This window comes from Agromyces fucosus (genome assembly GCF_004134865.1).
Classification (GTDB): Bacteria; Actinomycetota; Actinomycetes; order Actinomycetales; family Microbacteriaceae; genus Agromyces; species Agromyces fucosus.
The window spans coordinates 1,141,867-1,199,537 of record NZ_SDPO01000001.1 but is presented as its reverse complement, the minus strand read 5'-3'; the positions used below and the strand labels follow the sequence as shown (position 1 = coordinate 1,199,537).

At 70.6% G+C, this 57,671-nt stretch carries 48 protein-coding genes, 1 tRNA gene and 1 other RNA gene (1 of these 50 running past the window's edge); 30 read left to right on the top strand and 20 right to left on the bottom strand.

Features of this window, described 5'->3' with window-relative positions; genetic code table 11:
- On the bottom strand, positions 1 to 526 hold the start of the coding sequence (ligD, locus tag ESP57_RS05400) for a non-homologous end-joining DNA ligase (protein ID WP_129230788.1). Its footprint begins 710 nt before the window's first position; only the first 526 of its 1,236 coding nucleotides appear in the window; its start codon is at positions 524 to 526; the stop codon falls past the left edge of the window.
- A 46-nt stretch (positions 527 to 572) separates the two neighbouring features.
- A complete protein-coding gene (locus ESP57_RS05395) occupies positions 573 to 1,490 on the bottom strand; it encodes an AraC family transcriptional regulator (RefSeq protein WP_165877378.1) in 918 nt (305 codons plus the stop codon).
- A gap of 130 nt (positions 1,491 to 1,620) precedes the next feature.
- On the opposite strand from ESP57_RS05395, the gene ESP57_RS05390 reads away from it, so the two are divergent.
- The 4 genes from ESP57_RS05390 to ESP57_RS05375 all read left to right on the top strand — a co-directional run bounded on the left by ESP57_RS05390 (position 1,621) and on the right by ESP57_RS05375 (position 5,275).
- Positions 1,621 to 2,076, top strand: a complete 456-nt coding sequence (locus ESP57_RS05390; RefSeq protein ID WP_129230786.1) for an SRPBCC domain-containing protein — start codon at positions 1,621 to 1,623, stop codon at positions 2,074 to 2,076.
- Between the two features lie 49 nt (positions 2,077 to 2,125).
- Positions 2,126 to 2,608 (top strand): hypothetical protein, encoded by a 483-nt coding sequence (locus tag ESP57_RS05385; RefSeq protein WP_129230785.1) that lies wholly within the window; start codon positions 2,126 to 2,128, stop codon positions 2,606 to 2,608.
- Positions 2,609 to 2,718: 110 nt separating this feature from the next.
- On the top strand, positions 2,719 to 4,563 hold the full coding sequence (locus ESP57_RS05380) for a helicase HerA-like domain-containing protein (RefSeq protein WP_129230784.1): 1,845 nt from the start codon (positions 2,719 to 2,721) through the stop codon (positions 4,561 to 4,563).
- 55 nt (positions 4,564 to 4,618) lie between these two features.
- Positions 4,619 to 5,275, top strand: a complete 657-nt coding sequence (locus ESP57_RS05375; RefSeq protein ID WP_243648407.1) for a GNAT family N-acetyltransferase — start codon at positions 4,619 to 4,621, stop codon at positions 5,273 to 5,275.
- Here the strand turns inward: ESP57_RS05375 and ESP57_RS05370 are convergent.
- The 6 genes from ESP57_RS05370 to ESP57_RS05345 all read right to left on the bottom strand — a co-directional run bounded on the left by ESP57_RS05370 (position 5,265) and on the right by ESP57_RS05345 (position 9,667).
- Positions 5,265 to 5,741: a hypothetical protein gene (locus ESP57_RS05370; RefSeq protein WP_129230782.1), complete on the bottom strand. Its 477-nt coding sequence runs from the start codon at positions 5,739 to 5,741 to the stop codon at positions 5,265 to 5,267. The genes ESP57_RS05375 and ESP57_RS05370 overlap by 11 nt on opposite strands.
- 247 nt (positions 5,742 to 5,988) lie before the next feature.
- Positions 5,989 to 6,073 (bottom strand) — tRNA-Ser (locus ESP57_RS05365).
- An RNA gene (gene ffs / locus ESP57_RS05360) (signal recognition particle sRNA small type) lies at positions 6,072 to 6,168 on the bottom strand. The genes ESP57_RS05365 and ffs overlap by 2 nt, the downstream gene beginning before the upstream one ends.
- Positions 6,169 to 6,279: 111 nt before the next feature.
- On the bottom strand, positions 6,280 to 7,248 hold the full coding sequence (locus ESP57_RS05355) for an NAD-dependent epimerase/dehydratase family protein (protein ID WP_129230781.1): 969 nt from the start codon (positions 7,246 to 7,248) through the stop codon (positions 6,280 to 6,282).
- Positions 7,245 to 8,237, bottom strand: coding sequence for a bile acid:sodium symporter family protein (locus tag ESP57_RS05350; RefSeq protein WP_056010307.1), 993 nt, complete (start codon positions 8,235 to 8,237; stop codon positions 7,245 to 7,247). Before ESP57_RS05350 ends, ESP57_RS05355 begins: the two co-directional genes overlap by 4 nt.
- Complete coding sequence (locus ESP57_RS05345) at positions 8,234 to 9,667, bottom strand: flavin-containing monooxygenase (RefSeq protein WP_129230780.1); 1,434 nt, start codon at positions 9,665 to 9,667, stop codon at positions 8,234 to 8,236. Before ESP57_RS05345 ends, ESP57_RS05350 begins: the two co-directional genes overlap by 4 nt.
- A gap of 211 nt (positions 9,668 to 9,878) precedes the next feature.
- Between ESP57_RS05345 and ESP57_RS05340 the strand changes: the two genes are divergently transcribed.
- The 6 genes from ESP57_RS05340 (at position 9,879) to ESP57_RS05315 (ending at position 17,260) form a co-directional block, all read left to right on the top strand.
- Positions 9,879 to 10,646 (top strand): DUF998 domain-containing protein, encoded by a 768-nt coding sequence (locus tag ESP57_RS05340; protein WP_056010305.1) that lies wholly within the window; start codon positions 9,879 to 9,881, stop codon positions 10,644 to 10,646.
- Positions 10,615 to 12,780, top strand: coding sequence for a phosphate acetyltransferase (pta, locus tag ESP57_RS05335; RefSeq protein WP_129230779.1), 2,166 nt, complete (start codon positions 10,615 to 10,617; stop codon positions 12,778 to 12,780). The genes ESP57_RS05340 and pta overlap by 32 nt, the downstream gene beginning before the upstream one ends.
- Complete coding sequence (locus ESP57_RS05330; RefSeq protein ID WP_129230778.1) at positions 12,777 to 13,988, top strand: acetate/propionate family kinase; 1,212 nt, start codon at positions 12,777 to 12,779, stop codon at positions 13,986 to 13,988. Before pta ends, ESP57_RS05330 begins: the two co-directional genes overlap by 4 nt.
- 146 nt (positions 13,989 to 14,134) lie before the next feature.
- Positions 14,135 to 14,713 carry a helix-turn-helix domain-containing protein gene (locus tag ESP57_RS05325; RefSeq protein WP_129230777.1) on the top strand — a complete coding sequence of 193 codons (579 nt, stop codon included), beginning with the start codon at positions 14,135 to 14,137 and terminating at the stop codon, positions 14,711 to 14,713.
- Positions 14,710 to 16,011 (top strand): MFS transporter, encoded by a 1,302-nt coding sequence (locus ESP57_RS05320; protein WP_129230776.1) that lies wholly within the window; start codon positions 14,710 to 14,712, stop codon positions 16,009 to 16,011. Before ESP57_RS05325 ends, ESP57_RS05320 begins: the two co-directional genes overlap by 4 nt.
- 118 nt (positions 16,012 to 16,129) lie before the next feature.
- Positions 16,130 to 17,260, top strand: coding sequence for a fatty acid desaturase family protein (locus ESP57_RS05315; RefSeq protein ID WP_243648406.1), 1,131 nt, complete (start codon positions 16,130 to 16,132; stop codon positions 17,258 to 17,260).
- 48 nt (positions 17,261 to 17,308) lie between these two features.
- Here ESP57_RS05315 and ESP57_RS05310 read toward each other — a convergent pair whose 3' ends face one another.
- Genes ESP57_RS05310 through ESP57_RS05295 form a run of 4 tightly spaced genes read right to left on the bottom strand, consistent with a single transcriptional unit; the run spans position 17,309 to position 20,320 of the window.
- A complete protein-coding gene (locus ESP57_RS05310) occupies positions 17,309 to 17,827 on the bottom strand; it encodes a hypothetical protein (protein WP_129230775.1) in 519 nt (172 codons plus the stop codon).
- On the bottom strand, positions 17,824 to 19,062 hold the full coding sequence (locus ESP57_RS18565; RefSeq protein ID WP_207904479.1) for a S26 family signal peptidase: 1,239 nt from the start codon (positions 19,060 to 19,062) through the stop codon (positions 17,824 to 17,826). The genes ESP57_RS05310 and ESP57_RS18565 overlap by 4 nt, the downstream gene beginning before the upstream one ends.
- Positions 19,059 to 19,682 (bottom strand): SipW-dependent-type signal peptide-containing protein, encoded by a 624-nt coding sequence (locus ESP57_RS05300; RefSeq protein ID WP_207904478.1) that lies wholly within the window; start codon positions 19,680 to 19,682, stop codon positions 19,059 to 19,061. Before ESP57_RS05300 ends, ESP57_RS18565 begins: the two co-directional genes overlap by 4 nt.
- A gap of 8 nt (positions 19,683 to 19,690) precedes the next feature.
- Positions 19,691 to 20,320 (bottom strand): SipW-dependent-type signal peptide-containing protein, encoded by a 630-nt coding sequence (locus tag ESP57_RS05295; protein WP_129230774.1) that lies wholly within the window; start codon positions 20,318 to 20,320, stop codon positions 19,691 to 19,693.
- Between the two features lie 232 nt (positions 20,321 to 20,552).
- On the opposite strand from ESP57_RS05295, the gene ESP57_RS05290 reads away from it, so the two are divergent.
- Positions 20,553 to 25,466: an IPT/TIG domain-containing protein gene (locus ESP57_RS05290; protein WP_129230773.1), complete on the top strand. Its 4,914-nt coding sequence runs from the start codon at positions 20,553 to 20,555 to the stop codon at positions 25,464 to 25,466.
- 60 nt (positions 25,467 to 25,526) lie between these two features.
- On the opposite strand, the gene ESP57_RS05285 is transcribed toward ESP57_RS05290, so the two are convergent.
- On the bottom strand, positions 25,527 to 25,886 hold the full coding sequence (locus tag ESP57_RS05285) for a TraR/DksA family transcriptional regulator (protein WP_115957092.1): 360 nt from the start codon (positions 25,884 to 25,886) through the stop codon (positions 25,527 to 25,529).
- Positions 25,887 to 25,974: 88 nt separating this feature from the next.
- On the opposite strand from ESP57_RS05285, the gene ESP57_RS05280 reads away from it, so the two are divergent.
- From ESP57_RS05280 to ESP57_RS05270, 3 genes are read left to right on the top strand one after another with little or no spacing between them, the layout of a single operon-like run.
- The gene (locus tag ESP57_RS05280; RefSeq protein ID WP_129230772.1) at positions 25,975 to 28,419 is read left to right on the top strand and encodes a DNA polymerase III subunit gamma and tau; all 2,445 of its coding nucleotides are present in this window, start codon (positions 25,975 to 25,977) and stop codon (positions 28,417 to 28,419) included.
- A gap of 2 nt (positions 28,420 to 28,421) precedes the next feature.
- Complete coding sequence (gene recR / locus ESP57_RS05275; RefSeq protein ID WP_056010280.1) at positions 28,422 to 29,018, top strand: recombination mediator RecR; 597 nt, start codon at positions 28,422 to 28,424, stop codon at positions 29,016 to 29,018.
- 45 nt (positions 29,019 to 29,063) lie between these two features.
- Complete coding sequence (locus tag ESP57_RS05270; RefSeq protein ID WP_129230771.1) at positions 29,064 to 29,423, top strand: nuclear transport factor 2 family protein; 360 nt, start codon at positions 29,064 to 29,066, stop codon at positions 29,421 to 29,423.
- A gap of 6 nt (positions 29,424 to 29,429) precedes the next feature.
- Here the strand turns inward: ESP57_RS05270 and ESP57_RS05265 are convergent, their stop codons facing one another.
- Positions 29,430 to 29,924 carry a hypothetical protein gene (locus tag ESP57_RS05265; protein WP_129230770.1) on the bottom strand — a complete coding sequence of 165 codons (495 nt, stop codon included), beginning with the start codon at positions 29,922 to 29,924 and terminating at the stop codon, positions 29,430 to 29,432.
- Positions 29,925 to 30,040: 116 nt separating this feature from the next.
- Positions 30,041 to 31,528 (bottom strand): cell wall-binding repeat-containing protein, encoded by a 1,488-nt coding sequence (locus ESP57_RS05260; protein ID WP_165877377.1) that lies wholly within the window; start codon positions 31,526 to 31,528, stop codon positions 30,041 to 30,043.
- A gap of 957 nt (positions 31,529 to 32,485) precedes the next feature.
- On the opposite strand from ESP57_RS05260, the gene ESP57_RS05255 reads away from it, so the two are divergent.
- The 9 genes from ESP57_RS05255 to ESP57_RS05215 all read left to right on the top strand — a co-directional run bounded on the left by ESP57_RS05255 (position 32,486) and on the right by ESP57_RS05215 (position 43,591).
- Positions 32,486 to 33,760, top strand: coding sequence for an aspartate kinase (locus ESP57_RS05255; RefSeq protein WP_056010274.1), 1,275 nt, complete (start codon positions 32,486 to 32,488; stop codon positions 33,758 to 33,760).
- A 174-nt stretch (positions 33,761 to 33,934) separates the two neighbouring features.
- The gene (locus tag ESP57_RS05250; protein ID WP_243648405.1) at positions 33,935 to 34,996 is read left to right on the top strand and encodes an aspartate-semialdehyde dehydrogenase; all 1,062 of its coding nucleotides are present in this window, start codon (positions 33,935 to 33,937) and stop codon (positions 34,994 to 34,996) included.
- Positions 34,997 to 35,287: 291 nt separating this feature from the next.
- A complete protein-coding gene (locus ESP57_RS05245; protein WP_243648404.1) occupies positions 35,288 to 36,568 on the top strand; it encodes an ABC transporter substrate-binding protein in 1,281 nt (426 codons plus the stop codon).
- Position 36,569: 1 nt separating this feature from the next.
- Entirely contained in the window at positions 36,570 to 37,535 is a 966-nt protein-coding gene (locus tag ESP57_RS05240) for a carbohydrate ABC transporter permease (protein WP_082571378.1), read from the top strand.
- Complete coding sequence (locus ESP57_RS05235; RefSeq protein ID WP_129230766.1) at positions 37,532 to 38,479, top strand: carbohydrate ABC transporter permease; 948 nt, start codon at positions 37,532 to 37,534, stop codon at positions 38,477 to 38,479. The genes ESP57_RS05240 and ESP57_RS05235 overlap by 4 nt, the downstream gene beginning before the upstream one ends.
- 2 nt (positions 38,480 to 38,481) lie before the next feature.
- Positions 38,482 to 40,278, top strand: coding sequence for an amylo-alpha-1,6-glucosidase (locus ESP57_RS05230; RefSeq protein WP_129230765.1), 1,797 nt, complete (start codon positions 38,482 to 38,484; stop codon positions 40,276 to 40,278).
- 123 nt (positions 40,279 to 40,401) lie between these two features.
- Positions 40,402 to 41,718: an ABC transporter substrate-binding protein gene (locus ESP57_RS05225; RefSeq protein WP_165877376.1), complete on the top strand. Its 1,317-nt coding sequence runs from the start codon at positions 40,402 to 40,404 to the stop codon at positions 41,716 to 41,718.
- A gap of 8 nt (positions 41,719 to 41,726) precedes the next feature.
- Positions 41,727 to 42,689, top strand: coding sequence for a carbohydrate ABC transporter permease (locus tag ESP57_RS05220; RefSeq protein WP_129230764.1), 963 nt, complete (start codon positions 41,727 to 41,729; stop codon positions 42,687 to 42,689).
- A complete protein-coding gene (locus ESP57_RS05215) occupies positions 42,686 to 43,591 on the top strand; it encodes a carbohydrate ABC transporter permease (protein ID WP_243648403.1) in 906 nt (301 codons plus the stop codon). Before ESP57_RS05220 ends, ESP57_RS05215 begins: the two co-directional genes overlap by 4 nt.
- A 44-nt stretch (positions 43,592 to 43,635) precedes the next feature.
- On the opposite strand, the gene ESP57_RS05210 is transcribed toward ESP57_RS05215, so the two are convergent.
- Positions 43,636 to 44,292 carry a GntR family transcriptional regulator gene (locus ESP57_RS05210; protein ID WP_129230763.1) on the bottom strand — a complete coding sequence of 219 codons (657 nt, stop codon included), beginning with the start codon at positions 44,290 to 44,292 and terminating at the stop codon, positions 43,636 to 43,638.
- Between the two features lie 159 nt (positions 44,293 to 44,451).
- Between ESP57_RS05210 and ESP57_RS05205 the strand changes: the two genes are divergently transcribed.
- Genes ESP57_RS05205 through ESP57_RS05185 form a run of 5 tightly spaced genes read left to right on the top strand, consistent with a single transcriptional unit; the run spans position 44,452 to position 51,637 of the window.
- Positions 44,452 to 46,587, top strand: a complete 2,136-nt coding sequence (locus ESP57_RS05205) for a beta-galactosidase (RefSeq protein ID WP_243648402.1) — start codon at positions 44,452 to 44,454, stop codon at positions 46,585 to 46,587.
- An 8-nt stretch (positions 46,588 to 46,595) separates the two neighbouring features.
- A complete protein-coding gene (gene gcvPA / locus ESP57_RS05200; RefSeq protein ID WP_129230762.1) occupies positions 46,596 to 48,077 on the top strand; it encodes an aminomethyl-transferring glycine dehydrogenase subunit GcvPA in 1,482 nt (493 codons plus the stop codon).
- The gene (gene gcvPB / locus ESP57_RS05195) at positions 48,074 to 49,696 is read left to right on the top strand and encodes an aminomethyl-transferring glycine dehydrogenase subunit GcvPB (protein WP_056010258.1); all 1,623 of its coding nucleotides are present in this window, start codon (positions 48,074 to 48,076) and stop codon (positions 49,694 to 49,696) included. Before gcvPA ends, gcvPB begins: the two co-directional genes overlap by 4 nt.
- A gap of 2 nt (positions 49,697 to 49,698) precedes the next feature.
- Positions 49,699 to 50,889, top strand: a complete 1,191-nt coding sequence (locus ESP57_RS05190; RefSeq protein ID WP_207904477.1) for an ATP-NAD kinase family protein — start codon at positions 49,699 to 49,701, stop codon at positions 50,887 to 50,889.
- Complete coding sequence (locus tag ESP57_RS05185) at positions 50,879 to 51,637, top strand: SDR family NAD(P)-dependent oxidoreductase (RefSeq protein ID WP_129230761.1); 759 nt, start codon at positions 50,879 to 50,881, stop codon at positions 51,635 to 51,637. Before ESP57_RS05190 ends, ESP57_RS05185 begins: the two co-directional genes overlap by 11 nt.
- A gap of 82 nt (positions 51,638 to 51,719) precedes the next feature.
- Here ESP57_RS05185 and ESP57_RS05180 read toward each other — a convergent pair whose 3' ends face one another.
- From ESP57_RS05180 to ESP57_RS05165, 4 genes are read right to left on the bottom strand one after another with little or no spacing between them, the layout of a single operon-like run.
- Positions 51,720 to 52,103 carry a RidA family protein gene (locus ESP57_RS05180; protein WP_129230760.1) on the bottom strand — a complete coding sequence of 128 codons (384 nt, stop codon included), beginning with the start codon at positions 52,101 to 52,103 and terminating at the stop codon, positions 51,720 to 51,722.
- Positions 52,104 to 52,159: 56 nt separating this feature from the next.
- Complete coding sequence (locus ESP57_RS05175) at positions 52,160 to 52,891, bottom strand: IclR family transcriptional regulator (RefSeq protein WP_129230759.1); 732 nt, start codon at positions 52,889 to 52,891, stop codon at positions 52,160 to 52,162.
- A gap of 1 nt (position 52,892) precedes the next feature.
- On the bottom strand, positions 52,893 to 54,596 hold the full coding sequence (locus ESP57_RS05170; RefSeq protein ID WP_129230758.1) for an N-acyl-D-amino-acid deacylase family protein: 1,704 nt from the start codon (positions 54,594 to 54,596) through the stop codon (positions 52,893 to 52,895).
- Positions 54,597 to 54,604: 8 nt separating this feature from the next.
- Entirely contained in the window at positions 54,605 to 55,924 is a 1,320-nt protein-coding gene (locus tag ESP57_RS05165) for an alanine racemase (RefSeq protein ID WP_129230757.1), read from the bottom strand.
- A gap of 74 nt (positions 55,925 to 55,998) precedes the next feature.
- Between ESP57_RS05165 and ESP57_RS05160 the strand changes: the two genes are divergently transcribed.
- Positions 55,999 to 56,928 (top strand): sugar kinase, encoded by a 930-nt coding sequence (locus ESP57_RS05160; RefSeq protein ID WP_243648401.1) that lies wholly within the window; start codon positions 55,999 to 56,001, stop codon positions 56,926 to 56,928.
- Positions 56,925 to 57,536, top strand: a complete 612-nt coding sequence (locus tag ESP57_RS05155) for a bifunctional 4-hydroxy-2-oxoglutarate aldolase/2-dehydro-3-deoxy-phosphogluconate aldolase (protein ID WP_129230756.1) — start codon at positions 56,925 to 56,927, stop codon at positions 57,534 to 57,536. The genes ESP57_RS05160 and ESP57_RS05155 overlap by 4 nt, the downstream gene beginning before the upstream one ends.
- Positions 57,537 to 57,671 lie beyond the last annotated feature (135 nt).

Here is a 57,671-nt window from a genome sequence, read left to right as displayed (position 1 = left end):
AGCCCGAGGTCTTCGGCCAGCCGACGAGCCCGTGATCGGCGAGCACCTCACGCGCGACCATCGCGACGTCGACGATCTGCGCCCACTCGACGCCCGGCATCGGGTCGAGGTCGACCCGCAACTCGTCGGGGTGGTCGAGGTCTTCGGCCCGAACCGGGTGGGGGTTCAGGTCGAGGCATCCGAGGTTCACGACCCAGGCGAGGGCTGCGGCGTCGCGGATCACGACCTCCTCGGCCGAGTTGCCCGACGCGTAGTGCAGGGTCGCGGTCTCGATCCAGTCGGGCCGTTTCTCGGGGGCGCGCTTCTGGAAGAAGGCCTCCTGGTCGATGCCCTTCACGAAGCGCTTCAGCACCATCGGGCGCCCGCCGGCACCGCGCAGTGCTCCCTCGGCGACGGCGAGGTAGTAGCGCACGACGTCGAGCTTCGTCAGGCCGGGCTCGGGGAACACGACCTTGTCGGGGCTGCTGATGCGCACCTCTCGGTCGTCGATCTGCAGCACCTCGGCCGTCGACGCCTTGGGGCTCACGCTCTCCACACTATTGCGCGAGGCCGCCGAGCGGGAGGGCGTGGCATCAGCCGAATGCCACGGAGGCCTCGGTCGACGCGGCGGCGGCGCGGGCGTAGCGCCGAGGGGTCTCGCCGATCACGGCCCGGAACTGGCGCGTGAAGTGAGCCTGGTCGGAGAAGCCGAGGTCGGCGGCGAGTTCGGCCAGCGACGGCGGCTCGGCGGACGCGAGCGCCTGTGACGCCTCCTGCATGCGGTAGCGCCCGATGAGCCACTTCGGCGTGAGGCCGAGCCTGCCGCGAACGAGCCGCTCGAGTGCGCGGAGGCTCAGGCCCGTCGCCGCGGCGAGCCCGTCGGCGCGCACGATCGAGCGGTCGGTCTCCGCGAGCTCCACGACTCGGCGCAGCTGCGCGGCCTCGTCGTCGAGCTCGATGCGCTGGGAGCGGAGCCACGCCTCGAACCCGGCGATCGCGGATGCATCCTCGCCCGCCTCGAGCTCGGTGCGCACATGCTCGGCGAGGCCGGAGGCATCCGTCACCCGGAGTGCAGCGAACCTGACCGAGGAGCCGACGAGGTCGCGCATCGGGCCGGGTGCGAGGCGGTGGGCGACGCCGGGCTGCAGCAGCACGCCGAACGCCCAGCCCTCGCCCTCGAGCCGCTGGCGGCTGCGACCGAGCTCGGGTCCGTAGAGGGCCGCCTCGTGCGGCTCGATCACGAGGTTCGCCGACGGGTAGTCGAGCACGCCCTGCTCGATCACCACGCCCGGCGGGAGCCGCCAGCGGGGGATCCACACGTGGCGCACGAGGCCCTCGAGATCGGCACTCACGGCATGGCGGGCGAGTCGGACCGGCGCGTCATCGGCGGCCGCCTGCGCCGCGGCCGCCGCCGCGAGCGGCGCGATGCCGGGCTCGCCCGGTCGGCCGGCGAGCACGCCCTTCGTGGCGGCGCCGGCGCGCGAGCGCCAGTAGTTCTCACCCGTCTGCATGGGGCAAGTATGGCGAGCCCCACCGACGCACCGCCGCCGACCACGTCGCCCCGTCGCGTTTGTGCAAGACGCGGGCACCGGGGCATCCGTAACGTCGAACCCGACCACGGAAGACCACCAGGAGGACACCATGACCGACTTCGAGATGACGCTCTTCGTCGCCGCCGACCCGAGCCGAGTGTGGGACGCGATCACCGGCGACGAGGGCAGCCGCGCCGTCATGTGGGGCTCGGCCCTGCGCGGCGACCTCGTGCCCGGCGGCCGGTACGAATACGTCGGACCCGGGCAGGACGGCGACGAGACCGTGCACGTCTACGGCGAGGTGCTGCAGGCGGAGCCGGGCACGGTGCTGCAACTCACCGAGCACCCCGGTCCCACCTACCGCGAGAACCACGCCGAGCTCCGCAGCCGCATGACGTGGCGTCTGGAACCTGCGGGTGAATCGCTCACGAAGCTCACGTTCATCAACGACGAGTGGAGTGAAGGCCACCCCGCCGAGGCCGAGACCTCCGACACCTGGCCCCTCGTGCTCTCGAGCTTCAAGTCGTGGGTCGAGACCGGGAGGGCGTTGCCGTTCCCCTCGTGACCGTGCGCGGAGTAGGTTGAGGCCACCACCGGTCGGCGAAGGAGACACCATGGCGAAGGCGCCCGCGTTCAGGATCGTGCGCTGGGAGCTCAAGGTGCTCTACATCGTCGTCGCGTGGATCGTCGGATACGCGATCGCAGACCTGCTCCGCCGTCTGAACACGGCGGAGGTCGGCATCGGCATCGTCAGCCTGCTCTTCGACCTCGCCGCGTTCGCGTTCGCGGTACGGATCTTCCGCGGCCAGGGTGAGCCGATCGACCCGCCGCGAGCATGGTGGCGCATGACCGGGTGGCGGCCGCTCAGTCGCCGGCTCGGCATCCTGTTCGGCGCGGCCACGGCCATCGCGTTGGTCTGCTTCGTCGGCGAGATGACGGGTGCCGTCGAGCCGACGGCGAACGGAGCCTTCAGTTGGCTCGGGATCACCCTGCAATGCGGCGTGCTCACGCTGCTGTACCTCAACTCGGCCGCGCACATGACGCGTCTCGGCATCGTGAAGCCCGAGCGGCTTCGCCCGATCATCCGGCTGACGTAGGCACCCCAGCCACGCGAAGTGACGCGAATCGACCGTTACTCGCCGAGAAGCGATCGATTCGCGTCATCTCGCTGCGGCAGCCGGTGCCGGTGCTCGCTAGGATCGCGAGCATGGCCGACGATCCGGTGAAGCAAGCGCAAGAAGCCGCCGCGGCGGCCGCTGAGGCGGCGGAGGAGCTGCAGGCGCAGGCCGCCGAGGCAGTCAGGAAGGCCGAAGAGGCGGCGGCGCTCGCGAAGGCGGCCGCTGAGGCCGCAGCGGATGCTTCGACGCCCGCCGCAGCCGAAACAGTCGCAGCCAAATCAGCCGCAGCCGCGACATCCGGCCCGCTCGACCAGTCCCAGGTCGACGCGATCCGCGCCGGCTACGCCATCGAGGGCCGAACCCTCGAGATCGGCGCCCTCGTCAACGGCGAGGCGCTGCCCGACGTGCCCGTGCGCATCCCGCTCGCGATGACGAACCGGCACGGGCTCGTCGCCGGCGCGACCGGCACGGGCAAGACCCGCACGCTGCAGGTGCTCGCCGAGCAGCTCTCGTCCCACGGCGTGGCCGTGTTCGCGGCCGACATCAAGGGCGACCTCTCGGGTGTCGCGACGCCCGGGGAGGGCAACGAGAAGCTGCTCGCACGCACCGAGGGCATCGGCCAGCAGTGGACCCCGGCGAGCTTTCCGACCGAGTTCTACTCCCTCGGCGGCGTCGGCCGGGGCGTGCCGATCCGGGCGACGATCTCGGGCTTCGGCCCGCTGCTGCTCTCGAAGGCGCTCGGCCTGAACGAGACGCAGGAGTCGAGCCTCGGCCTCGTCTTCCACTATGCGAACACCAACAATCTCGCGCTGCTCGACCTCGAAGACCTGCGCGCGGTGCTCGCCTACCTCGTGAGTGACGAGGGCAAGCCCGAGCTCGAGGGTCTCGGCGGGCTGTCGAAGGCGACGGTCGGCGTGATCCTCCGGGAGCTCATCACCTTCGCCGACCAGGGCGCCGACGTGTTCTTCGGCGAACCCGAGATCGACACGGCCGAGTTCCTTCGCGTGGCGTCCGACGGGCGCGGCATCATCAGCCTGCTCGAGGTGCCGGGCGTCGCCGACAAGCCGGCGCTCTACTCGACCTTCCTGATGTGGCTGCTCGCCGATCTCTTCACCGATCTGCCCGAGGTCGGCGACCTCGACCAGCCGAAACTCGTGTTCTTCTTCGACGAGGCGCACCTGCTCTTCGCCGACGCCTCGAAGGACTTCCTCGCCCAGATCACGCAGACCGTGCGGCTCATCCGCTCGAAGGGGGTCGGCGTCTTCTTCGTCACGCAGACGCCCAAAGACGTGCCGGCCGACGTGCTCGCCCAGCTCGGCTCGCGCGTGCAGCACCAGCTGCGCGCCTTCACCCCCGACGACGCGAAGGCGTTGCGCGCGACCGTCTCGACGTACCCGAAGTCGGGCTACGACCTCGAGGAGGCGCTCACCCAGCTCGGCACGGGTGAGGCGATCGTGACCGTCATGAACGAGAAGGGTGCTCCGAGTCCCGTCGCCTGGACGCGGCTGCGTGCCCCGCAGGCGTCGATGTCGCCATCGCCCGATGCCGTGGTGGACGCAGCCGTCGCGGCATCGCCCCTCACCGCGAAGTACGGCACCGGCATCGACCGGGAGTCGGCGCACGAGATCCTGACCAAGAAGCTCGCGGATGCCGCGGCGAAGGTCGACGCCGAAGCGGCGGCGGAGGCCAGGGCGAAGGCCGACGCCGAGTTCGCGAAGATGCAGGCGAAGATCCAAGCTGATGCCGCGAAGGCCGACAAGAAGGCGCAGGCCGAGTACGACCGGCTCATGAAGCAGACCTCGACGACCTCGCGGTCGCGCTCCTCGCGATCGAAGGAGAAGTCGGCGCTCGAGCAGGTGCTCGGCTCGAAGACCACGCAGAACGTGCTGACGAGCGTCATCACCGGCATCTTCGGCATGGCCAGGCGCAGGTAGTCGCATGCCCGCCGGGCGCACCGGCCGGTTGGCCGCCGTGCGGGAGGATGGACCCGTGCCAGAGATCCGTCCCTACCGTGCCGCCGACCGCGACCAGGTCGCCCGGATCTGCCTGCTCACGGCGGCCGGAGGCGGTGACGCCACCGGCGTCTACTCCGACGACACGCTGATGCCCGAGGTGTTCGCGCTGCCCTACGTCGAGTACGCGCCCGAGCTCGCGTTCGTCGTCGCCGATGGCGATCGGGTGCTCGGCTACGTGATCGGCGTGGCCGACACCGCCGCCTTCGTCGAGTGGTGGGAGCGCGAGTGGGGGCCGGCGTTCGCCACGAGGCATCCGTCGCCCGGCGCCCCGACCGGCCACGAACCGGACTTCACCGAGGCGCAGCTCATCGAGGCCGGCACGGCGCCCGAGCGCATGCTCATCGCCGAACTCGCCGAGTACCCGGCGCACCTGCACATCGACCTCCTGCCCGAGCTGCAGGGCCGCGGGTTCGGCCGTCGCCTCATCGACACCCTCCGAGACGCACTCGCCGCACGCGGGGTGCCGGCCGTGCACCTCGGCATGGACGCTGCGAACACGGGGGCCAGGGCGTTCTACGACCGGCTCGGATTCCACGAGCTCCCGTCGAGTCGCACGGGCTCGCCGCTGCTCGGCATCGCGACGACCGACGCGAGCGACGCGACGGCAACGGGCTCAGCCGTCAGCGAGTGAGCGAACGCCGCTCGAACCAGTAGAGCAGGCGCGGGTTCGCCTCGCGCAGGTCGGCGAGGGTCATCGGCTCCGAACCGACGGTCTCCTCGACGCCGAGCACCTCGGCGACCCGATCCATGGTGGCCTCGTCCCAGAACCTGCCGCGCATCCGGAACGCGCCGCGGCCGGTGCGTTCGACCACGAAGAGCTCCTGCGTCGTGTCGAGACTGTTCGCCCGGTACAGGTGCACCCGCAGCACTCCGGCGACATCGCGTGCCGCGACGGTCGAGACACCGCCGAAGAAGCCCCGTTCGACGATGCCGTAGCGGCTGATCGACGCGTTCGCACGGCGGTAGCCGACCCATGCGACGAAGATCGCCGCTATGACGACGGCGGTGGTGGCGGCCATGACGGGCCACGCGTCGTGCGAGTCCATCAGCCAGATCTCGGCGGCGAGCACCGGTAGGGCGAGTGCCAGGAGCGGCAATCCGACGCTCCGTCCGAGGGAGCGGCGTGGCCTCAGGGTGAATACCCTGAGGCCGTCGCCCCCTGCTGCCGCCGCTCCGATGGAGGAGCCCCCTGCGTCCCCACTCCTCAGTTCCATCGCCGCCGCTGACATCCCTCTCATCATGGGCGTCGCGGCGGAATCGCACCATTCCGCATTAATGAGGACACGGGGCCGGAAACGACGAACGGCCCCGACGAATCGGGGCCGTTCTCGTACTCATCTACCGCGGAGGATGGGGGATTCGAACCCCCGAGGGCTTGCACCCAACACGCTTTCCAAGCGTGCGCCATAGGCCACTAGGCGAATCCTCCCGGGGACTCCCCACGCACCCGCCAGAGCCCGGCTGCCCTTGCTGCGTTTCCGCCCTGGGGGAGTTGACCTGGATGACGCCACGTGAGGAGCCGGAGACAGTCTACCCGAGCGCAGGCCGGTGTCTTGACCGCGGCCGGTTCAGCGAGCGGATGCCTCGGCCAGGCTGGCCGGAAAGGCCCGAGCGGGTGTCTTGACCGCGGCCGGTTCAGCGAGCGGATGCCTCGGTGCCGCGGGCCGCCCGCGCGGCGAGGAACGCGTCGAACGCCTCGCGGCTGGTCTTCGACGGCGTGTATCCGAGTTCGGCCTTCAAGCGCGTGTTGTCGAGCACCGGCCGGTATCGCAGGAAGCCGACGCGCTCGGGTCCGTGCACCGTGAGCCGGGTCGCGTGGCCCACGCGAAGCGCGAGGGTGAGCAACGACGGCGACACCGTGATCGTGCGCTTGCCGAGGGCCGCGGCGATCTCGGTGACCGTCATGCGGCCGTCGCCCGCGACGTTGAACGCACCGGTGACCTCGCCGGTCGCCCCGCGCACGATCGCGCCGACGACGTCGTCGACCCAGACGAAGACGAACGGGCTGTCGGAGCCGCGGATCGCGAGGATGCGCGGGCCGTCCCAGAGCGCCGTGATCTGGTTCGCAACCGACGGGCCGAGGATCGTGCCGATGCGGAGCACGACCTGGCCGAGCGCCGGGTGCGCGACCCGGTAGGCCGCGAGCATCTCCTCGACGAGGCGCTTGTGCCGCGAGTAGCTGAACTCCTCGTTGCCGCGGATGCCGTCGGTCTCGACGAGCCACTCGGGGTTGTCGGCGTGATACCCGTAGGCGGCGCCCGACGACGAGACCACGATGCGCCGCACGCCGAACGCGACGGCGGCGTCGAGCACGTTGCGCGTGCCCTCGACGTCGACGCGGTACTCCACATCTTCGCTGAGGCCTCCGGGGTTCACGATCGCGGCGAGGTGCACGATCGTGTCGATGCGGTGGTCGCGCACGACCGCGGCGACGTTCGCGGCATCCGTCACGTCGCACGGCTCGAACACGACGCCGTCGGGAAGTTGCGCGGGCGTGCGCACGTCGCCGGCGACGACGAGCTGGACGTCGGGATGCCCCGCGAGGGCGCGCACCGCGCTCGATCCGAGGAACCCGGCGCCGCCGGTGACGAGTACGCGCCTCATTCGGCGACTCCTCGGCCGGTCGGCTCGTGGTCGGTGGCCTCGATGCGCTCGCTTCGCTCGCTCCTCGACCGACCGGCAGTCGACCGGCGGTCCGCTCGCTTCGAGTGCCGTGCCCAGAGAGTCGCGACCGTGAGGCCGGCGACGATGTCCCAGATGCCCCACCAGCCGGCGACGACGGCCATGCCGCCGAGCCCGCCGAAGAACGCGAAGACGAGGCCGAGGCCGAGGCCGGCGTTGCGGATGCCGACCTCGAAGGTGATGGCCTTGCGGTCGCGCACGCCGAGGCCGCCGATGCGCGCGCTCGCGTACCCGAGGCCGAGCGCCACGGCGTCGTGCAGGAACACCGCGAGCAGCACGACGCCGATGAACGCCATGAAGATCGCCCAGTTGCCGATGAGCGCCGCCGCGATGAAGCCGACGAGACCGATGAGGCTGACCCAGCGCGCGTAGGGCTGTACCTTCGCCGCGAAGCGGGGCAGCTTGGCGCGGATCAGGAGGCCGGCGAAGAACGGCACGCCGATGATCAGGAAGATCTCGAACAGCATCTGCCAGCCGTCGAGACTCACCTCGTGCACCAGCTTGCTCGCCGTCGGGTGCAGGCCGCCCCAGAACGCGAGGCTGATCGGCAGCAGGAAGATGTAGATCACGTTCGAGACGGCTGTCATCGACACCGAGAGCGCCACGTTGCCGCCCGAACGGTAGGTCAGCACCTGCGAGATGTTGCCGGGCGGGCAGCACGCCACGAGGATCATGCCGAGCGCGATCGACGCCTGCACGTTGAGCAGCAGCGTCAGGCCGAAGGTCACGGCCGGCAGCAGGATGATCTGCGCCGCGAGCGCGATGATCATGGCCTTCGGCGCCTTGGCGACGGCCTTGAAGTCGGACGGCGCCGTGTCGAGCGCGATGCCGAACATGATGAGCCCGAGCACGATGTTCAGTGCGATGAGCGAGCCCGGGGTGAAGTTCAGGACGACGTCGTCGATGTTCATGCGGTGCCGCCCTCGGTGTGGATGGTCGTGTCGGTGGCCGTCGCGGTCGCTGCGACGAGGCTGTGGGGGAGGAGCGGGCCGCGCTCGGAGGTCGGCGGCAGCGTGCCGAGCAGTCGCTTCACGGTGCGCCGGTAGGCGTCCTTGTTGACGTAGTACGACATGCGGTCGAGACCGAGGTAGTCGTAGCCGCCGGTGAGGTCGGGCCACGGGGCATCCGCTCGCTGCCGGAACCGAGCGGCCGCCTCCGGGGCGTCGTCGGAGGCGGCGAGATAGGCGGCGATGAGCTCCGCCTGCTCGAAGCGACCCTGCCAGCCGATGCCCGACGCCTCGATCATGCCGAGCACGAAGAGGCCGTTGAACGAGGGCGGGAAGACGTTCATGAAGAGCGAGGGCGACGCGCCCTCCCAGTTCAGGTGCGTGCGCTCGACGAAGGGGTAGTCGAGGTGGTAGCCCGTCGCGAGCATGACGAGGTCGTAGTCGCCCGAGGACCCGTCGGAGAAGTGCACCGTGCGCCCGTCGAACCGGTCGATGTCGGGCACGACCCGCAGGTCGCCTTGGCCGAGGTGGTTCAGCACCATCGTGTTCACGATCGGGTGCGACTCGTAGATCTTGTAGTCGGGCTTCGGGAACCCGAACTTCACCGGGTCGCCCGTGAACGCCTCGAGCACTCGCGTGTCGATGAACTGCTTGATGCGGGCGGGCAGCGGGCGCCCCTGGTTCAGGGTGTCCGACGGGCGGCCGAACAGGTAGCGGGGCACGAAGTAGTACCCGCGGCGCACGCTCAGGTCGACGGATGCCGCGTGGTGCACCGCATCGACCGCGATGTCGCACCCGGAGTTGCCGGCGCCGATGATGAGCACCCTCCTGCCGTCGAACACCTTCGCCGACTTGTACGCGCTCGTGTGCATGATCTCGCCCGTGAACTCGCCGGCGAAGCCCGGCACGTTGGGCTCGGCGAGCGTGCCGTTCGCGAGGATCACGCCCGAGTAGTCGCCCGTGATGGTCTCGCCGTCGGCGGTGACGGCGGTGACGCGCCAGCGCGGCGCGGCGGCGCCGGCGCCGGCGCCGGCGCCGGAAACGGGCGTGCCGTCAGGAACGGGGAGCGGCGAGACATCCGTCACCCTCGTCTCGAAGCGGAACCGCTCGCGCAGGCCGAACGCGTCGGCGAAGGCGCGGAAGTACTCGAGCAGTTCGCGGTGGCTCGGGTAGTCGGCGGTCGAGGCCATCGGGAACTCGGTGAACTCGGTCGTCGTGCGACTCGAGATGAGGTGCGCGGACTCGTACATGGTCGAGCGCGGGTTGTCGATGTTCCAGAGGCCGCCGACGTCGGGGCCGGCCTCGAATCCGTCGAAGGGGATACCGGCGCGGCTGAGCGCTCGCGCGCCGGCGAGGCCGGATGGGCCCGCTCCGATGAGGGCGATGTTGTTCACGGGTGGGTGTCTCTGTTCGGGTCGCACCGCTGGGGGAGACGGCACGGCACGTCGATGTGCCCGAACAGCATAAGCGAATACTGCTCGGGTTCTGGACGCCGCCGATCATCCGCTCGACGGATGCCCCGACCACGACGTTCGCACCGTGGTACGACGTCGTCGGCACCTGCCGCCGATGTGCTCGTCCGCCCGCTTTCCTAGCGTGGAGACAGTGCCCCACTCCTCCTCCGACATCCATGTCCCATCCGCTTCGAACTGGCTCGGCCACCCCGCTGCCGCGGCCCTCCGCCTGGGCGGCGCCGCGCTCGTGCTGCTCGCCCTCGGCATGATGTGGGCGTCCCGCATCGTCTTCCCGGGCAATACCTACGTGAGCGGGCTGGGGGCTGCGGGGGAGATCACGTCGGTCGCCTTCAACGTGTCGCTCGCGATGGTCGCGCTCGGCGGCGCGGCGTCGGCCGTCGGGCTCTGGGGCATGCGGAGCGGCCGCGGCCTGTTCGGCGCGTGGGCGGTGAGCACGAGCCTGCTCGCCGCGAGCGCGATGTTCGGGGTCGGTGCGGCCGTGCCGTGCAGCACCGGCTGCCCGATCCCGCTCTCGCCGGGTGCCGCCCCGCAGGACCTCGTGCACACGACGGCCGCGGTGCTCGGCTTCGCGCTCGCCGGGGTGGCGATCATCCAGACCCTCAGGTTCGGCCGGGTCTACGCGGTGCTCGCGGTGCCGAGCCTCGTGCTCGTGATCGCGGCCGCCTCGGCGGGAGGCATCCTCTCGCTCGCGGGCGTCGCCACCGGGCTCGGCGGATGGCTCGAGCTCATCGCGACGACGTCGGCGCTCCTCTGGCTGACCGCCGTGTCGCTGGCGACCCAGCACCGCATCACGACCGCAGCCGTGCTCGGCCGATCGATGGCGGATTCCCAGACCCCGCATGCCGCGCGCCCAATAGGCTGGACGGGTGGCGCACCGCATCTACATCTGCTCGGCTGAGGGCAATACGGGCAAGTCGACCGTGGCGCTCGGCGCACTCGACACCCTGACCCACCGCACGACCAGGGTCGGCGTGTTCCGGCCCATCGCGCGATCGACCGCCGAGCGCGACTACGTGCTCGAGCTGCTGCTCGCCCACGAGGGCGTCGTGCAGATCCCCTACGACGACGCGGTCGGCGTGGGATACGACGACGTGCACGCCGACCCCGAGGGGGCGCTCGCGACGATCGTGAGCCGGTTCAAGGCCGTCGAAGACAGGTGCGACGCGGTCGTCATCATCGGCTCCGACTTCACGGATGTCGGCAGCCCCACCGAACTCGCCTACAACGCGCGCATCGCCGCGAACCTCGGCGCCCCGGTGCTGCTCGTGCTCGGCGGCCGGGTCGGCGATGGGCAGGGGCGCAGCCGGTCGGAGCGGCTCGGCTACTCCGATGCCCGCAGCCCCGAAGAGCTCGCACAGCTCACCGAGCTCGCCGTCGAGGAGCTCGAGCGCGAGCACGCGACCCTGCTCGGCATCGTCGCGAATCGCGCCGACCCCGAGCGACTCCCCGAGATCGTCGACGCCGTGGCGTCGGCCGCGCGGCCGAACAGCGCCTCGATCGCCGCCGGGCGCGGCGCAGAGACATCCGTCGCCACCTGGGCGATTCCCGAAGACCCGTACCTCGTGGCGCCGTCGATGCGCGCCATCATGGAGGCGGTCGACGGCACGCTGCACGCGGGCGACCCCGAACTCCTGAACCGCGAGGCGCTCGGCGTCATCGTCGCGGCGATGTCGATGGAGAACGTGCTCAACCACCTCACCGAGGGCGCCGTGGTCGTCGTGCCCGGCGACCGCAGCGAGGTGCTGCTCGGCGTGCTCACCGCGCACTCGAGCGCGACGTTCCCGTCGCTGTCGGGCATCGTGCTGAATGGCGGCATCCCGATCGCCGAGCAGGTCGAGCGGCTCATCGACGGCCTGAAGGCCGGGCTCCCGATCATTCGCACCGAGCTCTCGAGCTACGACACGGCGCTCGCGATCACGCACACGCGCGGCCGGCTCGCCGCTGAGTCGCAGCGCAAGCGCGACACCGCCCTCGCCCTCTTCGAGAAGCACATCGACGGCCAGGCGCTGCTCGACCTGCTCGAGGTCGCGCGGCCCGAGGTCGTGACGCCCCTCATGTTCGAGTACGACCTGCTCGAGCGGGCGAGGCAGACCCGCAAGCGCATCGTGCTGCCCGAGGGGTACGACGACCGGGTGCTGCGAGCCGCGGCGACCCTGCTCGCCCGGGATGTCGCCGACCTCACGATCCTCGGCGAGGAGATCGAGGTGCGGTCGCGGGCGATCGGCCTCGGCCTCGATATCTCGAAGGCCGAGGTGCTCTCGAACCACGACTTCGTGCACGTCGCCCGCTTCGCCGAGGAGTACCAGCGGCGGCGCGCGCACAAGGGCGTCACGCTCGAGCAGGCGCGGGAGACCGTGCAAGACGTCTCGTACTTCGGCACGATGATGGTCGAGCTCGGACTCGCCGACGGCATGGTCTCGGGTGCCGCGCACACGACGGCGCACACGATCCGGCCGTCGTTCGAGGTCATCAAGACGCGTCCGGGGGTCGACGTGGTCTCGAGCGTGTTCCTGATGGCGCTCGCCGACCGGGTGCTCGTCTACGGCGACTGCGCGATCGTGCCCGACCCGACCGCCGAGCAGCTCGCCGACATCGCGATCTCGTCGGCCGCGACCGCGGCGCAGTTCGGCATCGAGCCGCGCATCGCGATGCTCTCGTACTCGACGGGGGAGTCCGGCTCGGGCGCCGACGTCGACAAGGTGCGCCGGGCGACCGAGCTCGTGCGCGAGCGCGCGCCGCAGCTCGCGGTCGAGGGGCCGATCCAGTACGACGCGGCAGCGGATGCCGCGGTTGCGCGCACGAAGCTGCCCGAGTCGGATGTCGCGGGGCGGGCGACGGTCTTCATCTTCCCCGACCTCAACACCGGCAACAACACGTACAAGGCGGTGCAGCGCTCCTCGGGCGCCGTCGCGATCGGGCCCGTGCTGCAGGGCCTGCGCAAGCCCATCAACGACCTCTCGCGCGGCGCGCTCGTGCAGGACATCGTGAACACCGTGGCCATCACGGCGATCCAGGCAGCAGACCCGGCATGAGCATCGTGCTCGTAGTGAACTCGGGGTCTTCGTCGTTGAAGTACCAGCTCATCGACGTCGAGGAGTCCGAGACGCTCGCGAGCGGGCTCGTCGAGCGCATCGGCCGCGGCGTCGGGCACGCCAGGCATCGTCATGAGGGGCCCGAGAACGACAGCCTCGGCTCGACGTGGGACGCGGCCGTCGAGGTGCCCGACCACGAGGCCGCCTTCGCGGTGATGCTGGAGGCGTTCGCCGCGCACGGCCCCTCGCTCGAGGCGCACCCGCCGATCGCGGTGGGCCACCGGGTCGTGCAGGGCGGGGCGAGGTTCTTCGAGCCGACCGTGATCACCCCGCTCGTGAAGATCAACATCGACGAGCTCTCGGCGCTCGCGCCGCTGCACAACCCGGCGAACCTCGAGGGCATCGAGGCGGCGCAGCGGGCCTTCCCAGACGTGCCGCACGTCGCCGTGTTCGACACCGCGTTCCACCAGACGATGCCGCCGGCTGCCTATACCTACGCGATCGACCGCGAGCTCGCCGCGAAGCACCGCATCCGCCGCTACGGGTTCCACGGAACCTCGCACCGCTTCGTCTCGCGTGCCGCTGCCGCGTTCCTCGAACGCCCGGTCGAGGAGCTTCGCATGATCGTGCTGCACCTCGGCAACGGGGCATCCGCGTGCGCGATCGCCGAGGGGCGCTCGATCGAGACGAGCATGGGCATGACGCCGCTCGAGGGGCTCGTCATGGGCACCCGATCGGGCGATATCGACCCTGCGGTGCTGCTGCACCTCGAGCGGCGGGCGGGCCTCGACGCCGACGGCCTCGATCGGCTCCTGAACTCGCAGAGCGGCATCCTGGGGCTCAGCGGGCACGCCGACATGCGCGACCTCGTGGCGGCGCGCGACGCGGGCGACGAGGCGGCGGCGCTGGCTCTCGACGTCTACGCGCACCGGGTGCGCTCCTACGTCGGGGCGTACGCCGCCCAGCTCGGTCGGGTCGACGCGATCGTCTTCACGGCGGGCGTCGGCGAGAACTCGCCCGAGGTGCGCGCGCTCACGCTCGCCGGCCTCGAGGGCTTCGGCGTCGAACTCGACGCCGCGCGCAACCGGGAGCGCAGCGGTGAGGCCCGGCGCATCTCGACGGATGCCTCGACGACCGCCGTGCTCGTCGTGCCGACGAATGAAGAGCTCGAGATCGCGCGCCAGACGCTGGAGCTCGTCGGCGCCTGACCGGCGCCCCTCCCCGCCTCGCACGACGGTTTGCGCCGCTGCGGTGGGCTTGCAGACGTCCTCCCGCCGGCTAGGTGTCGTGGGAAGCGTCGCAGTGATCTACAAGAACTGTTGCACAAGAGTTCTTGTGTAACTATGCTGGCGGCATGAACGACCCCCGCGAGACCATCGACCTGCACGATGCCGGAGCCATGCGGGCGCTCGCGCACCCGATGCGCCTGCGCATCCTCGGCCTGCTGCGGGTCGAGGGCCCGAGCACGGTCGGCGCCCTCGCCGCGCGCACCGGCGAGGCCCCGGGGTCGGCGAGCTACCACGTCGCGACCCTCGCCAAGCACGGCTTCGTGGTCGAGGCGCCCGAGCTCGCCCGCGACAAGCGCGAGCGGTGGTGGCGGGCCGCGCACCTCATCACGAGCTGGCGCACCGAGGAGTTCCTGGAGGACCCCGAGGCCCACGCGGCATCCGACGCCATGCGGCGCGTCGTGCTCGACTCGTACCATCGCGAACTGCTCGACGCGATCGACGCCGAGGCCGAACTCGAACCCGAGTGGGTCGCCGCCTCCGACTCGAGCGACGGTGCGGCCCGGCTCACGATCGACGAGTTCCGCGAGCTGAACGCCGAACTCGACGCGGTGCGCGAGAAGTGGTGGGCCGTCGGCCGTCAACCGCGCCCGGGCACGAGAGCCGTGCGCTGGATGACCCACACGTTCCCGAGGCCCGAGCGATGACGAACGACACCACGCGCACGACGGTCGAGCCTTCGACCACGGATGCCCCGCGCCGCCGCACCCCGCTCGTCGCCCTCTTCGCCGCGCAGCTCTTCTCGCTGTCGGGCAACGCGATCGCGCTCATCGCGATCCCGATCATCGCGCTCACCCAGACGGGGTCGCCTCTCGCGGCCGGCGTCGCGGGCGTCTTCGCGACCGTGCCGCTCGTCATCGGCGGCGCCCTCGGGGGAGTGCTGGTCGACCGATTCGGCTACCGCACGTCGTCGATCGTCGCCGACGTCGCGAGCGGCGTCACGGTGCTCGCGATCCCGGTGCTCGCGGCGACCGTCGGGCTGCACTTCGGGGTGCTGCTCGCCCTCGTCTTCCTCGGCGGCCTGCTCGATGCCCCCGGCGACACCGCGAAGACCGTGCTCATGCCCGACCTCGCCGAGCTCGCACGAGTACCGCTCTCGCGCGCGGCCGGTGCGCAGTCGACCGTGCAGCGCACCGCCATGATGATCGGCGCGGGCGTCGCCGGCGCGCTCGTGGCCATCGCCGGTCCGATGCCGGCGCTCCTCGTCGACGCAGCCGGCTTCGCGGTGTCGGCCCTGCTCGTCGTGTGCTTCGTGCCGCGGCGAGCCGCGGCATCCGTCCCCGAAGGGGAAGCCCCCGTGCAGGGCGGGTTCGTGGCGGGCATCCGATTCATCGCCGCGTCGCCGCTGCTGCGTTCGATCGTGCTGCTCGTGACCCTCACGAACGCGATCGATGCGGCGGGCATCACGGTGCTGAAACCGGTCTACGCGACGCAGGTGCTCGGCGACCCGGCGGTGCTGGGATTCATGGTCGGATGCTTCGCGGCCGGCGCGCTCACCGGCTCGGCGCTCTTCGCCGCCGCCGGCCATCGCTACTCGGGTCGCGTGGTGTTCGCCCTGTGCTTCGTGCTGGCGGGAACGCCGCCGTATCTCGCGATGGCGCTCGGCGCGCCGGTGCCGGTGCTGCTGCCGATCCTCGTGTTCTCCGGCCTCGCCGCCGGGGCCCTCAACCCGATGATGGCGACCGCGATGTACGGGCTCGTGCCCGATGGCGTGCGAGCCCGCGTGTTCGGCGCGATGACCGCGGGCGTCGCGGCCTCGATGCCGCTCGGCGCCTTCCTCGGCGGCCTCTCGGTGGAGCGGTTCGGGCTCGCGCCAACGTTGCTCGGGTGCTCGATCATCTACCTCGTGCTCGGCTCGAGCCCGCTCTACCTGCGCTCGTTCACGGGGCTCTCGGCCGCTCGCACCCCTACGGGGGTACGGGGTGCGAATGGCTCACCCGTGTGATGTGAGCGCTGCACCGGCTCCGTACGCTCGCAGCACGGTCGATATCGGCCGGTGAAGCACACCCCCGAAACGTTCGTCTGAGTTCCATTCGCACCTTCGGATGACGAGATGAGCGCACATGAGCTTGCAGGTCGTAGAACGCCCCGACGGTGCACTGGGCACCATGTCGCCCGTGATCCTCACGGCGGGTCGTCGCCGAGAGGGTGCCGACCCGGCGCAGAGCGGCTTCGCGCAGCTCTCCCGCCAGATCAAGGCCGAGGGCCTCCTCGACCGATTCGTCGGCTTCTACGTGCGCAAGGCCGCCTTCTGGACCGTCGTGCTCGGCGCCGTCATCGCGGCATCCGTCGTGATCGGCGATTCGTGGTGGCAGCTCGTCGTGGCCGCAGCGCTCGGCGTGATCTTCACCCAGTTCGCCTTCATGGCGCACGAGGCCTCGCACCGCCAGGTCTTCCGCTCCGGGCCCGCCAACGACTGGGCCGGGCTCTTCCTCGCGAACTTCGTGGTCGGCATCAGCTACAGCTGGTGGATGAACAAGCACACGCGCCACCACGGCAACCCGAACGTGATCGGCCGCGACCCCGACATCGTGAAGGACACGATCTCCTTCCTCGAAGAGGATGCCGCGGAGAGCCGCGGGCTCGTGCGCATGATCACGCGCAAGCAGGGCTACCTGTTCTTCCCGCTGCTGCTGCTCGAGGGCATCAACCTGCACGTGCACGGCATCCGCCACGTGCTCGGCAAGGGCACGGTCAAGCGACGCGGGCTCGAGATCACGCTCATCGCAGTTCGCCTCATCGGCACGGTCGCGCTCGTCTTCTGGGCGTTCCCGCCGCTGCTGGCCGCCGTCTTCCTGTTCGTGCAGCTCGGCGTCTTCGGCGTCTACATGGGAGCCTCGTTCGCCCCGAACCACAAGGGCATGCCCCTCATCCCGCGCGGCATGCGCGTCGACTTCCTCGAGCGCCAGGTGCTCACGAGCCGCAACATCCGCGGCGGCAAGTTCATGGACTCGTTCATGGGTGGCCTGAACTACCAGATCGAGCACCACCTGTTCCCGAGTATGGCGCGGCCCGCGCTCGCCCGCACGCAGCAGATCGTGCGCGAGTACTGCCGCGAGAACGACGTGCGCTACACCGAGACGGGCCTCGTCGAGTCGTACGCGATCGTCATCGCCTACCTCAACCGGGTCGGGCTCGCGGCGCGCGACCCCTTCGACTGCCCGATGATCAACTCGTACCGCCGGCGCGACTGACGCCCGCGGGCGAGCAGGTCGGGGACGCTCGGGTCGCGGACGCCCGGGTCACGGCACGACCGTGCACTGCGGGTTGGTGCCGGCGAGTCCCATCGACGCGTTGGCCTGGGACCAGGCCGAGGTCCAGCCGCTCGAGTGCACGAAGCGCACCGCGACCGACTTCGTCCCGCCGAGGAGGCCCGACAGGAGGCCTGAGTCGAACTTGGTCGTGTAGACGCCCGACACCGGTCCGGTCGTCGTCACCGAGCCGAGCAGCGGCCCGACGATGACCTCCAGCCCACTGAGATCGCCGACGCCGTACTGAGCGTTCGAGCTCGTGAATCCGGACCCGGCGGGCACGGTCCACGTGACGGTGATGACCGGCGTGAGACCGGCGAGGCCGGGAACCAGGGTGCACGTGGGGCCGAGCACCGGCCGCGGCACCGTGAGCGCGGCGAACGAGCCGGTCGCCTGCTCCGGACCGCTCCACGCCGCCTCCGTCTCCACCGCAGAGCCGAGCGCCCCCGTCGACAGGATGAGCGCGCCGCCGATGACGGTCGCGGCCGTGCCCGCCGCCCATCGCTTCACGGCGCTGTCCGCCGTCCGTGTCTCGCGACGAGCAGCAGGACCCCGCCCCCGAGCGCTGCGACCGCAGCGCCCCACAACGATGCGGCGGGCGCCCATCCGCTCCGCGCCAGCCCGTCGTCCCCGGTCGCGGGGCCGCTCCCGCCCGTCGCCACCGTCTCGCCGTACCCGTCGGCCGTGACGGTGAACACGGAGCTCGTCGGTGCCGGGTCGTCAGGCCCTGACATCCGCGCTTCCACTCGAAGCCATCGGGCCTCGGTATCGGGCATGGTGCCGAGGTCGAAGACGTCGCGCTCGAGGAGCGGGGTGGTCGGCACGAGCACCGACGCGTTCGGGCAGGTCCCGTCGACGGTGCGACGGTCGCACGCCGTCACGGTCACGTCGAGGAACGGGTTCGCCGAGCCCGCGGCGGCGAGGGACATCCGAATGGCTCCGGGCGACGGGGCGTCCGCCTCGACGCCGACGATCCACACGGCGCTCCCGCCCGGTGCGAGCGATCCCATTGCGGCGGCATCGCCGATCGACGTGAGGCGGATCACGTCGCCCTGCACGACGGTGACGGACGTCGCCGCCTCCGCGCGGCTCGGCGATGCCGCGACTGAGGTCGCGAGCACCGCGATCCCCACCGCGGCGACGACGGAGGTCGCCCCGCGGCCGCTCGACGATCGGGCGTGGCGAGGGCCGCTCGGCCGGCCGGCGGTCGAACCGTGCGGGCCTCGCGGCCAGAACGCCCACACCACGAGAGCCGAGGCGAGAAGCGTCAGGGTGCCGAGCACGAGCGGGTTCCCGAGAGCCGCGATCGTCGACGCCACGCCCGGCACCGCGAAGAGCACCACCCGGACCGTGGAGACGCGGTACGGTGCCGGGTCGTCGACCGGGTTCGCGTCCCCGCGGAGTGTGAGCTCGCGTTCCGGCCCGGCTCCGGCCGCTGCTCCCGAGATCGCGACGACGCGGTGCGTGATCGGCAGCCGGCCCGGACGGTCGACCGTCACCACGTCGCCGACCTCGACCGATGCCACCGGCACCTCGCGCACGAGCGCGGCGGCGCCGGCAGGGATCGCCGGCGACATCGACCCGGTCGCGAACAGCATGATCGAGACGCCGAACGCCACCGCGGCCACGACGAGCACGATGCACACGGCGCCCCCGGCTGCGGCGACGGTCAGCAGGACGTCCCCGATGACGGATGCCGCGCTCCGCCGCCGTTCCGACGCGGCCGCCTGCGGATGCGAGGTCATGACGCCGACGTCGCGGTGACCGACCAGGTGATGACGCCGGTGCGACCCTGGGTCGTGTTCGGGGCGGTCGTCTTCAGCCGGACCTCGAAGCAGAACCGCACGGTGTTGCCGGCGTTCGCCGACAGCGCCGCCTGGACTCCCGCGGGAACCGCGGTCGCCGCGACGTACGCCCCCGAGTGCACCACGGCGGCGCACGAGGTCGCCGTCGTCGTGACGATCGCCCGGTACTCGAGCTGCCCGGTCAACTGGGTGTCGCCGGTCGGGACGGCCGAGGCGAGGAGGGCGGTGCCGCCCACCGTGCTCGCGGCGGTGGGCGAGTCGCCGGCGCCCGTGGTGCGCACATCCAGACCAGCCGTGAAGAGGGCGCCGGGCGACATGCCCGTCGCGGCGAAGGCGAGCGTCGCGGGGGACTGGTCGTGGCTGGCGAACGTCGTGTCGGTCGAGTTCTTCGAGACCGTGTCGAACACGCTGGAGCCGAACGTGCCGCTGGCGTTCTCGGCATCGTTCCAGGCGGCGAGCGTCGCGGTCGCGCCGACACCGAGCACGAGCCCTCCGGCGAGCAGCGCTCGCCAGCGACCGGGCGGTCGTGCCCGGGCCTTCGGGCCCCGGTGCCGAGCCACGCGATTCCCTACGGCAGCGGCGTCGTGGACGTGCCGATGAACACCCAGCTCACGGTGCCCGTGAGGTTCGGGTCGAGATCGGGGCCCGCCGTCACGACGAAGCAGAGGTTCACCGGGGTCGTCACCGCGGTGAGGTCGAAGGCGTCGGTGAGTCCGCCGGCCGTCGTCGGAGAGTCGGGCACGAGCACGGTGCCGGTGGTCGTCGAGTCGCATCCGAAGGCAGTCGGCTGAATCAGCCGGTACGTGAGGTCCGCGCTGATCGGGTCGGCACCGAGCGCTTCGATCTGCACACCCGCGGCGTTCGTCGACCCCGCCTCGAGCTGCACGGCGAACGGCGCGTAGACCGTGTCGCCGGGAGCGAGCGCGTCGGCGTCGACCTCGAACGCGAGTGTCTTGCCCGGTGACGTCGGGCTGCTCGAGAAGGCCGTGCCATCCGTGCTGCCCTCGATGCCGAACTGGCCCGACCCGAAGGTGCCGGTCGCGAACTCGGAGTCGTTCCACGCCGCCAAGGTGATGGCGGCGCCGACGCCGAGCACGAGCCCGCCCGCCAGAATGGCCGAAACCTTGCGCCGCCGGTTCGATCCCGGACGGGAACCGCCGCCGTCGATCCGCTCGTCGATTTGCGTGCCTGTACTCATGATGCGCCCCCCGGCTCTGGTCCCCCGACCACGTCATGCACGATGCTCCGGAGCCTATTCGCCGCATCCGCCGCTCCGAAGTCCCCTTTCCTGCGGACACGAATGACCCCCCGATGGGGGATTTCCCGCAAACTCTTCCGCCGGGGCCCGATCGCGCCCTAGGTTGTGCATGAGCGCACGGCGATGACGGCGGGTGCTCGGGGGAAGCACAACGATATCTGGGGGGTATCCGATGCGTTCGGATCGTTCGACGACCAATTCGCCTGCGCGCCGTCGCCGCGGTGCGCACCGAGCCGAGCGGGTACCGCGCAGAGGTGCGGCATTCCGAGCGCTCGCATTCGGCGGCACGCTCGCCCTGCTGTCGGCCGGCGCGGTGATCCCCGCGCAGGCGGCGCCCGGCGACACCTCGCACGCCGAGGGGGAGTTCCTCTCGGGTTCGCTCCTCGATCTCATGAACCTCGACGCCGTCGTCGGCATCGACGGCGAGACGGCCACGAGCGACGGCGTCACGCCTGAGACGAACTCCCAGAACCTCGGCCTCGGTGCCCTCGGCCTGCTCAACGTCGACATCGGTGGCGGCATCCAACTGCCGATCAATTTCACGAATGCGGGCGTCGTCGGGCAATACGCGAGCGCCGCGACGGATGCCTCGTCGATCGGCGCATCGGGCCTCATCTCCGATGCCGGGGCGATCGGAACCGGTGTCACCCCGGCTCCCGGGGTCGCGCCCGGCCCGATGACGTTCGACCTCGCCCAGTTGCTCGGCACAGGCTTCGCAGGCACCATCTCCGATCTCGACCTGGCTCTCGGCGTCGTCAGCGCGAACGCCTCGGTGGCCGCGGGGGGCACACCAGTCGGCGACTACGAGATCGCGCGTGCCACGGTCGTGCTCGACAGCCCGGTGATCGAAGGCGTGACAGGCTCCGTGAACGGAGCCGTCGCCACGCTCGACACCGCGGTCGACGGGCTCGCCGGTCCCTCGGGCTCACTCGTTTCCGGAGTACTCGGCGCCGTCGACAGCGTGCTGGCCGTCGGCGGTCTCGGTGATGCCTCGGCCTCGGTCACCGTCGACCTGCCTGCGGCAGTGGCGCCGATCCTCGCGGCTCCACTCGACTCGGGCGGGGGCGTCGTCATCAACCTCGCCGCCGGCACCATCACCCTCGACCTCGACCAGCTCGTCGGAGGTCTCAACGGACTGGACCCCAGTACGGAGCTGCTCTCCGCTGCGGTCCTCACGGAAGTGACCACCCAGGTGGCTGCACTCATCGACGGCCTCGTCGACGATCTCGGCACGGCGATCACCACGGCACTGAACAACGCGACGGTCACGATCGACGTCGACGTGAACGCGATCGGACTCGTACCGCTCGTCAACGTGACCGTCGACGGCACCCTGCTCCAGATCGCGAACGGCACGGCCGCCGTCGACATCACCGCGCTCGGGCTGCTCCCGATCACCGGGCTCACCGACGCCATCGTCCTCGGGGCGCTCGCCCCCATCGTGAACGCCGTGATCAGCCCCACCACCGGTGCCCTCGGCACCTTCCTCACCTCGCTGACGACCAACGTCCTGAACCCGGTCATCAACTCGCTGAACCCGGCGATCGAGCTGCTCGACACGGTGGTGTCCCTGCTTGCGAACGTGCAGGAACCCGAGCCGCCGGTGCAGGGTGCGGTGTTCCAGGAGACGGCACTCCGGCTGAGCCTGCTGCCGACGACGATCGTGCCCGAACTGCTGCAGCTCAACCTGGCGCGCGCACTCGTGGGGCCCAACTCCCTTGCACCCCCGGCGCCGGTGCTCACCGCCCTGACTCCTGACGAGGGGCCGGTGACCGGCGGCACATCCGTGTCGGTGACGGGCACCGACCTGGCCGGTACGACCGGACTCACGGTCGATGGCGTGCCCGTGCCCTTCACGCAGGTGAGCGCGACGGAGGTCACGTTCACGACTCCGGCCCATGCGGCAGGGGCCGTCGATGTGGTCGTCACGACGCCGGGCGGGCCGAGCAACGCATTGCCGTTCACGTTCGTGCCGGTTCCCGTGCTGACGGCGCTCTCGCCCGATGAGGGCCCGGTCGCGGGTGGTACCCCTGTCACGGTGACGGGTACCGATCTCGCAGGTGCGACGGAGGTCACGGTCGACGGCGTATCGGTGCCGTTCACGCAGGTGAGCGCGACGGAGATCACGTTCTCGACCCCGGCGCACGTCGCCGGTGCCGTCGATGTCGTGGTCACGACGCCCGGCGGACCGAGCAACGCGTTGCCATTCACGTACATTCCGGTGCCGGCGCTCACCGCGCTGACGCCCGACTCGGGTCCGGTCGCGGGCGGAACCATCGTGAGCATCACGGGCACCGGCCTGGCCGACGCCACCGGAGTGACGATCGATGGCGGATCGGTGACGTTCACGCAGGTGAGCGACACCGAGATCACCTTCACGACCCCTGCACACGCTGTCGGTCCGGTCGACGTGGTCGTCACGACGCCCGGAGGTGTGAGCGGCGCGCTGCCGTTCACCTACGTTCCCGCTCCAGTGCTCGTCTCGCTCGCGCCTGACGAGGGCCCGGCCGCGGGCGGCACGCCCGTCACCATCACGGGCACCGCGCTCGGCGAGGCGACGGGCGTCTCGGTCGACGGCGTGACGGTGCCGTTCACGCAGGTGAGCGACACCGAGATCACCTTCACGACTCCGGCCCACGCGGCAGGAGCGGTCGATGTGGTCGTCACGACGCCGGGCGGGCCGAGCAATGCGCTGCCGTTCACGTACTTGCCCGGGCCGGCGCTGTTGGCCCTCGATCCCGACCTCGGCCCGATCTCGGGCGGCACGCCCGTGACGATCACCGGCTCGGGCTTGGCAGGCGCGACGCTCGTGACGATCGACGGGGCATCCGTGCCGTTCGCGCAGGTGAGCGACACCGAGATCACGTTCACGACCCCCGCTCACGCGGCGGGAGCCGTCGACGTGGTCGTCACGACGCCGCTGGGGGTCAGCAACGCGCTGCCCTTCACGTTCGTGCCGGCACCGTCGCTGACCGCCCTCGATCCGAACCAGGGTCCGACGATCGGCGGCACCATCGTCACCATCACGGGCACAGCCCTCGCCGGGGCCACGGCGGTGACGATCGACGGGGCATCGGTGCCGTTCACGCAGGTGAATGACACGACGGTCTCGTTCGTGACGCCGCCGCACGCCGCAGGAGCCGTGGATGTCGTCGTGACCACGCCGGGTGGCACGAGCACTGCGTTGCCGTTCACCTTCGTGCCGGCACCGGTGCTGACCGAGCTCGATCCAGATGAGGGGCCGGTGGCCGGTGGCACCTTGGTGACCATCACGGGCACCGACCTGGCGGGCGCGACCGAGGTGTCGATCGACGGGGCATCCGTGCTGTTCACGCAGGTGAGCGGCACCGAGATCACGTTCGTCACTCCGCCGCACGTGGCGGGTGAGGTCGACGTGACGGTGACGACGTCGGGTGGCGAGAGTGACGCTCTGCCGTTCACGTACGTGCCGCTGCCCGTACTGGCGGCGCTGGCGCCCGATGAGGGGCCGGTCACCGGCGGCACGCCCGTCTCGGTGACGGGCACCGGTCTGGCCGGTACCACGGAGCTCACGGTCGACGGCGTCTCGGTGCCGTTCACGCAGGTGAGTCCGACGGAGGTCACGTTCACGACGCCGGCTCACGCGGCGGGCGCGGTCGACGTGGTCGTCACGACGCCGGGCGGGGCGAGCAACGCGTTGCCGTTCACCTTCGTGCCGGTGCCGGTGCTGACGGCGCTCTCGCCCGATGAGGGTCCTGTGATCGGTGGCACGCCCGTGACGATCACGGGCACCGACCTGGGCGGCGCGACGAGCGTCACGGTCGACGGTGTCGCGGTGTCGTTCGTGCCGGTGAGTCCGACGGAGATCACGTTCACGACGCCGGCGCACGCTGCCGGCGCGGTCGATGTGGTCGTCACGACGCCAGGCGGGCCGAGCAACGCTCTGCCGTTCACGTACGTGCCACGGCCGGCGCTCACGTCGCTCACTCCTGATGCCGGGCCGACGGCGGGCGGCACGCTCGTCACGATCACGGGCACCGATCTCGCCGGTGCCACCGAGGTGACGATCCACGGGGTGTCGGCGGTCTTCACGCAGGTGAGTGACACGGAGATCACGTTCACCACCCCGCCGCACGTCGCGGGCAACGCCGTCGTCTCGGTGACGACGCCGGGCGGCTCCAGCAACGGCTTGCTGTACACGTACTTCGACGTTCCGGCGTTGACAGCACTGGCGCCCGATGAGGGGCCTGCAGCCGGCGGCACGCTCGTCACGGTGACCGGCACCGACCTGGCCGGCGCGACCGGGCTCACGGTCGACGGGGCATCCGTGCCCTTCACGCAGGTGAGTGAGACGGAGATCACGTTCACGACACCGGCGCATGCGGCCGGGCCGGTCGACGTGGTCGTGACGACGCCGGGCGGGGCGAGCAACGCGCTGCCGTTCACGTACCTGCCCCCGCCGGTCCTCACGGAGCTGACCCCCGACAACGGGCCGGAGACCGGCGGAACTCCGGTCACCATCGCGGGCACCCAGCTCGGTGGGGCGACGAGCGTCACGGTCGACGGGGTCCCGGTGCCATTCACGCAGGTGAGCGACACGGAGATCACGTTCACGACGCCGGCGCACGCCGCAGGTGAAGCCGACATCGTGGTGACGACACCGAACGGGGCATCCGCGCCGCTGGTGTTCACCTTCACCCCGGTCACGACGGTCGACGGGGTCACACCGCCGACCGGTCCGCCGGCGGGCGGCACCGAGGTCACGATCTCGGGCCACTGCTTCACGGGCGCCACCGCGGTGCGATTCGGTTCGACGCCGGCGACCTCGTTCCGGGTCGTGAACGACATCACGATCGTGGCCGTCTCGCCGGCAGGAACCGGCACCGTCGACATCACCGTGGTCGGCAGCGCGAATTGCGGCACCGGAAGCCTGCCCGGCGGGTTCGGCTACGTCGCGGCCGGCGGTTCATCCGGTGCTGCATCAGGCGGCGGCATCGCGACGACCGGCGTCGAGCCGTTCCTGCCGATGCTGCTCGGCGTCATCGCCCTGCTGATCGGGGGAGTGGCACTGCTGGTCGCGCGTCGACGTCGAGGCGCTCAGCGTTGATCGACGGGATGGCCCGTTCGCAGCGGTGGCTGTGAACGGGCCATCTGCGTGCCTGGCTCGTCAGCGGGCGTGCCGCGCGCAGTCGATGCAGAGCTCGGCGGTGGGCCTCGCCTCGAGGCGCGGCACGGTGATGCGCTTGCCGCAATTGCTGCAGACGCCGTAGCTGCCGTCGTCGATGCGCCCCAGGGCGCGATCGATGTCGGCCAGTTCGGCCCGCGCATCGGCGAGCACGGCGGTGCGCTGCGACCACTCCTGCGTCATCGTCGGCCCTTCCGGGTCGTGTTCGTCGTCGGCGGAGGCACCGGATCTCGCGGCTCGCACCTCGCTCATGACGTCGCCGAACTCGGCGAACCTGCCCTCCGCATCGGCCCGCTCCTGCAGGAGTTTCGTCCGGAACCGATCGAGCTGTGCCTGCGTCATCGTCGACAATTCGCACCCCTTCCGATTCACGCATGGTACGCCCTCGACATCCGGCCGTGGTGTCGGACGCGGCAACTACGATTGAAGCGTGGTCACCGCCCTGTATCGCCGCTACCGGCCAGAGACGTTCGCCGAGATGATCGGCCAGTCCCAGGTGACGGAGCCGCTCATGACGGCGCTCCGCACCGATCGTGTCAATCACGCCTACCTCTTCAGCGGCCCTCGCGGCTGCGGCAAGACGACATCGGCCCGGATCCTCGCGCGCTGCCTCAACTGCGCAGAGGGCCCGACGGATGTCCCGTGCGGCGTCTGCCCCAGCTGCGTCGAGCTCGCTCGGGGCGGGGGCGGGTCGCTCGACGTCGTCGAGATCGACGCGGCGAGCCACAATGGCGTCGACGATGCGCGCGACCTGCGCGAGCGCGCCGTGTTCGCCCCTGCGCGTGATCGCTTCAAGATCTTCATCCTCGACGAGGCCCACATGGTCACGCCGCAGGGGTTCAACGCCCTGCTGAAGCTCGTCGAAGAGCCGCCAGAGCACATCAAGTTCATCTTCGCGACGACCGAGCCCGACAAGGTGCTCGGCACGATCCGGTCGCGCACGCACCACTATCCCTTCCGCCTCGTGCCGCCCGGGCCGATGCTCGAGTACGTGCAGCAGCTCTGCACCGAAGAGGGGGTCGAGGTCGCGCCGGGCGTGCTGCCGCTCGTCGTGCGAGCGGGCGGCGGTTCGCCGCGAGACACGCTCTCGCTCCTCGACCAGCTCATCGCCGGTTCCGAGGGGCCCACGATCGACTACGAGCGGGCCGTTGCGCTGCTCGGGTACACGCATGGTGCGCTGCTCGACGAGGTCGTCGATGCGATCGGCGCCGGCGATGCAGCGGGGGCGTTCGCCGCGGCCGACCGGGTCGTGCAGACCGGCCAAGACCCGCGTCGCTTCGTCGAAGACCTGCTCGAGCGGCTGCGCGACCTCATCGTCGTCGCGGCCTCGTCGCCCGAGACCGCCGCGGCGGTCCTGCGCGGCGTACCCGAAGACGAGTTGGCCCGCATGGCGGCCCAGGCCGCGGCGTTCGGCCAGGCGGAGCTCTCCCGCGTCGCCGACCTCGTCAACCAGACCCTCACCGAGATGACCGGCGCCACGTCGCCGCGCCTGCACCTCGAGCTCATGCTCGCACGCGTGCTCGTGCCGGCGGCCGACGACACCGAGCGCGGCGCCCTCGTGCGCGTCGAGCGGCTCGAGCGCCGGGTCGGCGTGGCCGACGCCGTCGGAGCGGCTCCTGCGGCGCCCGACGCGAGCCCCGCCGTTCGCGCTGAGCCGGCCACACCGGCCGCTCGGGTTGCCGCCGAACGGCCGTCGCCGCCGGCAGCGGTCGGCGACGTCACCTCGGCGTCGCGTGCGCCTGCGACATCCGCGGCCGCGAAGTCCGAGGCGACGCCGGCGGCTCAGGCGCCCGTGCCTGCGAGCGCGGGCACTGCGCCCGACGTGTCCGAAGCCGCTCGGCCGGCGAAACCCGTCGGACCGGTCACGCTCCAGCAGATCCGCGATGCCTGGCCAGAAGTGCTCTCCTCGCTGCAGCGCACGAAGCGCAGCGCCTGGATGGTCGCCTTCACCGCGCAGGTGCGCGACTTCCGCGACGGCGATGTGCTCGTCCTCGCCTTCCCGAGCGAGCACGACGTCGCCGGGTTCCGCGGCGGTGCGCCCGGGCAGAGCGTCAGCGAACTCCTCCGCGAAGCGATCGTCGACGTGCTCGGCGTCCGGGTGAAGTTCGTGGCGCGGGTCGACGGGGCCGGTGGCACGCCGACCGGTGGTTCGCCGGCCGCGATCCCGCCGGCACCCGCGACACCGCAGCAGCCGGTCACGCCGTCGATGCCGAATGCAGGCGCTCCGACGGCTGAGGCGACGGGTCCGGCAGCAGTGCAGGGGGAAGGCCTTGCAGCCGCAGCGCGTCCCTCGGCATCCGAGACACGATCGAACCAGGCCTCGAGCTCATCCGCATCGCGTCCATCAGCTTCCGACCCGGCGGCAACGAGCCCGGCGCCGTCGGGCCCGGTCGACTCGTGGGCGACCGTGGCGATCCCGCGCGACCCGAGTGAGAGCGACGGCGCCGAGTCCGCCGCGTCGGGCAGCCGCACCGCGACGGCACTCGCCGAGCGACCGGAGTCGCCCGCAGCCCGCTCTGCGCCCTCGGCACCGGTCGTCGAACCTGCCGTGGCTCCTTCGGCGGCCGCGCGCGTCGACCTCGACGCTCCGCCCGACGATGCCGACGCGCCTCCAGAAGACGAGGAGCCGCCGTTCGATCCGGGGCCCGAACCCGAGGTGATCGTCGAGGCCTCGTCCGCACCGGCGGCTGCAACCGAATCGGCTTCGGCTGCCCGTGCCGACCGGGCACCCCAGCGCGCCACCCGCCCGCAGCCGAATGCCGGCGGCGACGGCATCCAGCGCTACGGCGAGGCCGTCGTGCGCGAGGTGCTCGGTGCCACGTTCCTCGAAGAGATCGAAGCGCCGGCCCGGCCCGGCTTCGGGGAGCGTGGCTGATCATGTACGAAGGCATCGTCCAAGAACTGATCGACGAGCTCGGGCGTCTGCCCGGCATCGGCCCGAAGTCGGCCCAGCGCATCGCGTTCCACATCGTGCAGACCGAGCACTTCGACGTCAGCCGCCTCGCCGAGATCCTCATGCAGATCCGCGAGAAGGTGCGGTTCTGCGAGATCTGCGGCAACGTCTCCGAAGAGGCGACGTGCGGCATCTGCCGTGACCCGCGACGCGACCCGGCGCTCATCTGCGTGGTCGAGGAGGCGAAAGACGTCGTCGCCATCGAGCGCACCCGCGAGTTCCGCGGGTTCTACCACGTGCTCGGCGGCGCGATCAGCCCGATCGACGGCATCGGCCCAGACGAGCTCCGCATCCGCCAGTTGATGCAGCGACTCGCCGACGCGACGGTGACCGAGGTCATCATCGCGACCGACCCGAACCTCGAAGGCGAGGCGACCGCGACCTACCTCAGCCGCCTGCTCTCGACGCTCGAGATCCGGGTCACGCGACTCGCCTCGGGCCTTCCCGTCGGCGGCGATCTCGAGTACGCCGACGAGGTCACCCTCGGCCGCGCATTCGAGGGTCGCCGCGTCGTCGGCTGATCTCGGGCGCTTGACGCTCCGCTCGCGCGCGGCTAGAACGGAGCCATGGCGAGCAAGGGCACGGAGTGGGTCGCGGGATACGTCGCGGCATGGCAGTCGAACGACCCGGCCGAGATCGGGGCGCTCTTCACCGATGACGCCCGATATCTCACGAGTCCCGATTCCGAGCCCCGCATCGGTCGCGACGCGATCGTCGCGGGCTGGCTCGAAGACCTCGACGAGCCGGGTTCATGGGCGTTCGACTGGCACATCGTGCACGAGCACGACGACTTCGTCGTCGTCCAGGGGCGAACCGACTACCCGACCGAGCGCGACTACCTGAATCTCTGGATCATCCGTCTCGCCGACGACGGCCGCGCCACCGAGTACACCGAGTGGTACATGCCGCGGCCGCACGAGGGCTGATCGCGACTACCGCAGCACCTCGACGAGCACGACCCACGCGATGATCAGCGCCGCGATGATGCTGAGCACCGAGCCGACGGCCATGACGATGAGGCCGATCTCGACCGTGCCGACGATCACGAGCACGGCGCCGGTGAGAAAGGCCGCGACGGGCAGTACCCCGGCGACGCTCTTCAGCGCCCGCTCGGTCGGAGCGACGTGGCGTTCTCCGGCGACCACCCGGATGGCGTGCACCTGGAAGACGCCGGCGACGAGCGCCGCGACGAGCACCTCGATGCCGTAGGCCACGGCAGGCTGACCGGGGACCAACCCGAACGCGCCCGCCGTGATCGCCAGCACGAGCGCCGCGATCGAGGAGGCGGCACGGGGCGGCAGCGTCACCGACTTCATGATCTCGGCGATGTTCACCGACATCGCGACGATGAGGAGGCCCGCGAGGGCGGCGGTCGCGCCCACCATCGCGACGTTGAACTCCGACCAGCTCGCCAGCGGCTCCGTCATGGGACCACGCTACCGCCGCTCCCGCGAACGTCACAGGGCCGGGTGCGTCCGCAGGCCCGCCAGCTGGTGGATGAGCAGCCGGACGCGCGCACTCCAGGCGGGAGCCGAGCGTCAGGTCACGAACACAGGGTGAGCTGTTCCACCGCCGATGAGAGAGCGGCGAGTCCGCCGATGAGATGCACACCCACGACCCGTTCGGTCAACAGGCCCGTCGCGGTCGGCAGCGGTACGCAGCCGGGCGTTGCGAGGTAGATGGGGGCGCCATACATGGCGGCGAGCGGTCCGCCGGAGAGCGCATCGGCGAAGTCGAAGCCCGTCGAGAGGAACGCGTGATCGGGGTTGTCGAAGGCGAACGCATTGATCTTCGCCGCAACGGCGTAGCGGTCGTCGCCCTCGAAGCGGGTCGTGCCGGCGATCTGACCCGTGAGCCCCGCCGTGATCGATCGTTCAAGGGAGGCGGAGAGCGCGACCGGGCCCCCGACGAAGTACAGATCGTCGGCGCCGAGATCCTTGATGAGGGCGATCACATCGGGATCCGCGGTGTTCGACCAACTGTCGACGAGGACGACTGGCGCCCGGAACTGAGCAGCAGCCGGCCCTGCTGCGAGCGCGTCGGGGAAGTTACGCCCGGTGGCGATGAACACGGCATCGGCGCCCGAGCTCTCGAAGCCCCGCCGGACGAGTAGCTCGGCGGTCTCGAATCGGTCGGCGCCGCCCACGCGGATGACGTCGGTGCTGCTGTCGACGAAATTGCTCAACTGCTCTTGCACGCGGTTGGACACGGCGGACGATCCTCCGGCGATGACGATCTGCATCGGTTCGAGACGCTCGAGCTCATCGGCAACCACAGGAGGAATCGAATCCGGAGGCACGAGCAGCACCACACCGCCCGCAGCGCTCGCAGCCGGTCCAGCTGCCAGCGCATCCGGATAGTTGGTCCCGTTGGCGATGTAGACCACGGGCGCGTTCCCTTCAGGAAGGGCGGCCCGGGAGGCGGCGACCGAGGTGGCGTAGCGGTCGGCCCCCGCGAGGCGATCGACCTCGAAAACGCGCTCGGGTAGTTCGATTGACTCGAGATCCAGCACCTGACCCGAGGCGACGGTGACGTCGGTGCGATCGAAGAAGTACTTCGCATCCTGCCAGTACGTCGCGCCGACGTCGTAGCGGTCGACCGCGTAGAAGTAGAGAGCATAGGTTCCCGCTGTCAGCGCTTCGGTCTCGAGCCGGGACCCGAGAGTCGAGCTGGCGGTGGTGACACGGCTGTAGCCGCCGGTCGCCTCATCCAGCCGGTAGACGTCGACAGCTGCCCTGACATAGCCGGACTGAGTGGACGAGAGACTCGGCGCCGTCACCGTGGCGTGTACTTTCGCGCCCTGTTCCAGTACCGCATCGATGCCGGTCACGACTTCGTTCTCGGAGACAGTGACGATCGCCGCTTCGGATTCGGTTGCGCTTTCCCAGTACTCGCTCAGTGCGAGCCCGTTTCCGGAGAACTTGATCTTGTAGCGCCCAGGAGCGAGATCGAGGAATGCGAATCTGCCGTCGCGTTCAGGCGTCAGGAACGGCGTGTACGACGTCTGACCGTCGAGCGGGTACGCCCACACCCCGTTCGCGGAGGGCTCGAGCGACCCATCGACATCGACGAGGACCCTGCCTTCGATCGCACTTGTTCGCCGAGTGGTCAGCGTCAGGACGGTGTCGTCGCCGAAGTCGACCGTGATCGGTGATCCCGGATGCGCTGGATCGTAACGTTCGCTGAGCTGGTTGACCGTCTCCCAGCCGGCGCGGCCGGAGGCCTCGAGGGTGTACGAGTCCGGCGATACCCAGAAGGTGAATGCTCCGTTCGCATCCGTGTAGCCGCCGAGGGACTTCGAGCCGAACCCGAAGAAATCGCCGCTCGTGCCGCGCAGGCTGAGGTGCGTGTTCACGACCGGACCGATCGGGGTGCTGAACGTTCCCGAGATCGTGATCGGTCGTCGAAGCTGGACATCGAGTTGCAGGTTCTGACCGGGAGCGATCGTGATCGGCATCGAGTCTGCGCGAGCATACGCGTCCTGCCACCACTCACTGAGGAATCGATCCTGATTCGCATCACCACTGCCGTTGTTGACGAATGCCACGCGGTAGGTGCCGGGGGTGATGTCAGCAACCTCGTAGGCGCCGGTCGACTGGCTGTTGTTCGCGCCAGCTGCGATCCCGTTCTCGCCGTCCCTGTACAGTCGGACGCCGATCGGGACGATCGTGCCGTCTTCTCCGATGATCGTGCCCGATATCGTTCCGGAAGGGCCGGATTCAGTCGCTGCGGCGGTGACTGCGGGAGCAATGGTCAGCAGCATCGCGGCCGCGCCGGTGGCGAACGCCCGGAAAAGTGACACTCTTTGACCTCTCTGGATGACTGTGCGACGTCGTCGTCGAAGGTGAGCATATCCCCATCTGGTCAGGTGCAGACGCTCGATCCGCGGACGTCACATAGCCGGGCGCGTATGCGGGCCCGCCGTATGATGGTGCTTCCGGCGCCGGCCACCCGAGCGGCAGCCAGCAAACCACCCCTGGGAGACCACGTGAGCTTGATCGTGCAGAAGTTCGGCGGGTCGTCCGTCGCCGACGCGGAGAGCATCAAGCGGGTCGCCAAGCGCATCGTCGAGACCCGCAAGGCCGGCAACGACGTCGTCGTGGCGGTCTCCGCGATGGGGGACTCGACCGATGAGCTGCTCGACCTCGCGAACGAGGTCACGCCGCTTCCCGCGCCGCGCGAGCTCGACATGCTGCTCTCGGCCGGCGAGCGCATCTCGATGGCGCTGCTCGCGATGGCGATCAAGGGCATGGGCCACGAGGCGCGCTCGTTCACGGGCAGCCAGGCCGGCATGATCACCGACGCCACGCACGGCGCAGCCCGCATCGTCGACGTGACACCGGTGCGCCTGCGCGAAGCCCTCGATGACGGCGCGATCGTCATCGTCGCCGGCTTCCAGGGCTTCAACCGCGACACCCGCGACATCACCACGCTCGGCCGCGGCGGCAGCGACACGACCGCCGTCGCACTCGCGGCCGCCCTCGAGGCCGATGTGTGCGAGATCTACACCGACGTCGACGGCGTCTTCACCTCCGACCCGCGCATCGTGAAGAAAGCTCGCAAGCTCGACAGGATCACGAGCGAAGAGATGCTCGAGCTCGCGGCATCCGGAGCCAAGGTCCTGCACATCCGCGCAGTGGAATACGCGCGCCGCCACGGCGTGACCCTGCACGTGCGCTCGTCGTTCAACAACAGCGAGGGGACCATCGTCTACGACCCCGCGCGCCTTCCCGAAGGAGAAGCTGTGGAAGAGTCCGTCATCGCAGGTGTCGCGGTCGATCTGACCGAGGCGAAGATCACGGTCGTCGGCGTTCCCGACAAGCCGGGCGTCGCCGCGAAGATCTTCAAGATCGTCGCCGGCACCAACGCGAACGTCGACATGATCGTGCAGAACGTCTCAGCCGCCTCGACCGGTCGCACCGACATCTCGTTCACGCTTCCGAAGTCCGAGGGCGAGCGGGCGCTCACGGCCCTCGCCGGCTCGCAGGAGGCCATCGGCTTCCTCTCGCTGCAGTACGACGACCAGATCGGCAAGCTCTCGCTCGTCGGCGCTGCCATGCGCTCGGCCGCGGGGGTCTCCGCCCGCCTGTTCGAGGCGCTCTACACGGCCGGCATCAACATCGAGATGATCTCGACGAGCGAGATCCGCATCTCGGTCGTCACTCGCGCCGACAGCGTGCACGCTGCTGCCCGCGCCGTGCACTCGGCATTCGAGCTCGATGGCGACGACGACGCGGTCGTGCACGGCGGCACCGGGCGCTGATCGCCTGATCGCAGGTCGAGCGGATGCCGCATCCGCTCGACCATCGAAATCCTCGCGGATCCCGGGGCAATCCTGCCAAGGTTCCGCGAACCGCCGGGCGGCGCCGCCCGGGCTGGGACAATGGAAGAACGCTTCCCGGCGGCCGAGCGGCTGCCGGGCGATGGAGGAGTGCACGTGGGCAACACCAACGGAGTGAACATCGGCGTCGTCGGCGCCACCGGTCAGGTCGGCGCGGTCGTGCGACGCCTGCTCGAGGAGCGCGACTTCCCGGTCGCCTCGATCCGCTACTTCGCCTCGGCGCGGTCGGCCGGCTCGACGCTGCCCTGGAAGGGCGACGACATCGTGATCGAAGATGCCTCGACGGCTGACCCGAGTGGGCTCGACATCGCGATCTTCTCCGCCGGCGCCACGCTCTCGAAAGCACAGGCGCCCCGATTCGCCGCCGCCGGCGTCACGGTCATCGACAACTCGAGCGGCTTCCGCATGGACCCCGACGTTCCGCTCGTCGTGAGCGAGGTCAACCCGCACGCGATCGACGAGGCCGTGAAGGGCATCATCGCGAACCCCAACTGCACGACCATGGCCGCGATGCCCGTGCTGAAGGTGCTGCACGACGAGGCCGGTCTCGAGCGTCTCATCGTGAGCACGTACCAGGCCGTCTCGGGCGCGGGTCTCGCTGGCGGCGAGGAGCTGCTCGAGCAGGCCCGTGCGGCCGTCTCGCAAGACACGATCGGGCTCGTGCACGACGGGGCATCCGTCACGTTCCCGGCAGCCGAGAAGTTCCCGCGCACGATCGCGTTCGACGTGATCCCGCTCGCGGGTTCGATCGTCGACGACGGCGACCTCGAGACCGACGAAGAGAAGAAGCTCCGCAACGAGAGCCGCAAGATCCTCGAGCTGCCGGGGCTTCGCGTCGCGGGCACCTGCGTGCGCGTGCCGGTCTTCACGGGTCACTCCCTCACCATCCACGCCGAGTTCGCGAACGAGATCACGCCCGAGCGGGCGACCGAGCTGCTCGCTGTCGCCCCCGGTGTCGAACTCTCGGAGGTGCCCACGCCGCTGCAGGCGGCCGGCACCGACCCGAGCTACGTCGGGCGCATCCGCCAAGACCAGTCGGCGCCCGAGGGCAAGGGCCTCGTGCTCTTCGTCTCGAACGACAACCTGCGCAAGGGCGCGGCGCTGAACGCCGTGCAGATCGCAGAGCTCATCGCGGCGAAACTGCCTGCCGCGGTCTAGCACCATCACGAACGGATGCCCCGTGGCCGACCGGCCACGGGGCATCCGTCGTTCTCGCTGTTCGCCGGTCGAGGAGGTGCGCCAGCGCGTTTCGTGACCCACTCGAGGGTCTCGAAACGCTGCGATCCTCGACCGGCCGGCAGCCGTTGCCGGTTCGTGACCTCGATGATCTTGACGTTTCTGAGTTTTGTATACAGAATACTGAGGTAGCAGTTCCCCCGATCCGGCGCTCGACGCCGGCCCTCCTGCAATGACGAAAGAGGTAGCGGAATGGCCCGCGCGAACTCGAAGATGAGACGTCTCCTGGCGATCGGCGCGGCAAGCGCTCTCGCCGTCGGCCTGGCGGCCTGCAGCGGCGGAGGAGGTGCGAAGGACGAGAACACCGTGGTGTGGTCGACCTGGGGCACCGCCGAAGAGCTCACCCGCTACCAGGACTTCAACAAGGAGTTCATGAAGCGCCACCCCGACATCACGGTCAAGCTCCAGCCGGTCGCGAGCTACGACGAGTACCACTCGAAGCTCCTCGCCCAGCTCGCCAGCAACACCGCACCCGATGTCTTCTACGTCGGCGACGACAAGATGGGCCAGTTCGTCGACTCCGGCCGGCTCATGCCGCTGAAGGAGCTCATGGAGGGCGAGGACAGCCAGACGAAGCCCGACGACTTCTTCCCGGGCCTCTTCGGTGCCGCTGAGAAGGATGGCGAGTACTACGGTGCGCCGAACGACTCGAACCCCGATGTGCTCTGGTACGACAAGCAGGCGCTCGAAGCCGCCGGCATCACGGAGGACCCGGCCACCCTCGCCGAGAACGGCGAGTGGACGACCGAGAAGTACCTCGAGATGAACGCCGAGCTGAAGGACGCGGGCCTGACCGGTTCGATGTTCTGGAACTACTGGGCGACGCACTGGAGCTGGTTGTCGTCGCAGGGGCTGCCCGCGCCGTACGACGAGTCGGGCGCCTTCACGGCGAACAGCGACCCGGCGAGCGTCGAGGCGATCGACACCCTCGGTGCTCAGTTCCAGGACGGCACCTTCGTCGTCGCGGACACGCTGCCCGACGGCGCCGGCGCCGACAGCGTCTTCGTGACCCACAAGGCCGGATTCTTCGTGCAGGGCCGCTACACGATCGGCACCGTCGAATCGACCGGCGAGCAGGACAGCTACGACATCGTGCGCTGGCCGACGCCCGACGGCGAGGTCGCACCGACCGGCGTCGCGGTCTCGTTCCTCGCGATCAACGGCAAGACGGCGGCGGCTGACGCGGCCTTCACGTTCTGGACCGAGTTCCTCTCGGCCGAGGGGCAGACCTTCCGTCTCGAGGGCGGTGGCAACGCCGTGCCCTCGATCAAGGGTGCCGACGACGTCGTGCTCGAGGGCGACTACCCCGCCCACGCGCAGACCTTCCTCGACATGCGAGACGTCGGCTTCACGAACTACGCTGCCGAGGCCCGCGTGCCCGGTCTCTCGATCGACATCAGCGACCTCTTCCTGAAGCTCTACGAGGGCAAGCAGGACGCGCAGACCACCCTCGACGAGGCCGCCGAACTCGTGGCGGAGAAGTCGGGCGAGTAGCGTGACCGCACTCACCACCGGTGAGCGGATGCCGCAGGCCCAGCCTGCGGCATCCGCCCCGCGCCGCCCGCGGAAGGAGTCGGCCTGGCGCCGACGGGACCGACGATGGGGCTACGTGTTCGTCGGCCCGCAGCTGCTCGGCATGTCGCTGTTCGTCGTGCTGCCGTTCGCGGCGAGCATGGTGCTCGCCTTCGCGAGCTGGGACGGACTCGGGGAGCTCACCTGGGTCGGCTTCGAGAACTTCAGCGCCCAGTTGCAGGACGAGCTGCTGCTGCGCTCCATCGTGAACACGCTCATCATCGCGTTCGTGACGGTGCCCATCGGCCTCGGCCTCGCCGTCGTCATCGCGGTCGCGCTCGAGAAGCTGAAGACGCGCACGCTCTACCTGGTGCTGTTCTTCGCGCCGGTGGTGACCTCGACGGTCGCGGTCGCGATGATCTGGCAGCAGATGTTCCGTGCCGACGGGGTGCTCTCGACGGCGATCTCGAACATCTTCGGCATCGCCCCGCCCGACTGGCTCGGCGACCCGAAGCTCGCCCTGCTCGCGGTCTGCATCGTGACCATCTGGTCGTCGCTCGGGCTCAACGTCATCATCTTCCTCGCGGGCCTGCAGAACATCTCGCCGTCGGTCATCGAGGCGGCCCGCATCGACGGTGCCGGTGCCTGGCGGCTGCTCACCAGCATCCGCCTGCCGCTGCTGTCGCCGATCGTGTTCTTCTCGTCGGTGGTCGCGTTCATCTCGTCGCTGCAGACGTTCGACACCGTCTACGTACTCGTCTCGAACGCCGGTCCCGACAACGCGACCCGCACGATCGTGTACCACATCTACGATCTCGGCTTCGGCAAGTTCGAGATCGGCCCGTCGAGTGCCGCGAGCGTGATCCTGCTCGTGATCACCCTCGTGATCACGGCGATCCAGTTCGGCGCCCAGAAGAAGTTCGTGCACTACGAGGATGACGCAGCATGAGCCTTGCGAACCCGCGCCTGGTCGACGGAACCCAGGCCCCGCCCACGGACTCGACGGTCGCGTTGAGCGCGCCCGGTTTCGAGCACCGCCCCACGGGTGCGCGCACCGGCAAGGGGGGCCGGCGCCTCGGTGCCACGGCCCTGCACGTCGCCCTCATCGTCGCCGGACTCGCGATGGTGTTCCCGTTCGTCTGGATGCTGCTGACGTCGTTCAAGTCGCTGCCCCAGCTGCTGCAGGACCCGCTCGCGTTCCTGCCCCAGCCCTGGACCTTCGACAACTACGTCGAAGCATGGAACGCGGTGCCGTTCGGCCAGGCTTACGTCAACAGCATCTACATCGCGGCGCTCGTCGTCGTCGGCACGCTGCTCACCGCGTCGATGGCCGGCTACGCCTTCGCGCGCATCCGCTTCCGTGGCAGCCGAGTGCTGTTCATCGTGTTCCTCGCGACGCAGATGATCCCCAAGCAGGTCACCCTGATCCCGTTCTACATCCTGATGACGCAGCTCGGCTGGGTCGACTCGCACCTCGCACTCATCGTGCCGGGTCTGCTCGCGAACCCGTTCGCGGTGTTCCTCATGCGTCAGTTCGTGCTGTCGCTGCCGAAGGAGCTCGAGGAGGCGGCGATCGTCGACGGCGCCGGCCGTTGGCGGATCTTCTGGAGCGTCGTGCTGCCGAACCTGAAGCCGGGCCTCGCGGCGCTCAGCATCATCGTCGCGCTCGATGTGTGGAACGCGTTCCTGTTCCCGCTCGTGCTGCTGAACAGCCCCGACCTGTTCACGGTGCCGCTCCTGCTCTCGAGCTTCCAGGGGCAGTTCGGCTCGGTCAACTACGGGCTCGTCATGGCCGCCTCGGCGATCTCGACGATCCCGATGCTCATCGTGTTCGTCATCGGCCAACGACGTATCCTCAACAGCATGGCGGCCTCGGGGCTGGGCGGACGATGAGCGTGACGGATTTCAGGTCGAGTAGCGGCGGCGGAGCCGACGCGTATCGAGACCCCTCGGAGCTGGCCGGCCTCGCCGGCCGCCATCTGGATCTCGTGCAGGCCCCCTTCACGCTGCCGCGCTCGCGCGTGCTCGTGTTCCGGGCCGACCGGGCGGAGCTGGCCGACCGGATCGGCGACGAGGAGGCCGTCGACCCCGCCCCCGCGACGGCGCTTCGCGTGCACACCTCTGAGTACGAGCGCTGGCTCGACGACTGCCGGGTGATCGACGAACTCGTGGTGAGAGGCGCCGACGGCGTAGCGCTGCCCGTCACGCGTGTGCTGCCGCACGTCATCGAGTTCGGCGGGGGAGCGGCGACGCTCACGTTCGCCGGACCCGGAGTGCTCGGCATCGCCGGCGTCGGCTCGAGCGTCGAGTGGACGGTGCCGGACGGCGCGCGCACCCGCGTGGAGCTCACCGCTGAGGCACCGGCCGTGCGTTTGCACGTCGGAGCCGACCGCTCAGTGCGGCACGAGGCATCCGCTGCGCCAGATGACGACCTCGTGGCGACCGAGCGCCTCTGGATCGACTGGTTCGCGAAGTGCCCGATCGTGCGCAGCGACCTGCAGCAGATGGCCGCCTTCTGCTGGTGGGTGCTCGGCGCGAACATCGTCGAGCTGCCGTCGATCGGCGAGGCGCGCGGGGTCGTGCCTTCGAAGATCGGGTATGTCGGCGTCTGGCAGTGGGACGCGTACTTCATCGCGGTGGGCCTGCGCCACGGCGATCCGGCGCTCGCCCGCGAGCAGCTCGAGATCGCCTTCCGATTCCCCGGCGACGACGGGCAGCTGCCCGACGTCGTGCACGAGGAGGGCGTGCTCGCCTCGAGCGACGACCTGCCCGCTGGCGACCGCGATCGCCTGCGCCGCGCCGGCTCGCAGATCGCCGATCCGAACGCCCCGGTGCCGCTGACCAAGCCGCCGCTCGCAGCGTGGGCCCTTGCGAAGGTGCTCGAGGTCGAGGACGCGCCGGACTGGGCCCGCGCACAGCTCGAGACGATCCGTCGCTCGCAAGACTGGTGGTTCGCCGGCAGCGATCTCGACGGCGACGGGATGCCCGAGTACGGTCACCCCTACTCCTCGGGCCTCGACGACAGCCCCATCTTCGACGGCCCCTTGCCGACGACCGCGCCCGACCTCGGCGCCTACCTCGTGCTCCAGGACCTGGAGCTCGCACGGCTCGCCGAACGCTACGGCACGGATGCCGCGGGCGACCCCCGCGCGCACCGGGACCGCGCCGCTCGCACCCTCGAGCTGCTCCTCGGCATGTGGCATCCGGAATCCGGCCGGTTCCTCGCCCGGGCTGCGGGGGAGACGGTCGGCAGTGACGCGATCGTCGGCTTCATGCCGCTCCTGACCGGCGGGCTGCCGCAGCCGGTCGTCGATGCGCTCATCGCCGCACTCGCCGACCCGGCCCGATACGGCCTGTCCTGGACGGTGCCGACGGTCTCGGCCGCCGATCCCGACTTCTCGTCCGAGCGGATGTGGCGCGGGCCGGTGTGGGTGAACACGAACACGCTCATCATCGAGGGGCTGCGGGCCTCGGGGCATCCGGAGCTCGCCCGCGACCTCGCCGAGCGCACGGTCGCGCTCGTGGTGAACGCCGGCGGACCGCACGAGTACTTCAACCCGACCTCCGGGCGGAAGGCGCGCACCGCGACGACCGCGTTCGGCTGGTCCGCGGCGCTCTTCATCGACCTCGCGGTCGGACTGTCGGCTCCGTCGGTCGAGCCCCTGCCGGTCGAACTTCTGCCGGTCGAGTAGCGAAGCGTATCGAGACCTCGTGCGGGTCTCGATACGCTCCTTCGTCGCTCCTCGACCGGCGGAGCCCGGGGCCATTGCGCCCACCCTGTGTATTCAATATTCAGATCAGACAAGGAAGTCCAGATGAACACGACCCGTACCCTGCTCGCCTCCGCTGCGACCCTCGCAGGAGTCGCGTTGCTCGCCGGCTGCGCCATGGGCGGCGGCCCGTCCGCAGGCCCGGTCGTACTCGACCCCGACGCGAAGCTCGAGGGCGAGATCACCGTGTGGTCGTGGGACGTCGCCGCGACCGCGCTCGACCGCCTCGGCGCCGAGTTCGAGGCCGAGCACCCCGGCACGACCGTGAACGTGGTCGACGTCGGGTACGACAACGCCTACGACAAGCTCTCCGTGGGGCTCCAGGCCGGCAGCGGCCTGCCCGACGTCGTGACGATCGAGACCGACCGCGCCCCCGGCTACATCAACGAGTTCCCGACGGGGCTCGTCGATCTCGACCCGGTGCTCGGCGAGGCGGAGGCCGACTTCGACCCGTTCAAGTGGGCCGCCCAGTCCGACGCCGACGGCGCGCTCAAGGTTGCACCGTGGGACTCGGGCACCGTCGGCCTGTTCTACCGCACCGACTACTTCGAGGAGGCCGGCATCGACCCGGCCTCGATCTCGACGTGGGACGACCTCGTCGCAGCCGGCGAGCAGATCAAGGCCGAGAGCGGCCACACCCTCCTCTCCCTCGATGTCGCGACGGGCGGCGGGTTCCAGATGCTCCTGCAGCAGCAGGGGCAGGGGCTCTTCGACGAGAACGGCGACATCACCGTCAACTCGCCCGAAGCCGTCGAGGCGCTCACCCTGCTGCAGACGCTCAACGAGAAGGGCCTGCTGAAGAACGTCAAGGGCTGGGACGGCCGGGTCACGAGCGCCAAGGACGGCGACTCGGCGGTCACGCCCGAGGCGGTCTGGTGGATCGGCACGCTGCTCGGCGACGCCCCCGAGCTCAGCGGCAGCTACGGCGTGACAGAACTGCCGGCCTTCGAGGAGGGCGGTGTCCGCACGTCCAACAGCGGCGGCTCAGGGCTCGCCGTTCCGGCGCAGGCGAAGAACCCGCAGCTCGCGGCCGCGTTCGTCGACTTCGCACTCGCCGACGCCGGGAACCAGGCGTCGATGATGGAGAACGAGGGGCTCTTCCCGTCGTACCTGCCGGCGCTGCAGGGCCAGTACTTCGCCGAGCCGCAGGAGTACTTCGGCGGTCAGCCCGTCTACGAGCTCTTCGCCGAGCAGACCGCGAACATCCCCGCGATCACCTTCACGACCGACAACGCCGAGGCGAGCGACATCGTCGCGAACGCCGTCGTCGCCGCCGTGCTGAACGGAGCCGACCCGCAGCAGGCGCTCGACGACGCCGCGCAGCAGATCGCCACGGCGACCGACCGCGAGATCGCGGAGTAGGCGCTCGTATGACCGCTCCGACGCTCGCCACCGGCGAGCGCGGGCGTGGCGGCAACGAGGGGCGAGGCATCCGAGGCGGATCGGATGCCGCGCCCCGCCGTTCCCGGACGCTGGGGCGCAGGCTCCAGCGTCCGGGGGCGTGGTTCGCCCTGCCCGCGGCCGCCCTGCTCGCGATCTTCTTCGCCTACCCGCTCGTCACCTCGCTCTGGCAGAGCTTCTTCGCCACCTCGGGCGGGGTCTCGAGCTGGGTGGGCCTCGAGCAGTACGCGCGGCTCTTCTCCGATCCGCTCATCGCGAAGAGCCTCTTCAACGCCGGCCTCATCCTGATCGTGCAGGTGCCCCTCATGATCGGGCTCGCCGTCGGGCTCGCGTACCTGCTGAACCAGTCGTGGCTCAGGTTCCGCTCCGGGTTCCGCCTCCTGACCTTCCTGCCGGCCGTGACGACGCTCGTCGCCTACGCCGTCGTGTTCCGTGTGATGCTCGCGACCGACGGGGGAGCGGTGAACCAGATGCTCGGCCTCGTCGGCGTCTCGCCTGTCGACTGGCTCAACAACGAGTGGTGGGCACGCGTCGCGCTCGTCGCGGCGATCACGTGGCGATGGACCGGCTACAACATGGTGATCATCCTCGCGGGGCTGCAGGCGATCCCGGGGGAGCTGTACGAGGCGGCGCGCATCGACGGCGCCGGGCGTTGGCAGATCTTCACGAAGATCGTCATCCCGCAGTTGCGGCCGGTGCTCATCTTCACGACCGTGACCTCGACGATCGGCGCGCTGCAGCTCTTCGACGAGAACTGGATCCTCACCGAGGGCGGCCCGAACGACGCCACACTCACCCCCGTGCTCTACCTGTACAAGGTCGGGTTCCGCCAGTTCGACTTCGGCTACGCCTCCGCGATCGCGTGGATGCTCGTCGTCATCACCGCGATCATCGCGATCGTGCAGTTCCGCATCATGAGGGAGAAGCCGTGACCGCGACCTCGGCACTGACGTCCGTCAACCCCGAGGCGAGGGGTGCGCGTGAGTCGCGCCCGACCGGGTTCCGCCCGGCGCTCGCCCGCGGCATCCTTCGCCTGCCCGTCTACCTGCTGCTCGCGGTCGCGAGCGTCTTCTCGGTGCTGCCGTTCCTCTGGATGGTGATCGCCTCGACGCACTCGACCCCCGAGCTGTTCGGTACGCCGCTGCCCGTGCTGCCGGGCGACCAGCTGTGGGAGAACCTCGCGCGGCTGCAGGAGTCGGTGAACTTCAGCCAGGTCATGCTCAACAGCCTCGGCATCGCCGTCGTGTACACGGTGTTCTCGGCGGTCGTGAGCGTGATGGCCGGCTACGGACTCGCCACGTACCGGTTCAGAGGGCGCGGAGTGCTCCTCGGCGTGGTGCTCGTGACGATGATGATCCCGATGCAGGTGCTGCTCGTGCCCCTGTTCCAGATGATGGCGAGCGCCGGATGGATCGACAGCTACCAGGCCGTCATCCTGCCGTTCCTCGCGAACGCGTTCGGCATCTTCCTCATGCGGCAGTCGTTCCTCGACTTCCCCGTGACGCTCATCGAGGCGGCGCGCATCGACGGGGCCGGGGAGCTGCGAACCTTCTATCGCATCGTGCTGCCGGTGGCCCGGCCGCAGCTCGCCGCACTCGTGATCTACACGTTCATCAGCCAGTGGAACGCATTCATCTGGCCGCTGCTGATGCTGAACACCGAGGACCGGTACACGGTGCCGGTGGCGCTCAACACGATGATCGGCATGTCGCGCGTCGACTACTCGGGGCTCATGCTCGGCTCCCTGCTCGCGACGCTGCCGCTCATGCTGCTGTTCCTGGTGTTCCAGAAGCAGTTCGTGTCGGGCCTGATGGGCGGCGCCGTCAAGGGCTGAGCGGGCGGCATCGCTGCTCGACCGGTGCGGGCGGGGCAGTCGGGTCAGGCGGAGAAGTAGGGGCTCGAGGCGTTGTCGAGGATCCGCTGCATGCCGTGCATCCAGTTGGCCTTGAGGGCCGCCACGGCACCCGGAACGTCGCCGACCTCGAGACGCGCGGCGATCGCGGCGTGCTCGGCGGCGACGCGCTCGACCATGACGTCGTTCGGTACGAGCAGCGACTCGTACCGGTGGAAGGCGCCCCGCACGCTCGCGATGACATCGAGCAGACGCAGGTTCGGGCACGCGGAGAGCATGATGCCGTGCCACTCGTCGTCCTTCGTGACCACGAGCGCGTGCTCGACGACCTCCTGATCGAACTCGGCCGCGAGCTCGGAGAGCCGCCCGCCGATCTCGCGCAGCCGTTCGATGGGGCTGAGCTCGAGCGCGAGCCCTTCGAGGGCGGCCATCACGGGGGCGAGGTCCTCGAACTCGCTCGCGCTCAGCGGCACGAACCGGAAGCCCTTGCCGTTCTCGCTCGTGATCTGACCCTCGCTCTCGAGCGCGATGAGGGCTTCGCGGAGCGGCGTGCGGCTGACGCCGAGCTCACCGGCGAGCTGTACCTCGTTGATGCCCTCGCCGGGTTGGACCGCACCCGATCGCATGCGCGCGAGCAGTTCCTCGCGCACCTGCGATCGCAGGTTCTTGCGTTCGATCGCCATGTATTCGCCTTCCGGGCCGCTCACGGCCGCTCGGGCCATCCGCGGCCAGCCTAGGCGTTTGCGAGGGCTTGACCGGTTCCGGCATTCCGTTTACGGTGTCTGTATACAGAATACATTCTGCACCGCAGCGTGTACACCCCAAGAGACCGAGGAGCAGGTGTGGCCGTCGACGTCCCCCGCAGCATCCGACTCGATGCGCTCGCCTACGGCGGCGATTACAACCCCGACCAGTGGCCCGAAGAGGTCTGGCACGAGGACGCCCGGCTCATGCGCGAGGCCGGCGTCAACATCGTGAGCCTCCCGGTGTTCTCATGGCCGCAGCTCGAGACCGCCCCCGGCGTCTACGACTGGGGATGGCTCGATCGCGTCATCGAGATCCTCTGGGAGGCCGGCATCCGCATCGACCTCGCGACGGCGACCGCGACGCCCCCGTCATGGCTCGTTCGCAGCCACCCCGAGATGCTGCCGAGCGACGAGAGCGGCCGGCGCCTCGAGTTCGGCTCGCGACAGGCCTACTGCCCGAGCTCGCCGGTCTGGCGCGAGCACGTCGGGCGCATGACCCGGGCGATGGCCGGACGCTACGGCGAGCACCCCGCGCTCGCGCTCTGGCACATCTCGAACGAGTACGGCGATCACGTCTCGCGGTGCTGGTGCCCCGAGTCATCCGCTCACTTCCGCCGTTGGCTCGAGCAGCGCTACGGCACCCTCGACGGGCTGAACGAGGCGTGGGGTGTGAACGTCTGGGGTCAGCGGTACACCGAGTGGGCGCACATCGAGGCGCCGCGGCGCTCGACCGGCCCCGTGAATCCCACCCAGCTGCTCGACTTCGAGCGGTTCTCCTCCGGCGCGCTGCTCGAGCTCTTCGAGATCGAGGTCGAGATCCTCCGGGAGGTCACGCCCGAGATCGGCGTGACCACCAACTTCATGAGCATCCTGCGCGACCTGAACTACTGGGACTTCGCGGCCGTCGAGGACCTCGTCACCGACGACGCCTACCCCGACCCGGCCGATCCGCTCGCGCACGTGCCCGCGGCGCTGAACTACGGCTACATGCGTTCGCTCAAGGGCGGACAGCCGTGGCTGCTGCTCGAGCAGGCTCCGAGCGGCGTGAGCTGGCGAGACGTCAACGTGCCGAAGGCGCCTGGCCAGATGCGCATCGGCAGCCTGCAGGCCATCGCGCACGGTTCCGACGGCGCCATGTGCTTCCAGTGGCGTCAGGCGAAATACGGGCAGGAGAAGTTCCACTCGGCGATGCTCGGGCACCGCGGCGAGGCCTCCCGCACCTTCCAGGAGGCGAAGGCGTTCGGTGCCGAACTGCAGCGTCTCGAACCGGTGCGCGGCAGTCGCGTGCGCTCCCGCGTCGCACTGGTCATCGACCACGACTCGTGGTGGGGCTCGTCGGCCGCCGAGTCGCTGCCGTCGCAGCGGCTCGAGTGGCTCGCGCAGGCGCGCGCCTGGAACGCGGCCCTCTTCGCGCTCGGCCACCCCGTCGACGCGGTGCAGGCGACCTCCGACCTCTCGGGCTACGACCTCGTCGTCGCACCCAACCTCTACGTGACGGATGGCGCCCAGGCCGCCGCGTTCGCGACCTTCGTCGAGCGAGGCGGCCAGCTCGTGGTCGGCCCGTTCTCGGGCGTCGTCGACGCGACCGAGAAGGTGCACGACGGCGGCGCTCCCGGCCCGCTCAGGGGCCTCCTCGGCGTCGAGGTCGACGAGCAGTGGCCGGTGGCCGACGGGCGGGCCGAGCGCGTCGCCTTCGCCGACGGCCTCGCGGAGTTCGACGCGCCGATCTGGGGCGAGTGGCTCGAAGTGCACCCCGGCACCGACGTGGTCGCGGGCTACGCGAGCGGCGAGCTCGACGGTCGGCCGGCGATCACGCGGCGCCCGGCGTCGGTCGAGGCATCCGCTGGTCTCGACACGCCGAGCTCCTCTGCCGGCGCCGCCTGGTACGTCAGCTGCGTGCTCGAGCCGACCGGCCTCGTCGAGCTCTTCCGCGCCGTGCTCGGCGCCGCTCGCCTGCCGGCGCGCGACCGAACCCACGCCGACCTCGAAGCCGTCACCCGAAGCGACGAGCACACCGACTACACCTTCGTCCTGAACCACGGTCGCGACGAACTCGTCGTCGACGTGCCCGAAGGCGCCCGCGACCTGCTCGCGCCCGAGGGTCTCGATACGCTCCGCCACTCGACCGGCGGGCGAGCCACCCTCACCCTGCCGCGTTTCGGCGCCGCCGTGCTCGCGACCCCGCGGGCCGGCGCCGCCCCGTTCATCACCCTGTCCGACATCGACGACTGAAGGCTCCCATGAACCAACCCTTCACCCACCCGTACCTGCCGAACACCGCACCCGACGTCAAGCAGGCCATGCTCGACGCCACCGGTGCGGCGTCGGTCGCGGAGTTCTACGCCGACGTGCCCGATGAGCTTCGCCTCAGTCGGCCGCTCGACCTGCCCGCGCCGTTCCCGGCCGAGCAGGATCTCGCGCGTCACGTGCGCGGGCTCCTCGCGAAGAACCGCTCGACCGAGGACCGCCTGAGCTTCCTCGGACACGGCACCTACCAGCACTACGTGCCGGCGGTCGTCGACGAGGTCATCAACCGGAGCGAGTTCCTGACCGCCTACGCCGGTGAGCCCTACGAGGACCACGGCCGATTCCAGGCGCTGTTCCAGTACCAGTCGCTCATGGCCGAGCTGCTCGCCATGGACGTCGTGAACGTGCCCACCTACGACGGCTACCAGGCGACCGCGACCGGTCTCGCGATGGCCGGCCGCATCACGGGCCGCAGGCGCGTGCTCGTCGCGAGCGACGTGCTGCCCGCGAAGTACTCGAAGGTGGCCGACTTCGTGCGCGTGCACCTCGACCTCGAGCACGTGCCCACCGTGAACGGCACCGCGGATGCCGCGGCGATCGCCGCCCGCCTCGGCGCCGACGTGGCAGCGGTCTGGTTCGAGACGCCGAGCGCGACGGGTGCCGTCGAGACGGCGCTGCGCGCGATCTCCGACCTCGCCCACGAGGCGGGTGCGATCGTCGTCGTCGGCACCGACCCCATCGGTTACGGCGTGCTCACCCCGCCCGCCGAGCAGGGCGCCGACATCGTCACCGGCGACATCCAGTCGCTCGGACTGCACCAGTGGTACGGCGGCGCGCACGGCGGATTCATCGCCGTCGCCGACGACCCGACCTTCATCATGGAGATGCCGTCCCGCCTCTTCGGACTCGCCACCACCGACGTGCCCGGCGAAGTGGGCTTCGGCGACGTCGCCTACGAGCGCACGTCCTTCGCCCAGCGCGAGGAGGGCAAGGAATGGGTCGGCACGGCCGCCGCATTGTGGGGCATCGCCGCCGGCGTCTACCTCGCGCTCATGGGTCCGCAGGGCATGGCCGACCTCGGCGAGCTGCTGCTCGCCCGCCCCCGCTACGCGCAGCAGCGGCTCGCCGCGATCCCCGGCGTCGTGCTCGCCGACGGCGCGCTGCACCTGCGGGAGTTCACGGTGAACGTCGCCGGCGCCGGCCTCACCGCCGAAGGCGTCGTCGAGGCGCTGCGCCGCGAGGGCATCGAGCCCGGCGTCGTCGTCGGCGAGCACACGCTGCTCGTCTGCGTCACCGAACTCACGAGCCAGGCCGACATCGATCGGCTCGCGGCATCCCTCGCCGGTCTCGCGACCGCAGCGGATGCCTCGACCACCCCCGTCACCACTGCAACGATCCTCGAGGAGCAGAACGCATTGGTGTCCGACGCCGTTCTCCCTCTCGCCCCCGAACTCACTCAGGAGCAGAACGCATGAGTCTCCCACTCGCGCCCAAGCCGGCCATCCGCCGGTTCCACCAGGCCAGCTGGGACGAGCCGGTCATCTTCGAGCTCTCGACCCCGGGCGAGCGCGGCGTGTTCGTCACGCCGATCGAACCGGGCGTTCGCGACGCGGTCGGCGACGTCGTGGCGGCGCTGCCCGCCGGTCTTCGCCGTGCGACGCCGCCCGCGCTGCCCGAACTCGGCCAGATGCGCGTGCTGAAGCACTACCTGCGCCTCTCGCAGGAGAACCTCGGCGCCGACCTGAACGTCGACATCGGCCAGGGCACGTGCACGATGAAGTACTCGCCGAAGATCAACGACCAGCTCATCGGCACCCCGCAGCTCACGGCGATGCACCCGCTGCAGGACCCGGCCGACGCGCAGGGCGTGCTCGAGATCGTCTGGAGCCTCGAGCGCATGCTCGCCGAGATCTCCGGCATGGACCAGGTCTCGCTGCACACGCAGGGCGGCTCGGCCGCGATCTGGGCCAACATCGCCATGATCCGCGCCTACCACGAGGCGAATGGCGAGGGCGAGCAGCGTCGCGAGGTCATCACGACGATCTTCAGCCACCCGTCGAACGCGGCGGCGGCGAAGGCCGCGGGTTACGAGGTCATCACGATCTTCCCCGACGCGGAGGGCTACCCCGACCTCGCCGCCCTCAAGGCGGCGCTCTCGCCGCGCACGGCGGCGATCATGGTCACCAACCCCGAGGACACCGGCATCTACAACCCGGCGATCAAGCAGTGGGTGGATGCCGCGCACGAGGTCGGCGCGCTCGCCGCGTACGACCAGGCGAACGCGAACGGCATCCTCGGCATCACCCGCGCCCGCGACGCCGGGTTCGACGTGTGCCACTTCAACCTGCACAAGACGTTCTCGACGCCGCACGCCTGCGGCGGCCCGGGCGCCGGGGCGAACGCGGTCAGCGCCGCGCTCGCGCCCTTCCTGCCCGGCCCGCGGGTCGTGCGCGAGGTCGCCGCCGACGGCGCGGTGCGCTTCGACCTGCGCGACACGGATGCCCGGTCGATCGGCTCGGTCGCGCCGTTCCACGGCGTGATCCCGAACATCGTGCGCGCGTACTCGTGGATCATGGCGCTCGGTGCGGAGGGCCTGCTCGCCGCCGCCGAGATCGCGGTGCTGAACAACAACTACCTGCTCGCGAAGGTGCTCGAGATCCCCGGTGCCTCCGCGCCGTACGCGGCGGGTCGCCGCCGCATCGAGCAGGTGCGGTACTCGTGGCAGGAGCTCTTCGAGGACACCGGGATCTCGTCGGAGGAGATCGGCATCCGCATGACGGACTTCGGCATGCACTACTGGACGAGCCACCACCCGTACGTCGTGCCGCAGCCCTTCACCCTCGAACCGACCGAGTCGTACTCGAAGGCCGAGATCGACGAGTACGTGGCCGTCCTCGCCGAGGTCGCACGTGAGGCGCGCGAGACCCCGGAGGTCGTGCGCACCGCGCCGCACAACCAGACGGTGCACCACACCCACCACGACGACCTCGACGACCCCGAGCGCTGGGCCATCACGTGGCGCGCGTACCAGCGCAAGTACTTCGGTGCCGGAACCCCGGCTTCGGCGGCGGAGCCGGCGGAGACCGCGGCCTGAGCGTGATCGCCCTCGTCGTGAACCCGATCGCCGGAGTCGGCGGGCCCGCCGGGCTCGCCGGCTCCGACGGCGCGGCCGTGCAGGAGCGGGCGGAGGCGCTCGGCTCCCGCCGTCGCGCCGCCGAGCGCGCGCGGCTCGCGCTCGAGACGGTGGCGGCGCGAAGCGCGGCGGGTGCCTCGCGACCGGTCGTGATCACGGCTGCCGGCGCGATGGGCGAGGACGTGGTGAGAGCCGCCGGTCTCGAGCCGCGCGTCGTCTTCCGCGCGTCGTCGAGGGACGGGGCGGGTGAGACGACCGCGGCCGACACGACCGCCGCCGCACGTGCGCTCGTCGACGCCGGAGCGAGCCTCGTGCTCTTCGCCGGCGGCGACGGCACCGCGCGCGACGTCGCCGCCGGGCTCGGCACGGACGCCGCGGCGCTCGGCATCCCAGCCGGCGTGAAGATGTACTCGCCCGTGTTCGCCGTGAGCCCCCGGGCAGCGGGTGCGCTCGCCGCGGCGTGGGTCGCGGCATCCGAGGCCGGTCGCTCCCTGCCCGTGCAGGAGCGGGAGGTGCTCGACGTCGACGAGGCCCAGCTCCGGGTCGCCAGGGTCGAGCCGAGACTCTACGCGACCATGCCGGTGCCGTACCTCGCCGGCCGCACCCAGGCCCGCAAGTCGGCGACGCCGGCGAGCGAGCACGCGGCCGTCGTCGCGGCGGCCCGCGGCGCCGTTCGGTCACTGCGGCCCGGCGTCCGCTACCTGCTCGGACCGGGCGGCACGATGGCCGAAGTCGCCCGCGAGCTCGGCGTGGCGAAGACCCCGCTCGGCGTCGACGTCGTGCTCGACGGCGCCGTCGTGCGCGCCGCAGCGTCCGAGTCCGAGCTGCTCGACGAGATCGCCGCAGGCCCGGCGAGGGCCGTCGTCTCGGTGATCGGCGGGCAGGGCTTCCTGCTCGGCCGCGGCAACCAGCAGCTCTCGGCGCGCGTCCTGCGCGCCCTCGGCCCCGACCCGCTCGTCGCCGTCGCACCGGAGCAGAAGCTCATCGACCTCGGCGGGCGACCCCTGCTCGTCGACACCGGCGACGCCGCAGTCGACGCACGGCTCGCGGGATTCGTCCGCGTGATCACGAGCGCGGCCACCACCAGCATCTACCCTGTCACCGCACCCGATGCCGAGGCATCCGACCCCGAAGGAGAAGGCCATGCGCCTTGAGAACAAGCAGGCCATCGTCACCGGCGGCGCGGGCGGCATCGGCCGCGCCACGTCGATCGCCCTGGCCGCCGAAGGAGCGGCCGTCGCCGTCGTCGACCTGAACGCCGACGCCGCGGCAGCGGTCGCGGAGGAGATCCGCGCGGCGGGCGGCACCGCGATCGCGATCGCGGCCGACGTCTCAGCCGAGGCCGACATCGAGCGCGTCGTCGCGACTGCGGTCGCCGAATTCGGCGGGGTGAACGTGGTCTTCAACAACGCAGGCATCATCCGGCGCACGACGGCCGTCGAGACCACCGTCGAGGAGTGGGATCGCGTCTTCGGCGTGAACGTGCGCTCGATCTTCCTGATGTGCAAGCACATCGTGCCGATCATGGCGGCCGCCGGCGGCGGTTCGATCGTGAACACCGGCTCGGGCTGGGGTCTGAAGGGCGGCGGCCAGGCCCTCTCGTACTGCGCCTCGAAGGGTGCGGTCGTGAATATGACCCGCGCGCTCGCGATCGACCACGGCCCGCAGGGCATCCGCGTGAACTCGGTGAACCCGGGCGACGTCAACACGGGGATGCTCCGCGACGAGGCGCGCCAGCTCTCACAGGATCCCGACGCGTTCCTCGCCGAAGCCGCCGACCGGCCGCTGCAGCGCATGGGCGAGCCGCGCGAGATCGCCGCGGCCGTTGTGTGGCTCGCGAGCGACGAGTCGAGCTACGTCACGGGCTCCGCGCTCGTCGTCGACGGCGGCGGCATCGCGTAGCAGGCTTCGGCCGAACGACGGATGCTCCGTGGCCGATCGGCCACGGGGCATCCGCTCTGTTCGGGGCTCGTGCGGGGCTCGCTCAGCCCTGGGGGATGGCGGCGACGACGTCGATCTCGACGAGGATGTTCGCGAGGCGCGAGCCCACCGTGGTGCGCACGGGGTACGGCTCGGTGAAGAACTCGGCGTACGCGACGTTGTACTCGGCGAAGTCGGCGAGGTCCTCGAGGTGGGCGGTGACCTTCACGACGTCGTCGAACGTCAGCTCGTACTCGGCGAGCACTGCGCCGATGTTGCGCAGCACCTGGCGGGTCTGCTCGGCGACGCCGCCGGGAACGACCTGGCCGGTGGCGGGATCCTGGGGGCCGAATCCGGCGGTGTAGAGGAAGCCGTTGGCGACGACGCCGTGGCTGTAGGGGCCGGCGGGCTTCGGGGCGTTCGAGAGGGTGACGGCGATCTTGGACATGGTTCCTCCTGTGGGGTGATCGGTCGAGGTCGTGATGGTCTGGCGAGCCAGCGAACTCAGCCGAGCTCTCGGGCGATGGCGTCGGCGGTCTCCCGCATCGCTGGCAGGTTCGCCCGCAACCGGTCGAGGTCGGCGACCATGCGGATCGCAGTGACCGAGAGCGCGCCGACGATGCCGAGGGAACTCCGGATCGGCACGGCGATGCAGTTGACGAAGGCCTCGAACTCGCGGTCGTCGGTCGCCCAGCCGCGGGAGCGCACGAGGGCGAGCTCCCGGTCGAGTCGCTCGCGCGTGGTGATGGTCAGGTCGGTGTACCGCTCCCAGGTGATGCCGGCGAGCACCGCGTCGCGGCCCGCGGTGTCGAGGTCGGCGAGGATCGCCTTGCCGACGGCCGAGCAGTTGGGGATGACGGCGCGGCCGATGCGCGAGTACATGCGCACGCCCGACTCGTCTTCGGCCTTGTCGACGTAGACGATCGATCGGTCCATGAGCGCCGCGAGGTGCACGGTGTTGCCCGTGCGGCGCTGCAGGCGGCGAACGTGCTCGGCGCCGGCCTCGCGCAGGTCGAGCGAGTCGAGCGCTTCCTTCGAGAGGGCGGCGAGCCGGGTTCCGAGCGTGTAGCGCCCGGTGCTGCGGCGCCGCACCCACCCGACCTCCTCGAGCGCCTGCAGCTCGCGGAACATCGTCGAACGATGCAGCTCGAACGCCGCGGCGAGCTCGGCGACTGTGCGCGGGTCGGCCGCGATCGCATCGATGATGCGGGCGGCACGTTTCACGCTCTGCGACATGTCAGACCTCCTCTTCCTCTTCCGCGATGTCTCGGGACCACTCGTCTCCCACGGGACCCGCGATATCCGTGGTCCGGTGCGACACGAGTGGTCCTGAACCGGGCGCTGCGGAGTCGACGGCGGCGCGACGGATGCCCCGGCCGGGCGTCGCCCCGGTGAGCTCGCCGCCAGCGAGCACGGGCACGCCCGCCACGAGCACGTCGTCGATGCCGACGCCGAGGCCGAGCGGCGCGGAGTAGCTCGCGGTCGCGCCCACGGCATCGGGGTCGACGAGCACGAGGTCGGCGACGAAGCCCTCGCGAACGGCGTAGCGGTCGCCGAGTCCGAAGCGGGCCACCGACCGGGCGGAGACGAGCGCCGAGGCATCCGCCCAGCCGAGCGCCGCCTGCTCGCGCACGAGCATCGCGAGGGAGCGCGGGAACGAGCCGCGCGCTCGAGGGTGCGGGTGCCGGCCGATGAAGATGCCGTCGGAGCCGCCCACCGCGGCCGGGTGCGAGAGGATCTCGGCGAGCCCGGCGTCGCTGCGTTCGTGCTGCACGGCCATCACGACGTTGACCTCGAGCCGCGAGGCGACGAGCACGTCGAGCGCGAAGTCGATCGCGTCGATCGAACCGCCGGAGCGAGCGGATGCCTCGGCGGCCCCTTCGGCGATCGTCAGGCCGTGCGCCCAGTCGTAGTCGGGCGCCGCGACGTGGGCGAGGGTCAGCATCGACGGCCACTCGGGCCCGAGGCTCGCGTAGCCGGTGATCGTCGGGAACCACTCCTCGCGGAGCATCGCGCGGATGCCGGGATCGGCGAGCTCCGCGGCGACCTCTGCTGCGGGTCGCACCGTCAGCGAGGCGGGCAGGATCGGCATCGCGAGGATCGAACAGCCGCGCGTGTACGGGTAGGCGTCGAAGGTGGCGTCGACGCCGGCGCGGTCGAGGTCGGTGAGGAGCTCCCGCACGAGGTGCGGCTCGGCGTGGAAGTGGGAGACGTGCACGCGCGCACCCGAGCTGCGTGCGATGGCGGCCACCTCGGCGATGCCCGCGGCGGAGTTCGCCTCGTATCCGCCGCGCATGTGCGAGACGTAGACGGCCCCCGCCGCGGCGACGGGCACGGCGAGGGCGGCGAGCTCGTCGGTGCCGGCGAAGACACCTGGCGCGTAGTCGAGGCCCGTGGAGAGGCCGAGGGCGCCCTCGCCGAGCCCGTCGGCCACGAGGGCGCGCATGCGAGCGAGCTCGGCGGGCGAAGCGGCATCCGTCGACCGGCCCATGACCTCGAAACGCACCGTGCCAGCAGGCACGAGGGTTGCGGCGTTCACGGCCGTGGCGCCGTCGTAGGCGCCGAGCAGCGCGGCCACCCCGCCGCCGCGGTAGCTCGGGTGCGGTCCGTTGATCGCCGCGAAGTACTCGGTCGCATACGCACCGTCGCCCGGGGCGTAGCCGACGCCGTCCTGCCCGCCGATGACGGTCGTGACGCCTTGCCGCAGCAGGGCGAGCTGCACCTCGGGGTCGAAGAGGGCGCCGTCGGCGTGGGAGTGCGCGTCGACGAAGCCGGGCATGAGGAGCCGGCCGCGCCCGTCGATGACGTGCGCGTCGCCCGGGTCGAGCGTGCCGGTGGGTGGGATGGCCTCGATTCGCTCGCCGTCGATGAGCACGTCGGATGCCGCGGCGCCGATGCCGCCGGCATCGACGACGACCACGCCTCGGATGATCACGGTCATCGCGAACCCTAGAAGAACGTGCGCACGAGCGCGACGACGAGATCGGAGCCGCCGCCCTCGACGACCGGGATGAGGCGCCACTTGTCGAACGCGGTGCAGGGGTGCGACAGGCCGAGCGACACGACCTCGCCGATGGCGAGGTCGAAGGGTGCGTCGGCGCGCAGGTAGGCGTGCTGGTCGTTGAGCGCGGTGACGGATGCCCCGGCGAGCGGTCGTTCGCGGGCCCCGGGCGCCTCGGCCACACCGAACGGCACGGGAAGCCCCTCGTCGTACGGGAAGTCGCGCTTGCCGCCGTCGAGCAGTGCGAGGCCCGGCTCGGGGTGCGACACGACGCGGGCGTAGCCGCGCATCGCCGGGGTGAGCTCGCCGTCGATCGGCGAGATGCCGTGGTAGAAGCCGTCGTCGTGGAGGAGGGAGGCGCCCGAGCGGAGGATCCAGCGGGTGCGCGGTTCTGCTCCCTGAGCCTGTCGAAGGGCGCCCGTGTGCGCCTCGGCTCCCGTCGACGGGCTCAGGGAACGGATGTGCGGTCCGAACACCTCGGCGACGAGTTCGAGATAGGCGCTGCCGCCGGCGCTGACGATGAGCTCGCCGTCGGCGAGACCGCGCACCGCCTCGTGCACCTCGAGCATCTCGGCGAGGTAGGCGCGCACCGCCTCGAGCGCCGCGGGGGAGCGATCGTGACCGAGGCTGCCCTCGTACCCGGCGGTGCCGGCGAGCCGGAGGACGGGCGAGGCGGCGATGCGCTCGGCGACGCGCACGGCCTCGTCGACGCTGCGCGCACCGGTGCGGCCGCCGGCTCCACCGAGTTCGACGAGCACGTCGATCGGGCGGGGGAGCGTCACGCCCTCGAGCCCGCGCTCCATCGCCTCGACGGTCGCCACCGAGTCCGCCCACGAGTGGAATGAGAATGCGGGGTCAGCCAGTTCGCCGGCGATGAACTCCACCGCGTCAGGCGCCACGAGCGTGTTCGCGAGCATGATCGACGCGATGCCGAACGATCGCGCGGTGCGCACCTGCCCCGGGGTCGCGAGTGTGACCCCGGTGGCGCCGTGGTCGAGCTGGAGCTGCCAGAGGGCGGGGGCCATCGTGGTCTTGCCGTGCGGCATGAGCTCGAGTCCGCGCTCGTCGCACCAGCCCTGGACCACTGCGGCGTTGTGTTCGAGAGCGCGCGCGTCGAGTGCGAGGAGCGGGGTCCAGAACTCGGCGAGCCTCGGGCCGGTCGCGAGGAACTCGCTGACCGTGAGCCCTGCGGCTCGGGCGGGCAGTCCCTTGTCGGCCGCGTTCAGTCGCTCATCGTCGAGTGCGTCGAGTCGCGTGTGCTGCAGCATCCGAGCCCCTTCCCTAATGTTGCAGATAGTGCAACGAGTTTGCGCTGAATCTGCACACCAGACAGCATAGGGGCGTGCTAGACATTCCGCTGCCCGACGTCGTCGCCCTCGGCGAGACGATGGCCCTCGTCGCCCCCGTGCTCGCCGAACCGCTCGAGACGGCTCACGAATTCCGCGTCGACTCGGCGGGCGCCGAGTCGAACGTCGCCGCGCATCTCGCGGCACTCGGCGGGCGAGCGGCGTGGGCGGGCCGACTCGGCGACGACGCGCTCGGCCGGCGAATCGAGCGTCACCTGCGCGAGCGCGGCGTCGACACCCGCTGGGTCGAAGCGGACCCCGATGCGCCGACCGGCGTCTACTTCAAGGATCCGGGTCGCGGCGTGCGCTACTACCGGGCGGGGTCCGCGGCCTCGCGAATGGCCCCGCCCTTCCTCGACTCGCTCCCGCTCGACACCGCCCGCGTCGTGCACGTGAGCGGCATCACCCCTGCGCTCTCCGCGAGCTGCGATGCGCTCGTCGACGCACTCGTCGACCGCGTCGCCGCCTCGCCTGCGATGCTCAGCTTCGACGTCAACCACCGCAGCGCCCTCTGGCCGGCGGGGGTCGCGGCCGGTCGCCTTCGCGAACTCGCCTCCCGTGCCGACCTCGTCTTCGTCGGGCTGGACGAGGCCGAGGCGCTGTGGGGCACGGCGACGCCGGAGGCGGTGCGGGCGCTGCTGCCCGAGCCGACGCTCCTCGTCGTGAAGGACGGCGCGATCGGGGCCACCGAGTTCCGCGCCGGCGCCGGTGCGGACGACAGACCGACCCACGTGCCGGCGATGGTCGCGGAGGTCGTCGAGGCCGTGGGCGCCGGCGACGCCTTCGCGGCGGGCTACCTCGCGTCGTGGCTCACCGGAGGCGACGCGCGCGAGCGTCTCGCCGCCGGGCATGCCCGAGCCGTGACCGTGCTCGGCGACACCGCCGACTTCCCCCGCGCCGAATCCAACCTGAGGAGCACCCGATGACCACCACGAGCAACGCCGAGTTCGACGAGATCTTCGAGGGGCAGCCGCTCATGGCGATCTTCCGGGGTCTGGGAGTCGAGCGGAGCCTCGAGCTCGCCGAGCGGGCGTGGGGGCTCGGCATCAACGTGGTCGAGCTGCCGATCCAGACGGAGGCCGATCTCGAGGCGCTGCGCGTGGTCGCGGCGGCCGGGCGGGCCGCCGGTCGCCTCGTCGGAGCGGGCACCGTGGTGTCGAAGCGCCACGTCGAGCTCGCGGCATCCGCCGGCGCGGCCTTCACCGTGAGCCCGGGATTCGACCCGGCCGTCTCGCGCGCCTCGGCGCAGGCCGGCATGCCGCCGATGCCGGGCGTCGCGACGGCGACCGAGGTGCAGGCGGCGATGGCGATGGGGCTCACCTGGGTGAAGGCATTCCCTGCCTCGCTGCTCGGGCCGGGCTGGTTCTCGGCCATGGCCGGCCCGTTCCCCGACGCGCGATTCGTCGCCACCGGCGGCATGGATGCGTCGAACGCCGGCGAGTTCCTCGCTCGGGGCGTGCGCGCGGTCGCCGTCGGCTCGGCGCTCGAGGATCCGGCGCAGCTGCCGGCGCTCGCCGCATTGCTCGCCGAGTAGCCGAGGCGATCGGAGGAATCCGAAGCGCGGTGCCGACCTGGTCGGCGCCGCGCTTTCGTCGTCTTCGCATCGGAAACGAGTGGGAAACGATGTGGAAACAGAAACTGGATGATTTGTTTCCAGTTACTATCTTTT

Excerpts from the sequence above, each read along its gene's own strand:
- ESP57_RS05395 (WP_165877378.1), bottom strand. The coding sequence starts at position 1,490 with ATGCAGACGGGTGAGAACTACTGGCGCTCGCGCGCCGGCGCCGCCACG.
- ESP57_RS05390 (WP_129230786.1), top strand. The coding sequence starts at position 1,621 with ATGACCGACTTCGAGATGACGCTCTTCGTCGCCGCCGACCCGAGCCGA.
- ESP57_RS05385 (WP_129230785.1), top strand. The coding sequence starts at position 2,126 with ATGGCGAAGGCGCCCGCGTTCAGGATCGTGCGCTGGGAGCTCAAGGTG.
- ESP57_RS05380 (WP_129230784.1), top strand. The coding sequence starts at position 2,719 with ATGGCCGACGATCCGGTGAAGCAAGCGCAAGAAGCCGCCGCGGCGGCC.
- ESP57_RS05355 (WP_129230781.1), bottom strand. The coding sequence starts at position 7,248 with ATGAGGCGCGTACTCGTCACCGGCGGCGCCGGGTTCCTCGGATCGAGC.
- ESP57_RS05350 (WP_056010307.1), bottom strand. The coding sequence starts at position 8,237 with ATGAACATCGACGACGTCGTCCTGAACTTCACCCCGGGCTCGCTCATC.
- ESP57_RS05330 (WP_129230778.1), top strand. The coding sequence starts at position 12,777 with ATGAGCATCGTGCTCGTAGTGAACTCGGGGTCTTCGTCGTTGAAGTAC.
- ESP57_RS05325 (WP_129230777.1), top strand. The coding sequence starts at position 14,135 with ATGAACGACCCCCGCGAGACCATCGACCTGCACGATGCCGGAGCCATG.
- ESP57_RS05320 (WP_129230776.1), top strand. The coding sequence starts at position 14,710 with ATGACGAACGACACCACGCGCACGACGGTCGAGCCTTCGACCACGGAT.
- ESP57_RS05315 (WP_243648406.1), top strand. The coding sequence starts at position 16,130 with ATGAGCTTGCAGGTCGTAGAACGCCCCGACGGTGCACTGGGCACCATG.
- ESP57_RS18565 (WP_207904479.1), bottom strand. The coding sequence starts at position 19,062 with ATGACCTCGCATCCGCAGGCGGCCGCGTCGGAACGGCGGCGGAGCGCG.
- ESP57_RS05295 (WP_129230774.1), bottom strand. The coding sequence starts at position 20,320 with ATGAGTACAGGCACGCAAATCGACGAGCGGATCGACGGCGGCGGTTCC.
- ESP57_RS05290 (WP_129230773.1), top strand. The coding sequence starts at position 20,553 with ATGCGTTCGGATCGTTCGACGACCAATTCGCCTGCGCGCCGTCGCCGC.
- ESP57_RS05285 (WP_115957092.1), bottom strand. The coding sequence starts at position 25,886 with ATGACGCAGGCACAGCTCGATCGGTTCCGGACGAAACTCCTGCAGGAG.
- recR (WP_056010280.1), top strand. The coding sequence starts at position 28,422 with ATGTACGAAGGCATCGTCCAAGAACTGATCGACGAGCTCGGGCGTCTG.
- ESP57_RS05270 (WP_129230771.1), top strand. The coding sequence starts at position 29,064 with ATGGCGAGCAAGGGCACGGAGTGGGTCGCGGGATACGTCGCGGCATGG.
- ESP57_RS05265 (WP_129230770.1), bottom strand. The coding sequence starts at position 29,924 with ATGACGGAGCCGCTGGCGAGCTGGTCGGAGTTCAACGTCGCGATGGTG.
- ESP57_RS05245 (WP_243648404.1), top strand. The coding sequence starts at position 35,288 with ATGAGACGTCTCCTGGCGATCGGCGCGGCAAGCGCTCTCGCCGTCGGC.
- ESP57_RS05235 (WP_129230766.1), top strand. The coding sequence starts at position 37,532 with ATGAGCCTTGCGAACCCGCGCCTGGTCGACGGAACCCAGGCCCCGCCC.
- ESP57_RS05225 (WP_165877376.1), top strand. The coding sequence starts at position 40,402 with ATGAACACGACCCGTACCCTGCTCGCCTCCGCTGCGACCCTCGCAGGA.
- ESP57_RS05220 (WP_129230764.1), top strand. The coding sequence starts at position 41,727 with ATGACCGCTCCGACGCTCGCCACCGGCGAGCGCGGGCGTGGCGGCAAC.
- ESP57_RS05210 (WP_129230763.1), bottom strand. The coding sequence starts at position 44,292 with ATGGCGATCGAACGCAAGAACCTGCGATCGCAGGTGCGCGAGGAACTG.
- gcvPA (WP_129230762.1), top strand. The coding sequence starts at position 46,596 with ATGAACCAACCCTTCACCCACCCGTACCTGCCGAACACCGCACCCGAC.
- gcvPB (WP_056010258.1), top strand. The coding sequence starts at position 48,074 with ATGAGTCTCCCACTCGCGCCCAAGCCGGCCATCCGCCGGTTCCACCAG.
- ESP57_RS05185 (WP_129230761.1), top strand. The coding sequence starts at position 50,879 with ATGCGCCTTGAGAACAAGCAGGCCATCGTCACCGGCGGCGCGGGCGGC.
- ESP57_RS05180 (WP_129230760.1), bottom strand. The coding sequence starts at position 52,103 with ATGTCCAAGATCGCCGTCACCCTCTCGAACGCCCCGAAGCCCGCCGGC.
- ESP57_RS05175 (WP_129230759.1), bottom strand. The coding sequence starts at position 52,891 with ATGTCGCAGAGCGTGAAACGTGCCGCCCGCATCATCGATGCGATCGCG.
- ESP57_RS05170 (WP_129230758.1), bottom strand. The coding sequence starts at position 54,596 with ATGACCGTGATCATCCGAGGCGTGGTCGTCGTCGATGCCGGCGGCATC.
- ESP57_RS05165 (WP_129230757.1), bottom strand. The coding sequence starts at position 55,924 with ATGCTGCAGCACACGCGACTCGACGCACTCGACGATGAGCGACTGAAC.
- ESP57_RS05155 (WP_129230756.1), top strand. The coding sequence starts at position 56,925 with ATGACCACCACGAGCAACGCCGAGTTCGACGAGATCTTCGAGGGGCAG.